Raw genomic sequence first — 56,420 nt, 5'->3', positions numbered from 1 at the left:
GACCCCGACGAACAGGGCCGACTGGCCGATATCGGGCTGCATGACGAGCAGCGCCACGACGAGCACGAGCAGACCGCACGAGACGCTGAACGCGGGCACGTCGCCGTCGTCGAAGCGCGATGCGAGCACCCACGCCGTCGTCACCGCGAAGAGCGGTTTCAGAAATTCGGAAGGTTGAAGCTGGAAGCCGCCGAGGTTCAGCCAGCGGACCGCGCCGTTCGCCTCCACGCCGAAGAACGGCACGGCGGCAAGCCCGACCAGGAATACGATCGTCCCGATCAGCGAGAGCCGCCGGGCCCAGGGCGTGGTCAGCATCGAAACGCAGAGCATCACCGGAACGCCGAGCAGAATCCAGAACAGTTGCCGCTTGAAATAAAACATGTCCTCAAGCCGCAGGTTGCCGCCCGAATAGCGGTGCGCCGCGGCCGGAGACGCCGCAGCCACGGCGATCAGTCCGATGCCGATCAGAACGAGCACAAGCGCCAGCAAGGGCCGGTCGATGGTCCAGAACCAGCGTCCGAGAAGCGTTTTATCCGCGCGTCCGAGAGGCGTGCTCATGCGCCAAGCTCCTGTACGGCAGCCTTGAAGACATCGCCGCGCTGCTCGAAATCGCGGAACTGATCGTAAGACGCGCAGGCGGGCGACAGCAGCACCACCTCGCCCGGCTTCGCGGCCCCGGCGGCGAGCTGCGTCGCGCGCTCCACCGTCGCGGCGCGGATCACGGGAACGTGCGCGCCGAGCAGATGCGCATACACCGTTTCCGCCTCGCCAATCACATAGGCGGCGCGCACATGCCCCAGATAGGGCATGCAGGCATCCAGTTCGTCGGTCTTGCGTTTGCCGCCGACGATCCAGTGGATCGCGGGATAGGCGGCGAGCGCCGGGGCGGTCGAGGTCGGGTTCGTCGCCTTGCTGTCGTTGACGTAGAGCACACCGCCGATTTCCGCGACGCGTTCCATGCGGTGCGGCAGTCCCGGATAGGTTTCAAGCCCGGCCCTGATGACGCCCGCGTCGAGGCCGAGCACGCGCGCCGCCGCGATCGCCGCCACCGCGTTCTGCGCGTTGTGCGGCCCGGCGAGCGAAGGCCAGTCCGCCTGATAGCCGATCGCTTCGCCGTCGGCGTAGGCCGCGCCGTTCACGAACGAAACGCCGTCCGCAAGCACGTCGGAAAACGATACGGGAACGCCGCCGCGCCCTTTCGCGATGGCGGCGGTTTCCGTGTCGTCGGAGACGAAGATCGCGGCGCCGCCGTCCGTCTGCATGTCGAACAGGCGCTCTTTCGATGCCGCATAGCCCGCCATGCCGTCGTAGCGGTCGAGATGGTCGGGCGTGATGTTGGTCAGGATCGCCACGTCGCAGGCAAGGCTCTGCGTCAGGTCGATCTGGAACGAGGAAAGCTCCAGCACATAGACGCCGCCGTCAGGCAACGCATCCTGCGACAGGATCGGCAGGCCGATGTTGCCGCCCATCGTCGTCGGCACGCCCGCCTGCGCGAGGATGTGATGAACAAGCGCGGTGGTCGTCGATTTGCCGTTGGTGCCGGTGATGCCCACCACCTTGTGCGGCGGCAGTTCATCCCGCGCCTGCGCGAACAGCTCGATGTCGCCGAGCACGGCCACCCCCGCCGCTGCGGCGCGCGCGGCGAGCGGGTGCGTGTTGAGCGGCACGCCCGGCGACACCACGATGCCGTCGAAGGCGGAAAGGTCTGCCGTGTTCAGATCGGCGACATGCACCTGCACGTCCTCGATCGCCGCGCGTTTCTTCGCGTCGTCGTCCCACACCGTCACCGTCGCGCCCGATCCCCGCAGGGCCGCAACGACGCTGAGCCCCGTGCGGGCGAGGCCGAAGACGGCGTAGTGCCGGGGGGAAAAGGCGCGCGCTGTAATCATCTGAGCTTCAAGGTCGCAAGACCAGCGAGCGCCAGCACGATGGAGACGATCCAGAAGCGGATGACCACGGTGGATTCGGGCCAGCCGAGCTGTTCGAAATGGTGATGAATGGGGGCCATCTTGAAAACGCGTTTGCCGGTGAGCTTGAAGCTCGCCACCTGCACGATCACCGAAACCGTTTCCAGCACGAAAAGACCGCCGACAAGGATCAGCACGATTTCGTGATTCGTCACCACCGCGACCGATCCGAGCGCGCCGCCGAGCGCGAGGCTGCCGGTGTCGCCCATGAACACGGCGGCGGGGGGCGCGTTGTACCACAGGAACGCCAGGCACGCGCCGATCAGCGCGCCGAGGAACACGGTCAGATCGCCCGCGCCGTTCACGAAGTTGATGCCCAGATAATCCGAAAACCGGATGTTGCCGACAAGATAGGCGATCAGCGCGAAGGTGAGCGCGGCGATGATCACCGGCATCGTCGCCAGCCCGTCGAGGCCGTCGGTGAGGTTCACGGCATTGCCGAAGCCGGTGACGATGAACGCCGCGAACAGGATGTAGAACGGCCCGAGGTCGAGGCCGAAATTCGTGAACGGAAAGTACAGCCGCGTGTCGGTCACGTCGGTGATCGCCCAGCAGGCGATACCCGCGATGATGAATTCCAGCAGTAGCCGGGTGCGGCCCGATACGCCCTTGTGGCTGCCTTTCGAAACCTTCGAATAATCGTCCGAAAAGCCGATCGCACCGAAGCCCAGCGTCACGAACAGGCACGCCCACACGAACGGGTTTTCAAGGTTCATCCACAGCAGCGTGGAGATGGTGAGCGAAATCAGGATCATCAGCCCGCCCATCGTCGGCGTGCCGCGCTTCGTCAGCAGATGGCTCGCAGGCCCGTCCTCGCGGATCGGCTGGCCCTTGCCCTGCTTCAGGCGCAGCCATGAGATCATGCGCGGCCCGATAACGAGCCCGATGGCGAGCGCGGTGATGACCGCCGCGCCCGAACGGAACGTGATGTAGCGGAACAGATTGAGGATGCCGGGGAAGTCGAGCGCTTCGGCGAGAATATAAAGCATGTCAGTTGATCCCCCGCAGCGCGCCTGCGACCCGCCCGAGCCCGACACTGTTCGATGCCTTGATCAGGATGGCGTCGCCGGCGGCGATGATGTCCGAAAGCGCCGCGCGGGCACCGGCCGCGTCGCTTACGCGAACAACCGCGATTGCGCGAGGGAGCGCGCGCTCCAGCGGAATCGTTTCATCGCCGACGAGCACCGCCACGTCGACTTTCGCCGCGCTCACATGCGGGGCAAGGTCGGCGTGCAGCCGTTCGCTCGCATCGCCGAGTTCGCGCATCGGGCCAAGCACCGCGATCCGGCGCGAAGCCTTGGCCGTTCCGAGCACCGAAAGCGAGGCCGCCATTGAGGCCGGATTGGCGTTGTAGCTTTCGTCGATCAGCAGCGCCTCGCCGTCCTTCGCGGCGATCCGGTACTGCGCGCCGCGCCCTTCCAGGCCCTGTATCTGCGAAAGCCCGAGCGCGGCGGCGGCGAGATCGGCGCCCGCCGCGTGCGCGGCCGCAAGCACGGCGAGGCTGTTCGCGATCCAGTGCGCGCCGGGCAGCGGTATCCGAAACGCAACGCGGCTGCCCGCCACGTCGGCGATCACCGTCGATCCGTCCGCGTCGCTCGCCGACTGGACCGCGCGAACGTCCGCGCCTTCGCCGCTGCCGAAGCTGAGGATGCGCGCGGCGTACTGCCCGGCCTTTGCGTGCAGGCGCGCGTAATGCGGGCTGTCGAACGGCAGCACGGCGGTTCCGCCCGGTTCCAGCCCTTCGAAGATTTCGCCTTTCGCGTCGGCAATCGCCTCTTCGCCGTCGAAGAACGCGAGATGCGCGGCTGTCACCCACGTAACAACGGCGACATGGGGCCGCACGAGCCGCGTCAGCGCGGCGAGTTCGCCCGCGTTGCTCATGCCCATTTCGAACACCGCGAGCCGCGTGTCGCGCGGCATCCGCGCGAGGCTCAGCGGCACGCCGGTGTGATTGTTGTAGCTTTTCACCGACCAGTGCGTGTGCTCGGGCTCGATCTCCTGAAACGCATGGCGCAGCGCTTCCTTCACGCTCGTCTTGCCGACGCTGCCGGTGATGCCGACAATCATCGCCCCCACCCGTTCGCGCCCCGCACGCCCCAGCGCCTGCAGGCCCTCGAACCCGTCCGCCACGCGCACATGCGGATACGCGCAATCCTCGCTGACAAGGAAACCCGCCGCGCCCTTTTCATGCGCGCCTTCGATGAAACGATGCCCGTCCGTCGTTTCGCCCTTCATCGCGACGAAAAGCTCGCCGCCGATGATTTCGCGCGAATCGAACGTCACAGCGTCGGCGGAAAAGTCGCCGTGCGACGTTCCGCCGGTGGCGTCCGCGATTTCGGCCGCCGTCCAGAGACTCATGCCGCGCACTCCCGCGCGACCGCCACATCATCGAACGGCAGAATGCGGTCTCCCACGATCTGGCCCTGTTCGTGCCCCTTGCCCGCGATCAGCACGATGTCCCCCGCGCCCGCCGCCGCGATCGCCGCCGCGATCGCGCTGCGACGGTCGCCGATCTCGGTCGCGCCGGGCGCCGCCGCCATGATCTCGCTGCGGATCGTCGCGGGGTCTTCGGAGCGCGGATTGTCGTCCGTCACATAGACCACGTCGGCAAGGTCCGTCGCGACCTTGCCCATCTCGGGGCGTTTGCCCTTGTCGCGGTCGCCGCCCGCGCCGAGCACGATATGCAGCCGATGCGTCGCGTGCGGGCGCAGCGCCTCGATCGCCGCGCGGATCGCATCGGGCGTATGCGCGTAATCGACATAGATCGGCGCGCCCGCGCGCGTCAGCGCCGCGCGCTCCAGCCGTCCCCGCACCGGCACGAGCCGCGAAAGATGCCCGAGCGTCGTCGCGGCGTCACCGCCGGTCGCGATCACGAGCCCCGCCGCGACCAGCGCGTTCGCGGCCTGATACGCGCCGATCAGCGGCAGCTCGACCTTTTTCTGCGCGCCTTCCACCTCGATCATCAGCGTCTGCCCGAGCTGGTTGGGCGTGCGCGAGACGAGGCGCAGCGTTTCCCCCTTCGTGCCCACGCTCAGCACCCTCAGCCCGCGCGACCGCGCCGCCTGCGTCACCCGCTCCGACGCCGGATCGTCCGCCCAGACGACGACTGCGCCGTCCGGGTCGGTGACTTCGGAGAACAGCCGCAGCTTCGCCTCGAGATAGGCCTCCATCGTTTCATGATAGTCGAGATGGTCCCGGCTCAGGTTCGTGAACGCCCCGGCCCGCACCGGCAGCCCTTCGGTGCGGTACTGCGCCAGGCCATGACTCGACGCCTCGAAGCTCGCATGCGTCACCCCCTCGCGCGCCAGCCCCGCCATGTTCGAAAGGAACGTCACCACGTCGGGCGTCGTCAGCCCCGTTGAAATCTGCTCGTCGGCGGTCGTCACCCCCAGCGTGCCGATGGAGGCCGCAACATGCCCCGCCATCCGCCACAGCTGGCGCGTCAGTTCCGCCGTCGAGGTCTTGCCGTTGGTCCCCGTCACCGCGACCGTCGTGGCAGGGAACGGCGCAAAGAATTTCGCCGCGAGCCCCGCGAACCGTCTGCGCGGTTCGTCGGCCGCGATGTGGAGCGCGCCTTCGACCTTCGCTTCGGGCCGCGCGACCACCGCCACCGCGCCGGACTTCACGGCCTCGGCGATATAGTCCTCGCCGTTGAAGCGCGTCCCCCGGAAGGCGCCGAAGATGGTGCCCGGCGCAACCTTCCGGTGATCGATCGCAAAGCCGGTAATCGTCGCATCGCTGCCGCCGTCGACGAGATCCTTCAGGCGCATTCCTTATCCGGTCGGCTGCTTGCCCTGGACATAGGCCAGGAGGGGATTGAGATCGACATCGCGCACATCGCTCGGCGTGACGCCGAGAACGGGCGCGATACGGCTGATGACCTTGGAGACGACAGGCGCGGCGTTCCAGCCCGCACCCCGAAACCCGTGTGTTTCCTTGGTGCCCTTGGGCTCATCGAGCATGGCGACGACGACATATTTCGGATCGTCCATCGGGAACGCGGCCGCGAAGGTCGTCACCATCGCGTCCCGGTTATAGCGGCCGCCATCGGGCTTTTCCGCCGTGCCGGTCTTCCCGCCCACGCGATAGCCCTGCGCTTCGGCCTGCTTGCCAGTACCATGCGTCACCACGAGACGCAGCATTGCCCGCATTGTCCGCGACGCTTCTTCGCTGAAGACACGGCGGCCCTTCCCGACCCCTCCGCCTTGAACCTTCAGAAGCGTGGCGGGCCTCCAGACGCCGCCGTTGACGAGTGCCGCATAGGCACTGGCAAGATGGAGGGGCGTGACCGCGATACCGTGACCGTAGCTGACGGTCATCGTCGCGAGTTCGCCCCATTGAGCCGGATAGAGCGTGCGCCCACGCTCCTTGAGTTCGATGACTGCGGGATCCAGAAAGCCGAGTTCCTTCAGGAACTTCTGCTGCCGCGCGGAGCCGATCTCCTGCGCGATCTGCGCCGTACCGATGTTCGACGAGTACATGAAGATTTCGGGGATGGACAGCCGCCGCGCCTTGGGATGGTCGTCGCGAATGCGAAAGCGGCCCATCTGAAGCGGGTGCGTCGCATCGTACTGCTGCGCCATCGAGGTGATGACGCCGGTGTCGATCGCCATGCCCATCGTCAGCGCCTTGAACGTCGATCCAAGCTCGTACACGCCGAGCGTGGCGCGGTTGAAGATCGCATCGGGGCTGACGATACCCGCCTTGTTCGGATTGAGTTCGGGGAGCGAGGCGAGCGCAAGCACCTCGCCCGTGCGCACATCCATCACGATGCCGGAGGCGCCGATCGCGCTGTGCTTCGTCATCGCCGTCTGAAGCTCGCTTTCAACGGCATGCTGCACGCGCGCGTCGATCGCGAGTTCGAGCGGCGTGTCCCGCAGCGCCATATCCGTGAGCCGGTCCTGGTAGGCGCGCTCCATGCCCGCCTGCCCCACGCCATCGACGTTGGTGTAACCGATCACGTGCGCGGCGAGGAACTGGTTGGGGTAAACGCGCTCCTGCTCGCGCTCCAGAACCAGCCCCGGCTCGCCGATCGCGTTGATCGCCTTCGCCTCGGCGGGAAGGATCCGCCGCTGGATGTAGCGATATTTCCCGTGGTGGGTGATCTCTTTATAGACCGCCAGCGCGCTTTCGCGGCCCAGGATCTTCGCGATCCTGCGCGCCAGAACTTCAGGATCGCCGACAACCGCCTGCGGGCGGACGGCGAGCGCGAACGCGTCGAAGGTCGTGGCGAGGTCGGCCCCGGTGCGATCGACGATGTCGGCGCGCGGCGGTGCGAACGCGATCGCGCGCGTCGCGGCGACCGCGCTCGATCCGGTGAGGGAAAGATCGGCAAGCCGAAGCCCGATGATGCCCACCAACGCGGTGAACAGCATGATCCCGATCATCAGCCGTTGCCGCGACCGCACCAGCTGCGCTTGCCGCTTGCCGGCAAGCTGTATCCGAAGCTGGCGCTGTGCGGCTGGGCTCACCGCAGCGCCACGCGCGTCAGCGTGCGCTCTTCGTCTGCGGCGGCATCGATTTCAGCGACGAATCCCGCCGAAAACAGCCCCGGCTGCGCGCGCTCGCGGAGCACGGGGAGCGTGGGCTTGGGCGCCGCGTCCAGTGAAGCGACACGCACGTCGCGCGCGGCAGGCGCTGCGGGCAGTTCGACGCTGGCCAGACGCACGTCCGCCTCCGGCATCGTACCGGGCTGATGCGGCCGCACGAGGCTGGCGAGTTGCACCTCGCTTTCCAGAATCTGCCCGGACTTCGGCGCTCCGAGCGCCAGCGCCGACGCATTCCAGCGCTCGAGCTGCGGCAGGTTGGCGCGGACGCGGAGTTCGGCTTCCAGCGCGCGGATATCGCGGCGATCGGTCGCGATCTGGCGTTCCAGCTTCGCGATGCCGCTACGCTCGGCGCCCACGCTGTAGCTGACGAGGTACAGACCGAGACCGGCGCCCAGCGTCACGAGTGCGAGACCGGCAGAGCCAAGCGAGCGGATCATACGTCATCCTTCCATGCGGGTGCATCGGTCCGCGTACCGATACGAAGTGTGGCCGAGCGGGCGCGCGGGTTCGCGGCGATTTCCGCCGCGTCGGGGCGAACGGCTTTCGCCGCCAGAAAGGTCGGCGCGGACCCCCCGATCCGCGCCTCGGGCAGGTGGCGCGAGCCCTGCGGGTCTCCCCCGCTGCGCGTGCGCAGGAAGCGCTTCACCGCCCTGTCCTCAAGACTATGGAAACTCACGACGGCGAGCCGTCCGCCGGGCCGCAACAGGCGCTCGGCGGCGCGGAGCCCCGCGTCGAGTTCGCCCAGCTCGTCGTTCACCGCGATACGCAGCGCCTGAAACGTGCGCGTCGCGGGATCCTTGGGCGCGCCCGGCCGGTGGCCGAGCGCCTTGCGGACAATCCCGGCAAGCTCCCCCGTGCGCGTGATCGGCCGCGCGGCCACGATATGCCCCGCCACGCGGCGAGAGCGCGGCTCGTCGCCGTAGCGATAGAGAATGTCGGCGATCGCCGCCTCGTCCATCGTGTTCACAAGATCGGCAGCGCTCGGCCCCTCGTTCGACATGCGCATGTCGAGCGGACCGTCGGCCTGAAACGAAAAGCCGCGCGCCGCCTGATCGATCTGCATCGAGGACACGCCGATATCGAGCATGATCGCATCGACGGTCGATACGCCCCGCGCCGCAAGTGCGCGGTCCATCAGCGAGAAGCGCTCGTGGATCAGCATCAGCCGGTCCGGGTTCGCGCCCGCCAGCGTCGCACCGCCCGCGATTGCAGTCGGGTCGCGATCGAACGCATAGACGAGCGCCGCACCCCCCGCGAGCACCGCGCGCGTATAACCACCGGCGCCGAACGTGCCGTCGACGACGCTTGCACCCGGGATCGGGGCGATGCCTGCCAGCACCGCGTCGAGGAGAACGGGGACATGAGGGGCGGCCGTCATATCGCCTCCCCCCGCTCTTTCAGCAGATTGCGGACATGGAAAACCGTGGCGGGGTCGGCACGGTCCGAGGCCAGCAGCGCCTTCGGATCCCAGATCTCGAAATAATCGGCGAACGCAAGGAAGCAGGCGAGCCGGTCGATGCCGGCGGCCTCACGGGTGGCGGCGGGGAGCACGATCCGCCCGTTGGCATCGTAGGGGAGCGGTTCGACGAAGCCGAATTCGCGCTGCAGGGCGGCGGCGCGCTCCGCCTCCTGCTCGGGCGTGAAACGGCGCTCGATCTGCTGGTAGATGAAATCGTTGTAATAGGCGTCGTAGGCGCGGATGTGGTTCGGCTCGAACCGCAGGGACAGGGTGACTTCCTTTACGGCGGAGCGCGTTTCGATCGTGGAACGATAGCCGGCAGGGATCGACAGCCGCCCTTTGGCGTCGACTGCGTTGATCGCAAATCCCTTGAACAAATCCCGTTTCACGCGCGGCTTCCAATCAGCGGGCAATGCAATCCCCGGCCGCGAAACCCGGAAGGTCAGCGCGTTAGGCCAGTACCGAGGGCTGAATCCCCGCTCCCCTGTGGAAAACGGAGTATCATGGGTATTTCATGGGTTTCAATGGGAATTTATGGGATTGGGTGTTTTTGGCGTGGTTTTTCGCTGAATCCCGTGGGTTTACGCAGGTGAAACAATAGCGTGCAGACCCGCGCACGGGTGCGCACGGGCCTGTGGATAAGTCGGTGTGTGAAATTTCCGGGCGAGTCGGCCGCGAAAGGCGGCTTAAATCTCCGTGAGATCCCGGCTTTCGTCTATGACGAGCGGATCGGTCAGCGGCTCCGGGGTATCGAGCGGCGGGGTATCGAGCACGGCGGGCGGTTGTTCCGGTGCGGGCTCGGCATTCTTGTCGGCGCCCGGCGCAACACCCAGTGTCGCGAGCGTATCTTCTTTCGCTTTCGGCTCCGGCTCAGACGGGGGGCGCAGCAGGATCGCTGCCGCCATGACCAGCAAAAACACCAGAGCAAGGCCGGTGAGGCCCAGGCGCACTCGATTCATCGTATCCTTATCTTCAGTTTGCCGGGCGACCCCTCCACGCGCGACTGCGCCTTTATAGGTAGTGCAGGCTGCCGCTTATGTCGAGTGATCCGCTTTTACGTAAGCGCCGCCTATCATCCTTCGCAAGTGACAGCAGGGTTCGGGGGGCTATGGATAGACCGGAAACGAAAGATGAAGGAACGACCCCCATGAACTTCGAATACTCAGCGAAAACCCGCGAGATGATCGACCGCATCCGGGCGTTCATGGACGAACACATCTATCCCAACGAACAGCGCTATGCCGACGAGGTCGCCTCGGGCGAACGCTGGAAGGTGCTGCCGGTGATCGAGGAGCTGAAACCCAAGGCGCGCGCTGCGGGTCTCTGGAACATGTTCATGCCGCCGAGCCACGGCGCCACCCCGGTGAGCGAATTCGCGTTCGAGGGCACGGGGCTCACCAACCTCGAATATGCGCCGCTCGCCGAGGAGATGGGCCGCGCGCTCTGGTCGTCGGAGGTGTTCAACTGCTCCGCGCCCGACACGGGCAACATGGAAGTGCTGATGCGCTACGGCACGCGCGATCAGCAGGAAAAATGGCTGCGACCACTGATGAACGGCGACATCCGCTCCGCCTTCCTGATGACCGAACCCGCCGTCGCCTCGTCCGACGCGACGAACATCGAAACGCGCATCCGGCGCGACGGCGATCATTATATCGTCAGCGGCCGCAAATGGTGGTCGTCGGGCGTCGGCGACCCGCGCTGCAAGGTCGCGATCGTGATGGGGAAGACGGACCCCTCCGCGCCCAAGCACCTGCAGCAATCGCAGATCCTCGTGCCGCTGGACGCGCCGGGCATCAAGGTCGAGCGGATGCTGAACGTCTTCGGCTACGACGACGCGCCGCACGGCCACGCCGAGGTTTTCCTTGATGACGTGCGCGTGCCCGCAGACAGCATCCTGCTCGGCGAAGGCCGGGGCTTCGAGATCGCGCAGGGCCGTCTCGGGCCGGGCCGCATCCACCACTGCATGCGCACGATCGGCGCCGCCGAGCGCGCGCTGGAGCGGATGGCGCGGCGGCTGCTGACGCGCGAAGCGTTCGGCAAGCGCATCTCCGAGCACAGCATCTGGGAACAGCGCGTCGCCGAGGCGCGTACCGACATCGAAATGACACGCCTGCTCTGCCTCAAGGCCGCGGACATGATGGACCGCGTCGGCAACAAGGCGGCACGGCTCGAGATCGCCATGATCAAGGTCGCCGCGCCGCGCATGGCGCTCAAGATCATCGACGACGCCATTCAGGCGCACGGCGGCGGCGGCGTCAGCCAGGATTTCGGGCTCGCGAGTTCCTACGCGGGCATCCGCACGCTGCGCCTCGCCGACGGTCCCGACGAAGTCCACAACCGCACCATCGCGCTGATGGAATACAAGAAATACGCAGGCAACAGCGCCGACAGCCGGACGCAGAGCAATGAAGTGCCCGGCATGCGCTGATGGCCGCAGGTCCGCGCACACCCGTTCTGGTCGGCGTCGGCCAGTACGTGGGCCGGGAAAGCGACCCGGCCCGCGCTCTATCTCCGGCGGACATGCTTGCCGAGGCGGCACGCGCCGCGATCGCGAACTGCGGCGCGGATGCGGCGGGCGTAATCGACACGCTCGTCGCCATCCGCCTGTTCGCGGATTCCCGCGGTGCCCTCCCGTCACCGTTCGGGGCGTATCGGAACCTGCCCCATGCGGTCGCCCGGCGCATCGGCGCGCATCCCCGCGACCTCGTCTACGGCCCCGTGGGCGGCAACACGCCGCAGATGTTCGTGAACGAACTCGCCGCGCGCATTGCAAAGGGCGACTCCGATGTCGCGCTGATCGTCGGCGGCGAGGCGCTGCGCACGCAGGCCCGCGCGGAAAAGGCCGGGCTCACGCTTGACTGGGGCGAGGATGCGCCGTCCGATCCCGCGTCTTGCGGCGAGGAAATCCGCTATGCGAGCGGGCACGAGATCCGCCACGGCATCGCGCTTCCCACCAGCGTCTATCCGCTGTTCGAAAATGCGTTCGGCGCCGCGATGGGCTGGTCGCCGCTCCAGCACCGCGCCGAGATCGGCCACCTGATGGCGCCGTTCAGCGCGGTCGCGGCGGAAAACCCCTTCGCGCAGAGACAAGCGGCCTACGGGGCCGAGGCGCTCGTCGAACCCGGCGAGGACAATCGCATCATCGCCTATCCTTATACGAAGCGCCTGTGCGCCAACATGTTCGTCGATCAGGCGGCGGCGGTGCTGATGATGTCGACCGAGGCCGCCGACCGGCTGGGCGTACCCGCCGACCGCCGCGTCTATCTGCACGGCAGCGCGGACACGCACGAGAAAATTCTGTTGAGCGAACGCATCGATTACGCCACCTCGCCGGCGATCTACATCGGCGCGGCGCATGCGCTCGCAGAGGCCGGGATCACGCCGGACGACCTCAGTTACATCGACCTCTACAGCTGCTTCCCGGTCGCCGTGGAAATCGCCGCCGCCATGATCGGCCTGCCGACCGGCGACCCTGCCCGCCTCACGCTCACCGGCGGCCTCCCCTACTTCGGCGGGCCCGGCAACGCCTATTCGCTGCACGCGATCGCGGAGGTGGTGGAGCACTGCCGCAACGATGCAGGCGCATGGGGCTTCGTGTTCGCCAACGGCGGCTTCCTCACGAAACACAGCTTCGGCGTGTATTCGACAAGCCCCGGTTACGGCGCGCGCAGCGACCCCGCATCGTACCAGGCCGCCATCGATGCCATGCCGTCGCCGCCCTTCACGGAAACGCCCGCAGGCGAGGGGCGCCTGGAGACCTTCACGGTCGTGCATCACAAGGGCAGCCCGATGTACGCGATCATCATCGGGCGGCTCGACAGCGGCGCGCGCTTCCTCGCCCGGATGCACGCGGGGCTCGAACCGCTCATGGAAGCACCGATCATCGGGCACCGCCTGCGCGTGACCGCCGGAGAGCCCAACATCGCGGCGCTGATCTGAAGCACCCTCGACGCCCACCGCGATGACCGGCATAGTTCCGGGCCATACAGGAGAACAAAATGCGCCTCGGTATTCTGACGGGCGGCGGCGACGTGCCCGGTCTAAACCCTTGCATTCGCGCGGTTGTGCTGGCTGCGGACGATCGCGGATGGCAGGTTCTGGGGTTCCGGCGCGGTTGGCAGGGCCTGCTCGATATCGATCCCGACGACCCGGTCTCGGTCGCCGCGAATACGGTCGATCTGAACCGCGAGCGCGTTCGCGGGCTCGACCGGCTGGGCGGCACGATTCTCCACACGTCCCGCTGCGATCCGCGCACCGCGGCGGGCGGCGACCGGACCGCGCACGTAACGCATGTGCTCGAACGCCTCGGCATCGATGTCATGATCACGCTCGGCGGAGACGGCACGCTGCGCTTCTCGGCGCATCTGGACAGCATCGGCGTTCCGGTCATTTCCATCCCCAAGACGATGGACAACGACGTGAACGGCACGGACTATTGCATCGGCTTTTCAACCGCCGTCACGCGGTCGGTCGCGGCGATCAATGCGCTGCGCACCACCACCGAAAGCCACGAGAGGATAGCGGTTATCGAGCTGTTCGGCCGCCGTTCCGGGGAAACCGCGCTGCTTTCGGGTTTCCTCGCGCAGGTCGATCGCACGGTGATCGCGGAGGTTCCCGCCGATCTCGACGTGCTGCTGCCGCTTCTTGCGCGCGACAAGGCGACCAACCCGGCGAACTATGCGGTTCTGGTGGTCTCGGAGGGTGCCGGTCTCGTCGGCGGGGCGGCGGCGGACATGTCCGGCTCCGCCACGACGCGGAACGACGGCGGCGTAGGCCACCGCATCGCCCGCGCCATTGAGGCGGCCGGCGGCGGCGGCACGGTCGTCCAGGAACTCGCCTATCTGATGCGGGCGGGCGAGCCCGACGCGCTGGACCGCATGGTCGGCCTCGCCTTCGGCGCGCTCGCCGTTCAACTGATCGAACGGCGCGAGACCGGGCGGATGGTGACGCTGACCAGCGGCAACTACTGCCATGTTCCGGCCGACAGCGTGCTCGAAGGCGCAAAGCACGTCGATGTGGAAAGGCTTTACGACCGCGAACAGTACCGCGCGCGGCTGAAGAGCGTCGAAGGCATGCCGATGTTCCTCTATTAAGGATCGACATGCCCCGCGCGCTACTGTATTGTATCAGCAATACAGCTTGGAGATCGCATCCTATGAAACAGGCCCTTCTCGCCGCGTCCCTGCTCGCGCTCGCGCCGCCCGCGCTTGCCGCCGAACAGAAGTTCATGGTCACGGAATTCGAAGGCATCTCCGTTTCGGTTCCGCACAAGGTGATCGTAGCGACCGGCAAGGCGCCCGGCGTGCGTGCCGTCGGCGACCAGAAATCGATCGACCGCCTGGATGTTCAGGTTTCCGGCGGCACCCTGCGCATCCGCGAAAAGAAGTCGGGCACCTGGTTCACATGGAACGACGGCGAGATGCTGACCCTTTATGTCACCACGCATACGCTCGGCAGCGCGCGGCTCGCCGGGTCGGGGGACATTGCCGTCGATCGCATGAAAGGCCAGGACGTGAAACTGGCTGTTTCCGGCTCCGGCGATCTCAATGTCGGCGTGGTGACGGCGGACCGCATGGACATTTCGCTTGCCGGGTCCGGCGACATGGCGATGACCGGCACATGCGGCGCGGCGACGATATCCATCGCGGGGTCGGGAAATGTCGACGCGCCCGGCCTCAAGTGCCAGTCGCTGACGGGCAAGATCGCGGGCTCGGGGGATATCACCGCCGATGTCGCGAAGCATGCCAAGCTCAGCATCGCGGGCTCCGGCGACATCAAGATTCTCGGCAAGCCGCAGTGCGAGGTCAAAACGCTCGGCAGCGGCAAGGTCAGTTGCGGCGCCTGATCGCCGCCTAGCGCAACCGCAGCGACTGCGCGGCGTGCCGAAAGGTCGCGTCGCGCGCGACGGCTTCAAAACGCGCGATGTGCGGGTGCAGGCGCGCCTGCCACGGCTCGCCGAGCCTGTCAACGACACCGACCATCGCTTCGAGACGGCGCAGCTGCGTTAGCCCGTTGGACCGGGAAAGAAGCGCAAGCACGCCGTCGATGACGCCCAGCAAGCGCAGCGCCTCGGCCGCCGTACGCCCGTATTCGCCGCCCACGGCATCGAGAAGATCCTCCACCGTCGCTGCGGCGCGCACGGTAACGCGGTCGAGCGAACCGTGCAGGAACGCGATCGGGCTTTCCGGGGCGCCGCTGCGTGCAAGGCTCTCGCGCGCCGCGATGCGGACATGCACGGGCAGTCCGGCAAACGGCCCCTTCATCCAGTGATCGAGCCGCGCGCGGAAACGCTCGAAGCTGACACCCTTCACCAGGAAATCGTCCACGCCCGAAGCCACGCCCGCCTTGATAAGCTCGGCCGTATCGTCCGCGCTCATCAGGATGATGGGGAAGCTCTTGAGGCCGCGCTCCGTGATGCGCTCGGCGAGCGCATAGCCGGAAAGGCCCGGCATGTTGAGATCGGTGACGAGCAGCGACGGCCCCCGCTGGACGATGCGCTTGAATGCGGATTCCGCGTCGCTGAACAGCGTTGCCTCATAGCCCGCCGCTTCCACCGCACGCCCGTAGAGTTTGGCGACAAGTCGCTCGTCATCGACGAGAATGACCTCCGCCGTCACCGGCCTAACCCGCCAGGCCCGTCGCCGCGGCGAGGCCGAGGAAGAACAGAAAGCCCAGCACGTCCGTCGTCATGGTGACGAACACGGGCGAGGAGACCGCCGGATCGATGTCCATCCGGTCGAGCGTCAGCGGCACCATGACCCCGGCGACGCCTGCGACGAGGATGTTCCCGATCATCGCCACCCCCATCACCAGCCCGAGCTGCACGTTCGAGAAATAGAACCCTGCGGCAAGGCCGACCAGCAACGCGATCGCTGCGCCGTTGATGAGCGCGACGCGGATTTCCTTGGAGATCGTGCGCCGCGTGTTCACTTCGGTCAGCTGATCCGTGGCGAGCGCGCGCACCGTCACCGCCATGGTCTGCGTCGCGGCATTGCCGCCGAGCGCCGAGACGATCGGCATCAGAATGGCGAGCGCCACCATCTTCTCGATCGTACCCGCAAAGAAACCGATGACGATCGAAGCCAGGATCGCGGTGCCGAGATTGACGATCAGCCAGCGCAGGCGCGTGGAGACGATTTCCCGCACGCTGTCGTTGATGTCCCCGTCACCTGCGCCCGACATGCGCATGATGTCCTCGTCGGCCTCTTCCTGAATGATGTGGACGACGTCGTCGACGGTCACGACACCCACGAGGCGGCCGGAAACATCAACGACCGCCGCCGAGATCAGCGCGTATTTCTGGAAACGCAGCGCCACTTCTTCCTGATCCATATCGACCGGGATCAGTGTCTGCTCGCGCTCCATCACCTCGCTGACGAGCACGTTGCGCGGCGAGCGCAGCACCAGCGAGAGGCGCATGGTCCCCACCGGTTTGTGCGAAGGATCGACGACGAAGATTTCCCAGAAATCGCTGGCCACGTCGTCACCGGCCTGCCGCAGGAAATCGATGACCTGACCGACCGTCCAGTATTCAGGCACCGCGATAAGGTCGCGCTGCATCAGGCGGCCGGCGGATTCTTCCGGGTAGCCCAGCGCCTCTTCGATCGCGGCGCGTTCGTTGGCGGGGAGCGAGCGCAGGACCTCGGCCTGGTCCTCCTCGTCCATGTCCTCGAGGATGGCGACCGCGTCGTCGGTTTCCATCTGCGTAACGACGTCCGCGACCTGCCCCGCATCGAGCACGTCGATCAACTGTTCGCGCACCACCTCGTTCATTTCCGAGATGACGTCGGCGTCAAGCAGGTCGCCGAGCGCGGCGGCGAGAAGCTGGCGTTCCTGCGGCTTCACCTGCTCGACGAGATCGGCGATATCGGCGGGGTGCAGCGGCCCGGCGAGTTCCTGCACGCGCGCCGCGTCCCCCGCGGCGAGCGCCTCCGTCACCTCATCGACGAACGCGCCCGTCAAACGGTTGTCTTCCAGTGCCTCGCGCGGCGCCGGAGCGTGATCCTTATCCTGAACATCGTCGGTCATGCCGCTGCTTATAGCGTGCGGGGGTTACATTTCCATCGCAAGGGATCGCCGGTGAAGCGCTGCGAACGCTTTTCCTTCAAAGGCTTCGCGCCGCCGCCGATACGTCTCGGATCGGGTTCAGCGCTTTTCCGTCTTGCAAGCGTACATCGCCGTATCGGCGAAGCGCAGGGCGCCTTCCACCGTTTCTCCCGGCGACAGGATGTGCAGGCCGGCGGAAATCGTGACGGTGAAGCGATCGCTCCCCAGCCACACCGGCTTCGCGGCCACGGCAGCCACGATCTGCTCCATCTTCGCGCGCGCCTGTTCGCCATCGACATGCCGCAGGACAACGGCGAATTCGTCGCCGCCGAGCCGCGCGATCGTATCGGATTCGCGCAGTTTCGCGCGCAGGGTTTCCCCGATGTGCACGAGCGCCGCGTCTCCGGCGAGGTGGCCGTGAAGGTCGTTGATCTCCTTCAGCCTGTCGACATCAATGAAGATCAGCGCCGCGCGCACCCCGTGCCGTCCGACCTCCGCCAGCGTCCGGGCGAGATCGCGCATCAGGCCGCGCCGGTTGGCGACCGGTGTGAGTTCGTCCGCTTCCACCAGGCGTTCGAGTTCCTCGATGCGGCGGCGCGCGACCGCCAGCGTTCTGCGCAGTTCCTCGGTTTCCGCAAGCAACGCGACGAAAGCGTCCCGCAGGTGCTCGGGAAGCGCGGCGGCCGCCACCTCCGCAATCGCGGTGGCGGGCTCGGCGTCGGGAATGCCCGCCAGTGCATCGCCTATGGCAGGCACCGACGCAAGCGCGGCGCGTGTCTGGACGCGCCCGTAGGCACGTGCAGCGCGTCCGCCTTCATCGATACGCGTCATCCTGTTCTCCCGGCCGTTTCCGGTTCCGATCGTCACTCTGCCCATAAAATAATGTGCGTAAGGTGAACATAGACAGCGAGGCGGAGCGAAAGTAGGTTGCGGCGCTTCGGAGAAGGACGCGCAGGGAAGCATGCCGGAAACACCGCCGCTGGTCGGCATCATCATGGGAAGCCAGTCCGACTGGGAAACGATGCGCCATGCCTCGGAAACCCTGGAAGCGCTTGAAATTCCACATGAAACCCGCATCGTTTCGGCGCACCGCACGCCAGACCGGCTGTACAGCTATGCGCACGGCGCGGCTGCGCGCGGGCTCAAGGTGATTGTTGCGGGCGCGGGCGGCGCGGCGCACCTGCCGGGCATGGCCGCCGCGATGACCGCGCTTCCCGTGCTTGGCGTGCCCGTCGAATCGAAGGCGCTGAAGGGCATGGACAGCCTGCTTTCCATCGTCCAGATGCCCGGCGGCATCCCCGTCGGCACGCTCGCCATCGGCAAGCCGGGCGCCATCAACGCCGCGCTGCTCGCCGCGGCGATCCTCGGCACGCACGACACAGACGTTCACGAGCGGCTGGTCCGTTGGCGCGCGAAGCAGACCGAGGCGGTCGCCGAAAACCCTGAATGATTGCGCCCGGTTCCACCATAGGCATCCTCGGCGGCGGCCAGCTTGGGCGTATGCTCGCTCTCGCGGCGGCGAACATGGGCTACCGCGTTCACATCTTCGCGCCCGAAACCGAACTTCCGGCCGCCGACGTCTCCGCCGCCGTCACGCGCGCGGCCTACACCGACCATGCGGCGCTCGAAGCCTTCGCCGCCGCCGTCGATGTCGTGACGGTCGAATTCGAGAACGTCGATGCTGAAAGCCTTGCGTTTCTCGAAGCGCGCGTCCCGACCCGGCCCGGCGCACGCGCGCTGCGCATTGCGCAGGATCGCCTTGTCGAGAAGGATTTTTTCACCGGCCTGGGCGGCCGCGCCGCACCGTACCGCGCCGTCTCGTCGCGCGCCGAGCTTGAAACGGCCGTGCGCGAGATCGGCACCCCCGGCATCCTCAAGACCCGCCGGTTCGGTTATGACGGCAAGGGCCAGGTTCGCATCGACGCCGATACGATGCTGGACGCCGCGTGGACGGACATCGGCGAGAACCCCTCGATCTACGAAGGCTTCGTCCGCTTCGATGCGGAGTTTTCCATCCTGCTCGCCCGTGCCACGGATGGAAGCAGCGCCGTTTATCAGGCGCCCCGCAACACCCATGCGAACGGCATCCTCGTCCTCTCCGAAATTCCCGCACCGGCCGCGCTCTCCGCGCACATCGAAGCGGCGGCTGCAATGGCGCGCAAGGTCGCCGATGCCCTCGATTATGTCGGGCTCCTGACGCTCGAATTCTTCGCCTGCGCGGACGGCCCCGTGTTCAACGAGATGGCCCCGCGCGTTCACAACAGCGGCCACTGGACGATCGAGGGTGCGCACACCAGCCAGTTCGAGAACCATATTCGCGCGATCTGCGGCCTGCCGCTGGGCGAAACGGGGCTCAGCGCGCACGCCGTCCGCATGAAGAATCTGATCGGCGAGGACGCAAACGACTGGGCCGCGATACTCGCGGACCCGCGCGCCCATCTGCATCTCTACGGCAAGAGCGAGGTCAAGCCCGGCCGCAAGATGGGCCACGTCACCTGGCTTGAATAGAAACGCGGAAAAGCCCCTCTCCTTCAGGGGAGGGGTTGGGGTGGGGCGGTTCCGCCCTGCGCTGCGTCTGATAGAGAGGCCCCGCCCCTCTGCGCCCATCATCCCGAGCGAAGTCAGGGGATGCACAACCCGTCAGCCACCCCGCCGCTCGAACAGCCACACGCGGATCGCACTGGAAAGATTGGTCGTCCGCGCCTCGTCGATTTCCGCGACGAGCGCGTTGACGGAACGCCCCTCGCCGTCAGCCTCGGCCACCAGCGCGTCCCAGAACACAGGCTCGAGGCTCACCGAAGTGCGATGCCCGGCGATCGTCACCGAGCGTTTGATGAGCCCCGACATGCCGGGATCAATACATGTGCTGGCCGCCGTTGATCGACAGCGTCGATCCGGTCACGAAGCCCGCATCCTCGGCGCAGAGGAAGCCGACGCCGCGCGCGATCTCGCTCGCCTTGCCGAGCCGTCCGACGGGGATTTTGGCGACGATCTTCTCAAGCACCGGCTCGGGCACTGCGGCGACCATGTCGGTATCGATATAGCCCGGCGCAAGCGCGTTCACCGTAATGCCGAAACGCGCGCTTTCCTGAGCGAGCGCCTTGGTGAAACCGTGAATGCCCGATTTCGCCGCCGCGTAGTTCACCTGGCCGTACTGGCCGCCCTGCCCGTTGATCGAGCCGATGTTGACGATCCGTCCGTAGCCGCGCGATTTCATGCCGTCGAACACCGCCTTGGCCATGTTGAAACAGCCGCCGAGGTTCACGTCGATAACCTCGTCCCAGCCTTTGCGGTCCATCTTCATCAGCGTGCCGTCGCGCGTGATGCCGGCATTGTTGACGAGAATGTCGACCGGCCCGAGATCGGCCTCCACCTTGCGCACGCCGTCCTGGCAGGCATCGAAATCCCCGACGTCCCATTTGTAAGCGGGAATGCCTGTGCGCTCGGTGAACTCGCGGGCCTTTTCATCGTTGCCGCCGTAATTGGCGGCGACTTTCATCCCCATTTTCTGAAGTTCGAGGCTGATCGCCTCGCCGATGCCCCGCGATCCGCCGGTAACGATTGCCACGCGCGCCATGATGATTGTCCTCCCAAGTACAATAGACCGTTACTGCCCGCTTTTTTCATTTGTGTTGCAATCAATGACCCGATTCGCGCCAACCGGCAAGTTCGCGCGCCGCAAGCCCGGAAAGCATCTGCATCCCCGCAGTTCCCGCATTGAGACAGCGCAAATAGGCGAAATGGGTTCCACCCGCGTGGAAGAATGTCTCGCGGCCCTGGATCGCGATTTCCTCCAGCGTCTCGATGCAATCCGCGCTGAAGCCGGGGGCGATCACGGCCACCTTGCGGATGCCTTCGCCGGGAAGCGACTGGAGCGTCTTGTCGAGATAGGGCTTCAACCATTCCGCCTTCCCGAAACGGGATTGAAACGCCGTGCGGAAACCGGCCTCGCCGACCCCCAGGGCCTCGCGCAGCAGCCGCGCGGTTTTCTGCGCGTGACAATGATACGGATCGCCCAGATGAAGCGTCCGCTCCGGCATCCCGTGGAAGGATGCCACGACGACGTCGGGCGTGAAATCGAGCGCCGCCATCTCCGCGCGCGCGTCCTGCGCAAGCGCGGAGATATAGAGGGGGTCGTCGTGATAGGGCGGCAGCACGCGCAGCGCGGGTTGCCAGCGCATGTCCTTCAGAACGGCGCCCACCTTGTCCACGACGGTTGCCGTCGTCGCCGCGGAATATTGCGGGTAGAGCGGCATCACCAGAATACGCGTGCAGCCCGCCGCCTTCAGCGCCGCGAGCCGTTCGGGGATCGAGGGATTCCCGTAACGCATCGCGAAATCCACCGTCACGTCGGGCAGCGCCGCCTGGAGCAGTCCGGCCTGATCCCCGGTGATGACGCGAAGCGGCGAATCTCCCCGCTCCCGATCCCAGATCGAGGCATAGAGCGCCGCGCTCTTCGCCGGACGCGTATTGAGAATGATGCCGCGCAGGATAGGCTGCCACAGCAGCGCCGGGATTTCGACAACGCGCCGATCCGACAGAAACTCCTTCAGATAGCGCTTCACCACCGAGGCTTCCGGCGCGTCGGGCGACCCCAGGTTCACGATCAGCACGCCGATTCTCGCGTCGGCGATCCGCGGGTGGTCTGCGGGCTGCATCAGTAGCGGTAAAGCGGCAGATCGCGCAGGCGTTCGCCCGTCGCCGCGAAGATCGCGTTCACGAGCGCGGGGGCGAGCGGCGGCACGCCCGGCTCGCCGACACCGCCGGGCGGGGCATCCGATGTCATGATGTGGACGTCAATCTCGGGGGTCTCGTCGATCCGCAGCAACGGATACGAATCGAAGTTCAACTGCTCCGCTTCCCCCTCGGCAAAACGCACCTGTCCGTGCATGGCGGCCGTGAGGCCGAAGATGATCGCGCTTTCCATCTGCGCCCTGATGATGTCCGGGTTCACGACACGCCCGCAATCGACCACGCAGGTCACGCGCTTCACCGTCACCTGTTCGATGCTCGGCGCCTCGACCTCGACGACCTCCGCGACGATCGAACCGAAGCTCCTGTGGATCGCGATCCCGCGCCCGATGTGATCTTCGCTCACCGCCGAAAAGCTGCCGCGCGACGCGGCGGTCTTCAGCACTTCGGCCTCGCGGGAGCCCTCCTCCATCATGCGCAGACGAAACTCGAACGGATCGATCCCGGCGGCCTGCGCCAGTTCGTCAACGAAACTCTCGCAGAAAAACGCCGTGTAGCTGTGGCCCACCGAGCGCCAGTAGCCGAGCGGCACGGGCGTCGGCACATCGACATGCGCGGCGCGGAACACGGGCACGGAATAAGGGATGGAGAGCGCACCCTCCAGCATCGCCGCGCTGTCCCCGCCGCTCGCGAGCGCGGGGATGTTGCGCGACATGAAGCTCTCACCCAGGTTCGGCGCGGCGATCTTGATATCGAACGCGCCGATCTTCTTGTCGGCGTTCACGGTGCCGCGCATACGCGCCTTGGCGGGCGGGCGGTACATATCGCGCGCCATGTCTTCCTCGCGGTGCCAGATCAGCTGCACCGGCCGGCCCGCGTCGCGCGCGATCAGCGCGGCCTGCACCGCCGCATCGACCTCCGCCTTGCGCCCGAAACCGCCCCCGAGCAGCGTCGGGAACACCGTCACGTCCTGTTCCGCGACGCCGAGCGCATCGGCCACACGCCACACCACAAGCGTCGCGGACTGCGTGGGCACCCAGACTTCCACCTTGCCGTTTTCGACGCGCGCCGTCGCCGTCATCGGCTCCATGCAGGCGTGGGCGAGGAACGGAACCGAATAATCCGCTTCGATCCGCTTTCCGGTCTCGAGCCCTTCGTCGATGTCTCCGCTCGTGGCGAAAATCGTGCCGTCGTCGCCGTGGAGCGCCTCGTCGAGCGCCTCTTCGATGGCAAGACTGTCGGCCATCGATTCGCCGGGCTCGAAATCCGCGTTGACGAGATCGAGCGCCTGCCGCGCCGCCCACCAAGTGTCGCCCGTTACCGCATACCAGCGCGGCCCGATGACCAGTCCGATCACACCGCCCTTGCGCGCCGTCTTCGGCAGCTGGGCCGTGAGCCCCGCGGCGCCGTGCGGCGCGCCGCGAACAGCCGCGTAGATCATGCCGGGCAACCGAACATCCGCACCGAACTGCGCGCTGCCGTCCACCTTGCCGGGCGTATCGAGCCTCGGCATCGATTTGCCGAGAAAAGGCCCCGTACCGTCGGCGCGCCATTGCGGCTCGTCGGGCGCATCATCGGGATCGATGTCGGCGAGCAGGTCCTTGAACGCGATTGTCTTGCCGCCGGGCGCGACGACGAATCCGTTCACCGTGTCGCAGGCCGCCACATCGACATCAAGCCACTTCGCCCCCGCCGCGCAGAGCAGCGCGCGGGCGGCTGCGCCTGCGGTTCGCAGCGGCTCCCAATGGGCCGCGACGGAGGTTGAACCGCCCGTCAGCTGGAGCGAATACCGCTCGACCACCGTTGTCGCCGCCCAGCGCACGATGCCCTGCAGGAAGCCCGGCGCTTCCGCCGCCATGCCTTCCGCCATCGCGCGATTCGCATAGGCCGGATGCACCGGCGCGGGCTCCACCGACACCGTCTTCCAGTCCGCGCCGAGTTCGTGCGCCAGAAGCTGCGGCAGCGATGTGTAAACGCCCTGCCCCATCTCCGCCTGCGGAACGGCGACGACGATCCGCCCGTCCGCCCCGATCTTCAGCCAGGCATTGATGAGCGTCTCGTCCTCGCGAACCGCGAGGTTCAGCGGCACGCGGCGCGGCCACACGGCATAGCCGATCGCAAGCCCCGCGCCCGCGCCGATACCGATCAGCAGCTTGCGCCGCGAAATCTGCGGCAACTTCGGAAGCGCCCGTTTCCGGGGAGGCGGCGGGGTCTGTAACGGCTGGGGAGCCGGCGGCGTCTTGTCGTCCATCCCAGCGGTTTATCGCGGACGCAAGACCCTGTCGATGCGGCGTCTCAGATCATCGCGGCGGGGTTCGAGAACACCTTCACCACCTCCGGCTCGAAGCTTTCGAGGCTATCGACATCGAAGCCCGGATCGAACGCCGGCGCATCCCACTCGTCCACCAGCCGGCAGGCGAAGCCGTACCAGGGCTCGTCCTTGAACTGCAGCCGAAGGTCGGTCGGCTTGCCCATGTGATCGTAGTAATACCGGCCCTGAAAATGCTGGTGCCAGTAAACGGCGTGATAGAGCGAGTCCGAAACGTAGGGCTTCAGCGCTTCGGCCGCGATCTGGCCGTGGTTCGGCACCGACATGATTTTGCCCATGTCGTGGCACAGCGCGGCCACCACCTCTTCGTCGCTCGCGCCCGCGCGCCGTGCGAGCGTGCCGGTCATCAGCGAATGGGTCAGCTGGTCGGCGGCGAAGCCGAGCACCATGTCGCCGAGCCGCCGGAGCGTGTCCATGATCTGCATGGGCGCCGCCGCCTTCTGGTGCACCGCATGTTCGCGCGCGATGATCATCCAGTCGGCCCGCGTGCCGTCCAGCATGTGCCGGAACTTCGCCTGGCTCTGTATCTCCGGGTTCGTCGCCATAACCGTTCTCCTCTCCCCGCCTGCTTATGCCGCGTCCGCCTGATGAACGTCGCGGTAGGTCTTGCGCAGGCTGACCTTGTCAATCTTCTCCGATCCGAGCCGGGGCAAGGGCTCTGCCGATATCCAGAGCCGTGCAGGCACCTTGAACGCGGCAAGATGCTGGCGCGTGAAATCGATAACGGCTTCGGGCTCCGCCTTTTCGCCCGGTTTCAGATAGATCACGGCGCCCACGATTTCGCCGAGCCGGTCATCGGGAAGCCCGAACACGCTTGCCGCCATCACCGCCGGGTGCGCGTAAATCGCGGCCTCCACCTCCTGGCAGCTGATGTTCTCGCCGCCGCGGATGATGATGTCCTTCTTCCGATCGACGATGAACAGGAAGCCGTCCTCGTCGAGATAGCCGAGGTCGCCGGTGTGGAACCACCCCGCCTTGTCGAAGGCCTCCGCCGTTTCCTTGGGCCGCCGCCAGTAGCCGCGCACGTTCGCCGCCGAGCGGATGCACACCTCGCCGACCGCACCCGCCGCCAGCGCAGCGCCGTCGTCGTCAAGGATCGCGATCTCGACAACGGGTTTCGAAGCCCGGCCCGTCGAGGTCGGCCGCGCGAGATAGGATTCGCGCAGGATACCGGCGCCCACGCCGTTCGTTTCCGTAAGGCCGTAGCCGATCGCGGGCTTGCCCGTGGGGATCGCCTTCGCCAGCCGCTCGACATGCTCGGCAGGACGCGGCGCGCCCCCGGCGGCCCAGTCGGTCACGGTGGAAAGATCATACTTGGCACGCTCCGGGTGCGACATGATCTCGTGCGTCATCGTCGGCACGCCGACGAAATAGGTGCACTTTTCCTTGTCGATCAGCCGGATCGCCTCGCCCGCGTCCCAGCGGTGCATCATGATGAACTTGCGCCCGATCGCGACCGACACCAGCATCAGCGGCACGAGCCCCGTCACATGGAACAGCGGCACGGTCAGCAGCATGATCTGCTGCGGCGGCACATATGCGCCCGAGGCTTCGGAGAGCTTGAGCAGCGCGAGGCCCTGCACCAGATACGAAAACGTGCCGTGCACGGTGCCGCGATGGGTCGATACCGCCCCCTTCGGGAAACCCGTGGAACCCGACGTGTAGAGGATGCTGACATCGTCTTCGGGCGCGAGCGGCGGCAAATACCAGGTATCGCTCGGGCCGCTTTCGAGAAGATCGTCGAGAAGATCCGCGCCATGTTCCGCCGCGACGCCGTGGCTGGCGCGAACGACCACGACCGGCACCGACAGGCCCTCGATCTGGGCGAGCCTCCGCAGGCGCTCCTCGTCCGCGATCACCAGCCGCGCGCCGCTGTCGGCAAGCCCGTAGGCAAGCTCTTCGGGCTGCCACCACGCATTCATCGGCACGACCACCGCGCCCAGGTGAACGAGGCCGATATAGGCCATGATCCATTCGGGATAGTTGCGCATGGCGATGGCGACCCGGTCGCCCTTGGCGATGCCGTATGTGTGCTGCACCGCCGCCGCGATGCGCAGCGCCTTGGCGTAAACCTCCGCGAAGGTCATCCGCTCCTCGCCGTAGACGAGGAATTCGCGCGCGGCATTGTGCGCGAAGAAGAACTGGAAAAACTCGCGCATCGTCGGCGGCGCGTTCTTGAAGACCTTCAGCGGCACGCCCCGCACGGTCTTGTCGATGATCTCCAGCTGGCCGCCGGGAGCCGTGATCGCCGCGACGGCCTTGTCCTGTGCCTTGTCGAGTTCAGTCAGCATTTCAGTACCCTAGCATACGCGCGAGACGATCGCCATGAAACGACAGGTCGCCGAAGCTCGTTTCGGCGGCGCGGGCGCGCTTCATGTAGAAGCCGATATCATAGTCGTCGGTCATGCCGATGCCCCCGTGCATCTGCACGCCTTCGTTGGTCGCGAGCCGCGCCACCGCGCCCGCCTTTGCCTTGGCGAGGCTGGCGTAGAGCGGCGCGTCCTTGTCCCCCGCGTCGATCGCCTGCGCGGCTTTCAGCGTTGCCGATTTCGCAAGCTCGATCTCGCAGTAAAGCTGCGCCGCGCGGTGCTGGAGCGCCTGAAAGCTGCCGATCCTGCGGCCGAACTGCTCGCGTTCCTTGAGGTAGCCCACCGTTATCGTGAAACTCTGCGCCGAAACGCCGACCATCTCGGCGGCAAGGCACGTGCGCCCCGCGTCGAGCACCCGGTCGAGGATCGCCGCGCCTTCGCCCACCGCGCCGATCACGTCGGCGCCGTCCACCTGCACGCCGTCCAGGCGGATGTCGGCGGCGTTGCGGCTGTCGACCATCTGCGTGCGCTTCACCGTCACGCCCGCCGCGTTCGGATCGACGAGGAACAGCGTGATCCCGTCCCGCTCATCATCCTCGCCCGAGGTCCGCGCCGCGACGATCAGCCTGTCGGCGACATGCCCGTCGAACACGAAGGTCTTCGCGCCGGTGAGCCGGAAGCCGTTCCCCGCCGCCTCGGCGCGCGTGCGGACAAGATGCGGCGCGTGGCGCGAAGCCTCGTCGCTCGCCAGCGCCAGCAGCAGGTCGCCCGCCGCCAGCTTCGGCAGCAGCGCGGCCTGCTGTTCAGCGTTCGCTTCGCCGAGCGCCGTCGCGCCGAGCACGGCGGTCGAAAGGAACGGCGACAGCGACAGGTTTCGACCGATCGCGTCCTGAATGAGGTTCGCCGCGACGAGCCCGAGCCCGCTACCGCCGTGCGCCTCGGAAACCAGCACGCCCGCGAACCCCATCTCCGCCATCTTCGTCCACAGATCGCGCGAGAAGCCGGTCGCGTCGGCAGCGTCACGCAGCCGCCGAAGCGCCGATACCGGCGCTTCGGACGCGAAAAACCCGTCCGCCGCCTCGCGGATCATCGCCTGTTCGTCGGTCAGCACCAGCGCCATCGTCACTCCTTACGCATCGGGCAGCGCGAGCACGCGCTTGGCGATGATGCCGAGCTGCACTTCCGCGGTGCCGCCTTCGATCGAGTTGGCGCGCGAGCGCAGCCACGCCTTCGCCATGTCGCCGTCATGCGCGCCCTCGCCGTCCCACAGCAGTCCGTCGCTGCCGAACACGCTCATTAGCAGCTCCTGCCGCGACTTGTTCAGCTCCGAACCGACATGCTTCAGCATCGACGAGAGATGCCCGATGTCCTGCCCGGCCTTTGCCTCGTCCTTCACGCGCTCCATGGTGAGCGCGAAGCACAATGTATCGATGTCGTGCCGCGCAAGGTCCACGCGCAGGCCCTCATCGGCGAGCGTGCCGTCCGCCCGCGTGCCGACGCGCTTCTTCGCGACCTGCGCCGCCGTGTCGCGCCCGCCGGTGCCGAAGTCGGCGCCGATCGAGCTGCGCTCGTGGGTCAGCAGATACTTCGCGATCGACCACCCCTTGCCGCGCGCGCCGACGAGGTTGTCCTTGGGCACCTTCACGTTGTCGAAGAAGGTCTGGCAGAACGGCGAATAGCCGCTGATGAGCTTGATCGGGGAGGTCGAGACGCCCTCGGAGGCCATGTCGAACAACAGGAAGCTGATCCCCTCGTGCTTCGAGGCGTCGGGCTCGGTGCGGACCAGACAGAAAATCCAGTCGGCCTGATCGGCATAGCTCGTCCAGATCTTGGAGCCGTTCACCAGCCAGTGGTCGCCCTTGTCCTCGGCCTTCGTCTTCAGGGCGGCAAGGTCCGACCCCGCGCCCGGTTCCGAATAGCCCTGGCACCAGCGAATCTCGCCGCGCGCGATCTTCGGCAGATGCTCGGCCTTCTGCGCTTCACTACCGTATTTCAGCAGCGCCGGCCCCAGCATCCAGATACCGAACGAACTGAGCGGCGGCCGCGCATGGATACGCCGCATCTCCTCGGCCAGAATCTTCGCGTCCTCGGGGGAAAGTCCGCCGCCGCCGTATTCCTTCGGCCATTCCGGCACGGTCCAGCCGCGCGCCGCCATGCGTTCCAGCCACAACCGCTGCGCCGCGTTCTTGAAGCGAACATTGCGCCCGCCCCAGCAGACGTCGGCTTCCTCCAGAACCCGCTCGCGCATCTCGGCCGGGCAGTTCGCCTCCAGCCAGGCGCGCGTCTCGCCGCGAAACTCTTCCAGCGGCTCGGCCATAGGCCAAAACCCTCCCCGCATGATTGCGTTATGCTCCCCCGGCACTATGGTGCGCGGCGTCTACAGGGGCAATCCCATCGATTTTGGGGGCAGACAGTCACGTGTTCGCAATAGAAGCCGCGCTCAATTATCCCAGCATCGATCCGATCTGGTTCTCCATCCCCGTGCCGTTCACGGAGGCCGAGCTGCCGATCCGGTGGTACAGTCTTGCCTATATCGGCGGCATCGTCGTCGCGTGGTGGTATCTGCTCAGGATGCTGGCGAAGCCCGGCGCGCCGATGGCGCGGCGCCATGCCGACGATCTCGTCACCTGGGTCACCCTCGGCATCATCCTGGGCGGTCGCATCGGCTACGTGCTCTTCTATGATTTCGAGCGTTTCTTCGGCCCCGAAGGCCACATCTCCGACATGTTCAAGCTATGGGAAGGCGGCATGTCGTTCCACGGCGGGGCGGCGGGCGTTTCGATCGCACTCCTTATCTACACCTGGAAGCACAAGCTGAGCTGGCTGCGCGTGCATGATTATATCGCCTGCACAATCCCCTTCGGCCTGTTCTTCGGGCGCATCGCCAACTTCATCAACGGCGAGCTATGGGGCCGCGCGACGGATGTGCCGTGGGCGATGAAGTTCCCCACCGGCGGCGACATCCTGCGCCACCCGAGCCAGCTCTACGAGGCGGGCCTTGAGGGTCTCGTGCTGTTCGCGATCCTCTGGTATCTCTTCTGGAAGACCGATGCGCGCTACAAGCCCGGCCTTCTCGTGGGCGCCTTCATGCTCGGCTACGGCCTCTTCCGCTTCATCGTCGAATATTTCCGCGAGCCCGACGCGCAGCTCGGCACGCTGTCGTGGGGTCTCACCATGGGCCAGACGCTTTCCACCGCGATGATCGTGGCCGGTGCCTACTTCGTCGCAACCGCCGGAAAGCGCGCGCTCGCGAAATGACCCCGCTGGGGAGGAAGCTCGCCGCCGAGATCGCGCGCGGCCCGATCGGCGTCGACCGCTACATGGCCGAATGCGTCGCGGCCTACTACGCCGGGCGCGATCCCTTCGGGCGCGGCGGCGATTTCACCACCGCGCCTGAAATCAGCCAGATGTTCGGCGAGATCATCGGCCTGTGGATGGCGGACCTGTGGGACCGCGCCGGGCGGCCCGCCCGCGTGAACCTCGTCGAACTCGGCCCGGGACGCGGCACGCTGATGGCGGACCTGCTGCGCGCCGCCCGCACGCTTCCCGCCTTCGCCGACGCGATCGCCGTCCATTTCGTGGAAACCAGCCCCACCCTCCGCGCCGCGCAGGCGCAGCGCATCCCGACCGCCACATGGCACGATGATCTGTCAGGGGTGCCGCAAGGCGCGCCCCTCCTCGTCATTGCCAACGAATTCTTCGACGCCCTCCCCATCCGCCAAGATGTATACTTCGAAGGCGCCTGGCACGAACGCCGCATCGGACTCTCCGCCGATAACTTCGTCTACATACCCCAAGCCGAAACGATCCGAGAAACCTCCCCGGCCCGCGCCCGATACGCGACCACCCTCGCCGCCAGGATCGCAGCAGACGGCGGCGCAGCCCTCCTCATCGACTACGGCTACGAAGGCCCCGCCGAAGGCGACACGCTACAGGCGCTCGCCGCCCACACGCCCACCGATCCGCTGGCGGCCCCCGGCGAACACGACCTCACCGCCCACGTCGACTTCACCGCGCTCGCCGAAGCAGGCCGCGCAGCGGGCACCCATGTTTCGCCGCTCACACTGCAAGGCCCGTTCCTGCGCGCCCTCGGCATCGAAGCCCGCGCCGAGCGCCTCTCGCGCGGGCTCGACCCGGAAGCCCGCCATGCTATAGCGGGCGCAATGCGGCGGCTGACCCTGCCGCAAACGATGGGGAGCCTGTTCAAGGTGCTTGCATTCACGCACAAGGATTGGCCCGAACCGTCAGGGTTCGGCGCATGAGCATCACGATCCGCACACCGACCGAAGCCGACCTCCCCGCGCTCTGCGACCTTGGTCGCGAGACGTTCATCGAGACGTTCGGGCACCTTTATGCCAAGCACGATCTCGACCATTTCCTGGTGACAGTGTTCGGTCCCGACGGAATGCCGGTGGAGTTCGCCGATCCTGCCTTCGCATTCCGCATCGCCGAGGCGGAGGGGCAGATGCTCGCCTATTGCAAGGTCGGGCCCGCCTATCTGCCTACGGACGACGACGGGCGGAGCAAGTGCGAGCTTCGCCAGCTCTATATCCTGAAAGCCTGGCACGGGCGCGGCATCGCGCAGACGATGATGGACTGGGCGCTGGACTGGGCGAACGCGGGCAACTGGCAGGACATGTATCTGAGCGTCTGGGCGGAAAACCATCGCGCGCAGACGGTCTATGCGAAGTACGGCTTCGAGAAGGTCGGCGAGTTCGACTTCATGGTCGGCGCGCACGCCGATCACGAGTTCCTCTATCGCAAGGTGCTGCGTCCATGACTATTCCTGTGGTTCCGGCCGCCGCGCTCGCCGTGCCGCACGGCTTTCTCGGCCGCCAGGGCGGGGTTTCCGAAGGCATCGTCGCGGGCCTCAACGTCGGCCTCGGCTCGCAGGACGACCGCGCCGCCATCGCCGAAAACCGTCGCCGCGCGGTGGAGGCCGTGCTGCCCGGCGCCGCGCTTGTCACGCTGCATCAGGTGCACAGCCCCGATGCGATCGCCGTGACCGCACCTTACGCGGACGACTCCCGCCCGCATGCGGACGCGATGGCGACGGCAACGCCGGGCGTGCTGCTGGGAATATTGACGGCGGACTGCGCGCCCGTGCTGCTTGCCGACCGCGACGCAGGTGTCGTCGGCGCCGCGCACGCAGGCTGGAAGGGCGCGCTCGGCGGCGTTACCGACAGTGTCATCACCGCCATGGAAGGCCTCGGCGCGCGCCGCGACCGCATCGCCGCCGCCGTCGGCCCCTGCATCGCCCGCGCCTCCTACGAGGTCGACGACGCCTTCTTCCGGCGTTTCTGCGAAGCGAACCCGGAAAACGAACGATTCTTCCTCGCGGGCCGCGCAGGGCACCACCAGTTCGACCTTGAAGCCTATGTCGGCGCGCGCCTCGCGGCGGCGGGTCTCGGGCGGGTCGAACTTCTCGGGCAGGACACCTACGCGAACGAAGCGGCATATTTCAGCTTCCGCCGCGCCACGCATCACGGCGAGGCGGATTACGGCCGCCAGATTTCGCTGATCGGGATTCCGGCATGACCGCCAGCCGCGTTGGTTTCTGGGGCGGTATCGCTTTCTTCCTGCTGCTGCTCGCACTGCCCGCACCGGCAGGCCTGAGCGAACCGGCGTGGCGCGTCGCCGCGATCACGCTGCTGATGGCGACATGGTGGATGACGGAGGCAATGCCGATCACCGCCACCGCCTTCCTGCCGTTCATTCTCGGCCCGCTGCTCGGCGTGATGACCGCAGAGGACGTTGCCGGGGAATATTACTCGGGCGTGCTGTTCCTGCTGCTCGGCGGCGCGTTCATCGCGCTCGCCATCGAGCGAACCGGGCTCCATCGGCGCGTCGCGCTGTTCATTGTGTCGCACGGCGGGACCAGCGTACGGGCGCTGCTCTTCGCCGTCATGACGGCGACGGCGCTTCTTTCGATGCTGGTCTCGAACACCGCGACGGCGCTGATTATGCTGCCCATCGCGATGTCAGTGGTGAAGGCGAGCAGGGGCGACGGCCCGCGCACAGGGCCCGATCCCTTCGCCATCACGCTGACGCTCGGCGTCGCCTATGCGGCCTCGATCGGCGGGCTCGGCACGCTCGTCGGTTCGCCGACCAACGTCATCGCCGCCGGGCTGATCGAGAAGACTACCGGCTATGTGCTCGACTTCCCGACGTGGGCAGCGTTCGGTATTCCGATCGTGCTCATCTCGATCCCGGTGTGCTGGTGGCTGCTGATCACGCTCAACCGGCTCGGCCATGCCAGCCTCAATGCCGATCAGGTCCGCGAGGCCATCGGCGAGGCCGGGCCCTGGACATCGCCGGAAAGACGCCTGGTTCCCATCATCGCCGTCACCGTACTCGCGTGGGCATTCCTGCCCTTTATCGAAGGCGGCGTACTGCCCAGGGGCGCAATCAACGACGGCACCATCGGCATCGTCGCAGGCAGCCTGCTGCTGGTGATCCCCGGCGGCGACGGACGCCCGCTTCTCCGCTGGCCGGAGGCGCGCGCGGCGCCGTGGGACGTGATCATGATGTTCGGCGGCGGCCTTGCGCTTGCCGCGCTCATCACGACGACGGGCCTTGCGCAGTGGATCGGCGACCAGCTGACGCCCTTCACCAGCATGCCGGTGTGGATCGTGGCGACGATCGTCGTCGCCGTCATCATCCTCGTCACCGAGTTCGCGTCCAATGTGGCGACCGCGAGCGGGTTCATTCCTGTCATCGCCGGTATGGTGGTGGTCAGCGGGATCGACCCGGCGCTGCTCGCGGTTCCCGCAGCGATGGCGGCGAGCTGGGGTTTCATGCTGCCTTCGGGCACGGGGCCCAACGCTTTCGCCTACGCCACCGGCGAGCTGCGCGTCGCCGACATGGTGCGCGCGGGCTTCCTGCTCGACCTCATCGGCCTTCCGATCATCGTCGGTTGCGTGTTCGCCGTTGCAACGCTGATGTCATAGTCGTTGCCCGCCGTGCATCCGGGGGTTAGTGAACCGACCGACTCGTCACCGCCACAAAAAACAGGGATTCGCGCGCCATGAAGCTGCTTGCGGGCAACAGCAACCTTCAGCTCGCGGGCGATATCGCCCGTTACCTCGACATGCCGCTGACGCAGGCGAGCGTCCGCCGCTTCGCCGACGAGGAAGTGTTCGTGGAAATCCACGAGAACGTGCGCGGCGAGGACGTGTTCGTGGTCCAATCCACCGCCTTCCCGGCGAACGACAATCTGATGGAGCTGCTGATTTGCATCGACGCGCTGAAGCGCGCGAGCGCCAAGCGCATCACCGCTGTCGTCCCTTATTTCGGCTATGCCCGGCAGGATCGGAAGCCCGGGCCGCGTACGCCCATTTCCGCAAAGCTCGTCGCCAACCTCATCACCGTGGCAGGCGCCAACCGCGTGCTCTCGGTGGATCTGCATGCCGGGCAGATTCAGGGCTTCTTCGATATCCCGACCGACAACCTCTACGCCGCGCCGGTGATGAGCGACGACATTGTCGCCCGTTACGGTTCTGAAAACATGATGGTCGTGTCGCCCGACGTCGGCGGCGTGGTGCGTGCCCGCGCACTTGCCAAGCGGCTCGACAACGCCCCGCTCGCCATCGTCGACAAGCGCCGCGAGCGCGCGGGCGAGTCCGAAGTTATGAATATTATCGGCGACGTCGAGGGCCGCTTCTGCATCCTGGTCGACGACATCGTCGATTCGGCCGGAACGCTCTGCAACGCCGCCGCGGCGCTGCGCGCGGCGGGTGCCAAGGCGGTGGTCGCGTACTGCACGCACGGCGTGCTTTCGGGCGGGGCCGTGGCGCGGGTCGAAGGGTCGGAGCTGATGGAACTTGTCATCACCGATTCGATCTCGCGCCCCGAAATCGCGAACGCGCAGAAGCTGCGGCAGCTCACCATCGCGCCGCTGCTCGGCGAAGCGATCCGCCGTATCGCTGACGAATCCTCGGTTTCCAGCCTGTTCGACTAGGATGGACGGCAAGACCCGCTGCTTCGGCAACAGCCCCGGCAAGGCATTCTACGCCGAATATCACGACGCGGAATGGGGCGTTCCCGTCCACGACGACCGCACCTTGTTCGAGATGCTGATCCTCGAAGGCGCGCAGGCGGGCCTGAGCTGGGAAACCGTGCTGAAGAAGCGCGAAGGCTACCGCGCCGCCTTCCACGATTTCGACCCCGGCCGCGTCGCCGCGATGAGCGACGCCGAGCTTGAAACGGTGCTGGCCACGGGCACCATCGTCCGCAACCGCCTGAAGGTCTGGTCCGCGCGCCGCAACGCCGCCGTGTTCCTCGACATGCAGCGCGCGCACGGCAGCTTCGACGCATGGCTCTGGGCGTTCGTGGACGGGACGCCGATCGTGAACCGCCCCGAAGGTTTCGGTGATGTGCCCGCCTCCACCCCGCTCAGTGACGCGATTTCGAAGGCGCTGAAGAAAGCCGGCATGAACTTCGTCGGCTCCACGATCATCTACGCCTACATGCAGGCGGTCGGCCTTGTGAACGATCATGTCCGCGCCTGCTGGAAGGCACCGGCCTGAGCCCTTATCTACACGGCATGAGCCCTGACACGCAGCAGCATCCGCTGCGCCGTTTCCTTCCCTATCTGTGGCCCGCCGACAAACCGGGCCTGAAGCTGCGCGTGGTCATCGCGCTCATCCTCGTGCTGATCGCCAAGGCGACGATGCTGACCATGCCGTTCGCCTACAAGGGCATCATCGATTCGATGGCGACGCCCGCGAACGAAGGCGTTCTGCTGGGCGTCGGCCTTGTGTTCGCCTATGCGGTCGCGCGGTTCGGCGGCGTGCTGTTCGACAACATCCGCAACGTGATCTTCGAGCGCGTGGGGCAGACGGCAGGCGCGGACCTTGCCGTCGAGGTTTTCGCGCGCATCCACGACCTGTCGCTGCGCTTCCACCTGGAACGCCGCACCGGCGCGCTGACGCGCATCATCGAGCGCGGCACCAAGAGCGTCGACACGATGCTCTACTTCCTGGCCTTCAACATCGCGCCGACGATCATCGAGCTGATCGCCGTGTGCGTGATCTTCCAGATCAAGATGGGCTTCGAGATCGTCGCCGCGACGCTCCTCATCGTGGCGCTCTACATCTGGTTCACGCGGCGCGTGACCGAGTGGCGCAGCGAACTGCGCCGCCGCATGGTCGATACCGACAACCGCACGACGCAGCGCGCCGTCGATTCGCTGCTCAATTACGAAACCGTGAAATACTACAGCGCGGAAACGCTGGAGCGGGACCGCTACCACCAGTCCCTCACCGCCTACGCAAGCGCCGCCATCAAGAGCGAGAACTCGCTCGCCGCGCTCAACATCGGCCAGTCGCTCATCACCAACATCATGATGGGCGGCGCCATGGCCTATACCGTGTGGGGCTGGAGCCAGGGCAAGTTCACCGTGGGCGACGTGGTGCTGGTCAACACGCTGCTGATGCAGCTTTTCCGCCCGCTCGACATGCTCGGCTGGGTGTACCGCGAGATCAAGCAGGGCCTGATCGACATGGAAGCGATGTTCGGCCTGCTCGATACCATGCCCGAGGTCGCCGACAGGCCCGGCGCCGCGCCGCTGGCCGTGACGGCGGGCGAGGTGCGCTTCGAAAATATCGATTTCGGCTATGATCCCGAGCGGCAGATCCTGCACGGTGTCAGCTTCGCGATACCCGCCGGGGATACGGTTGCAGTTGTCGGCGAATCCGGCGCGGGAAAATCGACGCTCTCCCGCATCCTTTATCGCTTCTACGATATTCAGGCGGGACGCGTGACGATCGACGGGCAGGACATCCGCGACGTGACGCAGGCGAGCGTGCGCGCGGCCATCGGCATCGTTCCGCAGGACACCGTGCTGTTCAACGATTCGATCGGCTACAACATCGGCTACGGCCGCGCCGGGGCGACGCAGGCCGAGATCGAAGAGGCCGCCCGGCAGGCGCAGATTCACGACTTCATCGTCTCCCTGCCGCAGGGCTATGAAACGGTAGTGGGCGAGCGCGGGCTCAAACTTTCGGGCGGCGAAAAGCAGCGCGTGGCGATCGCGCGCACGATCCTGAAAGACCCGCCCATCCTGATCCTCGACGAAGCGACGAGCGCGCTCGACAGCCGCACGGAGGCGGCGATTCAGGATGCGCTCTCGAACGTATCGGCGCGGCGCACGACGCTTGTGATCGCACACCGGCTCTCGACGATCGTGGACGCCGACGAGATCCTGGTCATGGACAAAGGCCGCATCGTCGAACGCGGCCGCCACGACGACCTGCTCGCGCAAGGCGGGCTTTACGCCGAGATGTGGATGCGCCAGCAATCGGAAGACATCGCCGACGAGGCGGAAGCCGCCGAATAGACTTACGCGACCAGTCGCGGAACCCCGCACCCTGCGGCCCGTTTCTTTCCCACACACATGGGAGACTGCGAGATGGCGAACGAAGCCGAACTGGAAGCCAAATTCTGGAAGGCGCTGAAATCCGACAGGACGATGATGCTCGGGCTCGACGGGGTCGAGGATGGTCATACGCGCCCGATGACGGCGATGGTGGAGGGCGATCGCGGGCCGATCTGGTTTTTCACCGCCCGTGACAACGGCATCGTGCAGGCACTCGACGACGGACAGCGCGCGATCGCGACGTTCGCGGCGAAGGACCACGACCTTTTCGCCGCAGTCCACGGCACGCTGTGGATGGACAACGATCAGGCGGTCATCGAGCGTCTGTGGAACCCCTTCATCGCCGCATGGTATGAAGGCGGCAAGACCGATCCGAAACTCGCGCTACTCAGGCTCGATGCGGAGCACGGGGAAGTCTGGCTGAACGAGAACAGCCTGTTTGCAGGTATGAAGCTGCTGGTCGGCATCGATCCGAAGAAAGCCTACAAGGACAAGGTCGCCGAAGTGAACCTTCACTAGCGCTCAGCCAGCCTGTAGGCTGCGGCCAAACGGGTTGGAGACGGCTATGACGATGCGCGCAATGGCACTGTGGGCGATGCTGGCGCTTGCCGCATGCGATGGCCAAAAGGCCAAAGAGGCAAGCGCCGGCGCGGAGACGGCGCGCCCGCAGACCGCCCCCGCCGCCGACGTTGTCGTTCCCGCCAGCGATCTGCTGGTGAAGCGCGACACCGCCGAACTCGATTTCCTGTGGCGCGCGCCGCCGGAGCTTGCCGAGGCGCCGACGCTGCTCGCCACGCTGCGCGCGCAGGCGCTGGAGAGCGCAAAGGAAATGCAGGCCGGGGCATTGGAGGACATGAAGCTGCGGCCTGCCGACGCGCCGAAGCTGGCGCATTTCTTCGTGCAGGACTGGACGGTCGCGGCGGATACCGATGCGCTGCTGAACATCCGCGCCGACATTTCGATGTACACGGGCGGCGCGCACCCCAACCACGGATTCGCGGTCAAATACTGGGACAAGGCCGAACGCCGCGAGATCAGTTTCGGCGACCTCTTCACCGACTGGAGCGCCGCCGAAACACTGCTGACCCCCGCCTATTGCAGCGCGCTCGATGCCGAGCGACTCTCGCGGCGCGGGGAAATCCAGGACGGCATCTTCAACGATTGCCCGCCGCTCGGCGATCAGCCGGTGGCGCTGGTATCGTGGCCGGGACAGGACATTTCGGGATTTCGCGTATTGCTCGGCCCCTATGTGGCGGGGTCGTACGCGGAGGGCGATTTCGAGATCGACGTGCCGATGACGGACGCGCTCCGGGCGCTCATCAAGCCGCAGTATCTGAAGGCGCAGTGACCGCCTATTCGTAATCCCGTTCCGGCAGCTGCGCGTCGTCGGCAAGATCGCTGAAGCGCGTGTGCACGGCTTCGAAGTGCAGATCGACGATGCCGGTGGAGCCGTGGCGCTGCTTGGCCACGATCACCTCGGCGCGCCCGCGAATGGCGATGCCCCGCTCCATCCACTTCTCGAACTTCTCGGTGCCGTCGTCGGGCTTTTTCTGGGCGTGGTAATATTCGTCGCGGTAGACGAACAGCACGATGTCCGCGTCCTGCTCGATGGTGCCCGATTCGCGAAGATCGGCGAGTTGGGGGCGCTTGTCTTCCCGCTGCTCGACCGCGCGTGACAGCTGCGAGAGCGCGATCACCGGCACGTTGAGCTCTTTCGCCAGCGTCTTGAGGCCGCGCGTGATCTCCGAGATTTCGTTGACACGGTTGTCGTTCGACTTGCGGCTGGTGCCCTGCAGAAGCTGCAGATAATCGACCACGACGACGCCCACGCCCTTCTGGCGCTTCAGGCGGCGTGCGCGCGAACGCAGCGCCGCAATGGTGAGGCCGGGCGTGTCGTCGATGTAGAGCGGCAGATCCTGAAGCGCCGCCGACGCGCGCACAAGATCGCGGAACTGCGCCTGATTGATCTTGCCCATGCGCAGATCTTCGGAGCTGATCCGCGCCTGCTCGGCAAGGATACGCGTCGCGAGCTGATCGGCCGACATTTCGAGGCTGAAAAAGGCGACCCCCGCGCCGCTCGTCTTGTCGATCTGGTCGGCGCGGTCCTTCATCAGCCGCTCGGCGGCGCAGAAGGCGATGTTGGTGGCAAGCGCGGTTTTGCCCATCGCCGGGCGCCCCGCAAGGATGATGAGATCGGAGCGATGAAGCCCGCCGATCTTCGCGTTGAGCGCGTTGAGCCCGGTGGTGATGCCCGAAAGATGCCCGCCCGACTGCTTGGCGCGCTCCGCCATCTGCACCGCCAGCGTCGCGGACTGGGCAAAGCTCTTTACCGAATTGGAGACCTCCCCCTCTTCGGCGACCTTGTAGAGCGCGAGTTCGGCCTGCTGGATCTGCTCGTGCGGGTTCACGTCCTCCGACGTATCGGACGCGCTCACCACCATCTCGCGCCCGACGCGCACCAGCTCGCGCAGCAGCGCCAGATCATAGATCTGCGCCGCGAAATCCTTTGCGGCGATGAGCGCGGCGGACTGTTCGGTGAGCTGCGCAAGATAGGCGGGGCCGCCAAGCTCGGCGAGCGCGGGATGCTCCGCGAACATCGGGCGCAGCGTCACCGGCGTCGCCAGCATCGCGCGATCGACGAGCTTCAGGATCGCGGCATAGATTTCGCCGTGGACGGGCTCGAAGAAATGCTCGGAGCGCAGCTTCAACTGCACGTCCTCGGCAAGCCGGTTGTCGATCATCATGGCGCCGAGAAGCGCCGCCTCCGCATCGATATTGTGCGGGAGCGTCGGCGAATCGTCGGCAGGAGCCGGTACGGCGCGAAGCGGTGTAAGCATTGCCCCTTTATACATCGTCTTGCCGGGCGTGCTCTGTGGAAATGCTGGGGATAAGCGTTTTCATCCGATTTCCTTGCGCAGTTCCGCGATCAGATCGGGAATCGCCGAGAGTCGCGCTTCCTCGGCATCGAGGATGGCATGGAAAGCGCGCTTCTTGATGCCGCTGACGAAGCCCGCATCAAGGCGCTTGCCCTCCGGCAGTGCCGAAACGACGATGTCGATCACGCGGTCGACACCGTGCAGGCGGCCCCACAGATAGTCGTTCTCGCGGTAAGCGCGGCTGAAGAACGCGCCGAAGCTGTTGAACTTGATGCCCTTAAGCGTGGCGAGCGCGCCGCCTTCACGGATCGAACGCGCATCATCGGGCGAGATTCGGTCCACCTTTATTTCATCAAACTCGTCGAGCCCCTCGCCCTGGAGCAGCGGGAACGTGGCGATGTCGTAGAACGGAAAGCCGAGATAGGCCTTCAGAAGCTGCGCGCGCAGCTCCGCCGACGGACAGTCCGTAATGATCGCCGCGAGCCGCGCGTCGCCCAGGGCATCGAAATCGGTGAGCCCGAGCGCCTCGCCGTAGGCTTCGATCACCGGTACGGTATCCTCGTGCGCAAGCGCCGCCGGATCGCGCACCCACGGGCCGTAGAATGCCAGGCGGCGGCGATCGAGATAGGGCGCGAGCAGATCGTAGAGCGCGATTTTGAGCGCCTCGACCTTCTGCACATCCTGGGGACTGCCCGCGTCCCCCCATTCGTTTACGCGGCGGACGATGAAGCGCAGACGCCGGACCCGGAAACCAAGGTCGTAGCGGCGGAGGAACTGCACGAAGAGGTCGGCATCGGCGTCTTTGGGGCGCGTGGTCTTCGTCACCCGGTCCATGCCGCTTTGCCGGACGTAGCGCCAGATTTCGTTGCGGACACGCTCGGCAGCGTCGCGTTCGTGTCCGCCCAGATCGGCAAACAACCGCGCCATTTCCTCGACGATCTGGCTGAGCTTCAGGTGCGCATAGGCCGGATAGGTGAAGCCCGCCCGCAGCACGGCATCGGCATTGGCCTGCGCCCGCCACTGCTGAAGCCGCGCAGGCATGACCTTTGTGCGAAGCTGGCGGCGGCCGATCGATTCCTCGATCGCTTCATCCACGGTGGCCCGTATGCCCTCGATAACGTGGCTGAGGCGCCGCACACGCGAAGACAGGCCGGCGAGATGATCGAGATCGTCGCGGATCGGCTGCTCGCGCGGAATGTCGGAAAGCGAGCGCAGGATCGTGGAGAAAAAGCCCGGCGGCTTCGAGGCGTCGATGCGCGTGCCGATGCTGCGAATGCCGGGCTTGGGATCGATATAGACGAAGCGCCGGTCGATCTCGCGATGCGCGGGACGCTGCCGAAGCGCGGCGATGGCGGGCGCGAAAGGCGCGTTGTTGAGGATGCTGCCGTCGAGGAGCACCGCGTTCGCGGGATCGAGCCCCGCCGAGGCGCGGTGCGGAAAAACACGCGACAGGAATGCCGCCCGCTCCGGCCAGGGTTTGCCGTCCTTGGCGAGCACGCGGTCGATCTCGCTCGGCTGGAAGGGCGGAAAAGCGCCCGGGAAAGACGCCGTCGCGCGCGCCGCGAACGTGAGCGAGGGAATGTCGGCGAGCCGCCGCTCCGCGCCGCGTTCGCTTGAATCGCGGAACGTGATGAGCTTGCGGTGTTCAACCTCCATCACCTCTTCGGGGCTGTGGAGACGCAGGCGTTCGGGATAGCCGTGATAATCGGTGACGGTGACGAACAGATCGAGCGGCTGGCCGGGCGGCAGCAGCGGCTCCGCCGCCTTCGTTTCTCCCATCGCCTCGAACGCGCCCATCAGCAGCTCGGAAAAATGCTCGCCCGAGAACGGCGGCTCGAACCAGCGCGAGCGGATGAAGCGCGAAACTTTGGTGCGCAGCTCCTCGCGCGCGCCCTTCTCGACGATTTCGTCGAGCGGATCGGTCTGCCCCCGCGCCATCCAGAGCAGCGGCCGCGCATAGAACTTGCTCCAGCGCGACTTCGGCACAGCGGCGGGATCCAGAAGCTCGTCGGCATCCGCCTTTTCAAGCCACAGATCGGCAAGCGGCGCGAGGCTCTGCCCGGTCGAGATCGCCTGCGCGAGGAAGATGCCGTTGATGCCCCCCGCCGACGCGCCCGCCACGATATCGACAAGCACGCGCAGCCGGACATGCTCGCCGATCGCTTCAAGCAGCTCGTGATACAAGGGCTCCGTATCGCCGCCCGGCGGCTCCGGATCAGCATCGTGCCAGCTGCGGCTTGCCCGCAGCATCTTCCAGATTTCCTGCGTAATGCCGTGCATATAGACGGCAAGGCTGATGCCGCCGTAGCACACGAGCGCCAGCCGAAGCTCTTTTTCACGCATAAGCGCGACCATATCGGCCCGGAATCGCCCTGTCGACCGTGAGGGTTGCACTCCGCGACACGAAGGCGCAGCATCCGCGCCGGGAGAGACGCGAGGGGGAGGATCGCCCATGACCTTGAACAGCAACGTAATCTCGATGCTGCAGACCATCATCGCGATGGGGCTGCTCAATCTGGTGATGTTCGTGTGGATGTACGCGACGCGGATACCGGCGATGAACCAGGCGAAGATCGATCCGCAGGCGGCGCAGCATCCGGGGTCGCTGAACACGCTGCCGAGCGAGGCGCGGCGGGTGGCCGACAATTACAACCACCTCTTCGAAGCGCCGACGCTGTTCTACGCGATGGTCATCGCAATCGTGCTGCTCGGCCACGCCGACCAGTGGCATGTGATCGCGGCATGGGCCTACGTGATCCTGCGCGCGCTGCATTCGCTGGTGCAGGCGACGTTCAACCGCGTGATGATCCGCTTCGCGCTGTTCGGCCTGTCGTGGGTTGCGCTCGGCGTCATGATCGTCCGCGAGGTCGCGGCGCTTTACTGAGCGGGGCTTTCATGAGCGCGCTGAACCGTCAGCAGCTTCGGCACGCATTCACGGTCGCATGGGCCCCGGCCTTCGCCGGGGTGACGGGAAAGGCGGGGCTGTCAGCATTTCCTCCCCATCGTCATCCCGGCGCAGGCCGGGATCCATGCTATGCGCGCCGCCAGACAGTGGTGCCGTCGGGCTTGTCTTCCAGGAGGATGCCTTCCGCCTTGAGTTGATCGCGGATGCGGTCGGCTTCGGCCCAGTTTTTTGCGGCTTTGGCGGCGGTGCGGTCAGCCACATACCGGAATATCCGTTGATCTGAGACCAAAACCTCAATGTTTTGGCCTTGAAGACGTAAAGTGGCGGGTTTCAAAAAAATCGTATTATGCAGTGAGGATAATCCGAGAAGCTTCCCAATTTCCTCCAACTCCGACCTCGCCTTTGATGCTTCCGTCTCCGAACCCGCAGTCGTAAGCCTCTTGCGCACCTTCTGCATCTCGGCGAGCACGGCAGGCGTGTTGAGATCGTCCGCCAGCGCATCGAGGACCGCAGCGGGAACTTCCGCCTCAACATACGGCGCATCAGACGAACGGATGGCATTCCTGAATCCGTCGAGCATCGCCTTCGCCTGTTCAAGCAGCCGCTCATTCCAATCCAGCGGCTGGCGGTAGTGCGCCATCAGCAGTGCGAGGCGCAGCGTTTCACCCTTGTGGCCCTGCTCCAGCAGTTCGCCCACCGTCACCACGTTGCCGAGCGACTTCGACATCTTCTCCTTGTCCATGGAGAGGAAGCCGTTGTGCATCCAAACGCTCGCGAGCGGCGCGCCGTGGGCGCAGCGGCTTTGCACACATTCGTTTTCGTGGTGCGGGAACTGGAGGTCGAGGCCGCCGCCGTGGATGTCGATCGTGGTGCCGAGGTGCGCCTCGATCATCGCCGAGCACTCGATGTGCCAGCCGGGACGGCCGCGCCCCCACGGGGACTCCCAGCCCGGCTGGTCCGCCGCGCTCGGCTTCCAGAGGACGAAGTCGCCGGGGTTCTTCTTGTAGGGCGCAACCTCGACGCGCGCGCCCGCGATCATTTCGTCCATCGGGCGGCGCGAGAGCGTGCCGTAGTCGGCGTCGGCGCTGATATCGAACAGCGCGTGGCCTTCGACGGCGTAGGCCGCGCCCTTTTCGATCAGCGCCGCGATCATGGCGATCATCTGCTCGACATGCTCGGTCGCGCGCGGCTCGTAGGTCGGGCGCAGCACGCCGAGCGCGCCCATGTCGGCGCGGTAGAAATCCTCGTAGCGCTTCGTGATCGTCTCGATCGGGACGCCTTCGGCCTGCGCGGCGGCCATGATCTTGTCGTCGATGTCGGTAAAGTTCCGCGCATAGTGGACGGCGTTTTCACCGTACGTGTGGCGCAGGAGGCGGAACAGCACGTCGAACACCACGGCGGGGCGGGCGTTGCCGATGTGCGCGCGGTTGTAGACCGTGGGGCCGCACACGTACATCGTCACCCGGTTCGGATCGGCGGGCGTGAAGACGTCCTTCCGGCGCGTCAGCGTGTTGTAGAGGCGGAGCTCGGTCATGGCCGCGCCCCTAGCGCGAATCCGCCGCGAAGGAAACCGCCCCTAAATCTCTGTAGAGCCCGCGTCGTCCAGCAGATCGTCGAGCGCGTCGCGCTCTTCGTGCGTGTAGCCCTCGCCGCCGCTCGTGTCGCTGTGGTGCTGCTCCTGCGACGTTTGCGGCCTGTCGTCGCCGAGGCCGAGGCCTTCCTGCCGGTCTTCGGCATAGTCGATGATCGCGCGGCTGGTGATATCGAGCAGCGGTTCGGTCTTCGCGGCGAGCAGCCACGCCGGCAGCTTTTCGTCGCCGCCCCAGATGAGCGCGTGGCCGCGCGTGACGACGAGGAACACGAGGCTGACCACGATGAGCCCCTTCACCGCGCCGAAGCCGAGACCGAGCACGCGGTCGATCGGCCCGATCACCGAGCGCTTGGTACGGTCGCCGAGCAGGCGCCCGACGAGGCGGAAGACGAAGAAGGTGCCGAAGAAGATGACGACGAAGGCGATCGCCGCCGCCGCGACCTCGCTGCCCACCATGCCCGCCGCGATCAGCTTGCCCGCAGGGTAGAACAGCTTCAGCGCGACCACCGCCGCGACCCACGCAAGCAGCGTGAGGATTTCGGTTACGAAGCCCCGGATCGCGCCGAGCACGGCAAGCGCCCCGACGATAAGCAGCACGACAATGTCGAACCCGGTGATGTCCATATTTTGCGGGCCCTAATCCGCGCCGCAGAGGTGGTCAACAAGCCCCGACAAATGTTTAAAACCTGTGGCTTTCATACCATTGGGCACACCGTCTCCCTTCGCGGTCGCGCCGCCGGGAAGGAAGGCGCGCTCGAAGCCGAGTTTCTGCGCTTCCTTGAGCCGCAGCCCGAGGTGCGGCGCGGCGCGAATCTCGCCCGAAAGCGCAAGTTCGCCGAGCGCCACCGTGTCGAGGCTGATCGGCCGCTCCGCCATCGCCGACGCGAGCGCCGCGGCGACGGCAAGGTCGGCTGCAGGGTCCGACACGCGCAGCCCGCCCGCGATGTTGAGATAAACCTCGCAGGTCGAGAAGTTCAGCCCGCAGCGCGCCTCCAGCACCGCAAGGATCATCGACAGCCGCCCCGAATCCCAGCCGACGACCGCGCGGCGCGGCGTCGCGCCCGACGGCAGGCGCACGACGAGCGCCTGCACCTCCACCATCACCGGGCGCGTGCCCTCGATCGCGGGGAACACGACCGAGCCCGGCACCGGCGCCTCGCGCTGCGTGAGGAACAGCGAAGAGGGGTTCGAAACTTCCTCCAGCCCCAGCGTGCCCATCGCGAACACGCCGATCTCGTCGGTGCCGCCGAAGCGGTTCTTCACGGCGCGCAGGATGCGGTACTGATGCGAACGCTCGCCTTCGAAATAGAGCACGGTATCGACCATGTGTTCGAGCACGCGCGGCCCGGCGATCTGCCCGTCCTTGGTGACATGGCCGACGAGCACCACGGCAGCCCCCTCGGACTTCGCATAGCGAATCAGTTCCTGCGCGGCGGCGCGCACCTGGCTCACTGTGCCGGGGGCACCCTCCAGCATGTCGGAATGCATCGTCTGGATCGAATCGATGACGACCAGATCGGGCGCGGCGCGCTCCGAGAGCGTCGCCAGGATGTCGCGCACGGAGGTGACGCTGGCGAGCGCCACGTCGGCCTTGCCGAGCCCGAGCCGCTGCGCGCGCAGGCGCACCTGGTCGGCGGCTTCCTCTCCCGAAAGATAGACGACGCGCCTGCCCGCCATCGCCATCTTGCCCGCGACCTGCAGCAGCAGAGTCGATTTGCCGATGCCGGGGTCGCCGCCGATCAGGATCGCGCTGCCCGGCACCACGCCGCCGCCGAGCGTGCGATCAAGCTCCGCGATGCCGGTGGGCAGCCGGGGCGGCAGCGGCGTGTCCTCGTCGAGCGATTGCAGGCGGAACGCCGTGCCGCCCCGGTTCAGCGACTGCTTCGCTGAAAACGGCGTCACCACCGCGCCGGCATCCTCGACGATGCTGTTCCATTCCTTGCACTCGCCGCACTGCCCCGCCCAGCGCGGCGCCACCGCGCCGCACGCCTGACAGACAAACTGGGTTTTCAGCCGCGCCATCGGGTCTCCATAGCCAAGAACAGACTGTGAACATAGCGAGGGAATTTCACGAGCACAACGCCCCAACAGGCATTTGCGTAGCGCGCGCTCCCCCGCTATGCGTCCGCGCTTATGATCCCGCCCGCGCCGCTTCGCCTTCGCATCGATCTCGACGCCCTTGCCGCCAACTGGCGGCAATTGCGCGCGCTTGCGGGCGTCGATGCAGGCGCCGCGGTGAAGGCGGACGGCTACGGGCTCGGCGCGAAAGCAGTGGTCGAGCGGCTTTACGCGGAAGGCTGCCGCACGTTCTACGTCTCGAACTGGCAGGAGGCCGCCGCGCTCGCCGGGCACCCGCCCGATCTTCGCGTGCTGGTGCTGCACGGAATCGATGCCGCCGACCTCCCCGCCGCGCTCTCCATCGATGCCGAGCCCGTGCTCATCAGCCCCGAGCAGGTGGCGCTGTGGCGCGCGCACGGTGCCGGGCGCCGCTGCGACATCATGGTGGATACCGGCATGAACCGCCTCGGCTTCGGCTGGCGCGGCTTCTGCACCGAAATGTTCGCGGGCATGGATGTGAATACCGTTCACACCCACCTTGCCTGCGCGGATGAGCCGGAGCATGCGCTCAATGCCTTGCAGCGGGACAGGTTCGCGCAGGTGGTTGCGGCGCTGGGCGTGCGCGGAGCGATTGCGAATACGGCGGGCATATGTCTCGGGCGCGACTATGCCTTCGGCCACGTTCGCCCCGGCATCGGGATTTACGGCGGCGTCGCGGGAATGCGGCAGGTGGTGTTTCCCGAGGCGCGCGTCATCCAGTGCCGCGACCTGCCCGCCGGTGACGCCTCCGGTTACGGCGCGACATGGACGGCGACGCGCGACAGCCGCCTTGCCGTGCTCAACCTCGGCTACGCGGACGGATATCTGCGGGGCTTCTCCGACCGGGGCGAAGCGATCGTCGGCGGCAAGCGGGCGCGCGTCGTCGGGCGTGTGTCGATGGACATGATCATCATCGACATCACCGACACGCCGCCCGTCGCCCCCGGCGAGCATGTGGAGATCGTTTACGACCTGGCGGAAGCCGCGCATCTATCGGGACTTTCCGAGTATGAGTTGCTGACTGGCCTCGGCGCCCGCTATGAGCGCATCTACACATGAACGCTCTCATTGCCCTCTTCGCCCATCCGGGCCGCGCGGTGCTCGCCGCGCTCGCCAGCATCGGCCGGGTTGCGCTGTTCGCGCTGCGCGCGCTCGGTGCCTCCCTACGGCCGCCCTATTATTTCGGACGCCTGATCGAGCAGATGCTCGTCATCGGCTGGTTCTCGCTGCCGGTGGTGGGGCTTACCGCCGTGTTCACCGGCGCCGCGCTCGCACAGCAAATCTTTGTCGGCGGCAGCCGCTTCAATGCCGAAAGCACCGTTCCTGCCGTCACCGTCATCGCGATCGTGCGCGAGCTGGGGCCCGTGCTCGGCGGGCTGATGGTGGCGGGGCGCGTCTCTTCCGCAATGGCGGCGGAACTCGGCACGATGCGCGTTACCGAACAGATCGACGCGCTCACCACGCTGCGAACCGACCCGTTCCAGTATCTGATCGCACCGCGCCTGATCGCTGCTGTGATCGTGCTGCCGGTGCTCGTGCTCGTTTCGAACGCGCTGGGTGTGATGGGCGGCTTTCTGATCGGCACGCAGCGCCTCGGCTTCAACGTCAGCGCTTATCTTTCAACGACCCGGCAATATCTGGAATGGGACGACGTTTCTTCCAGCCTCGTGAAGGCGGCGGTGTTCGGCTTCATCATCGCCCTGATGGGCTGCTACCACGGCTTTCGCAGCATGGGCGGCGCGGCGGGTGTCGGACGATCGACGACGAACGCGGTGGTCAGCGCCTTCGTGCTGATCCTGCTTGCGAACCTCATCATCACCGTGCTGGTGTTCGGCACATGACGGCAGGCGCGCGCGGCGGCAGTATCGAGCTTGTCGGGGTCCGCAAGACGTTCGGGCCGAAGGTCGTGCTCGACCACATCGACCTGAAGGTCGCGCCGGGCGAATCGCTGGTCGTGATCGGCGGCTCGGGCACCGGCAAGTCGGTGATGCTGAAAAGCGTGCTCGGCATCCTACCTATCGACGGCGGCGTGATCCGCCTGGACGGCGTCGATCTCGCCGCCGCACCGCGCGCGGACCGCACGAACCTTAGAAACCGCATCGGCATGCTGTTCCAGGGCGGCGCCCTGTTCGATTCGCTGCCCGTGTGGCGCAACATCACCTTCGCACTGACGCGCGGCCGTTCCAGAAACGCGAAGGCGATGCACGCAAAAGCGGTGGAATTGCTCGCGAAGGTCGGTCTGGATGCCGCCGTGGCGGACCTGAAACCCTCCGAGCTTTCGGGCGGCATGCAAAAGCGCGTGGCACTTGCCCGCGCGATCGCGGCGGAACCCCAGATCATTTTCTTCGACGAGCCGACCACGGGCCTGGACCCGATCCGCGCCGATACGATCAACCGGCTGATCCGCGGGCTCGTGACCGATCTGGGCGTCACCGCCGTCACCATCACGCACGACATGGCGAGCGCGCGCCGCATCGCCGACCGCGTTGCGATGCTGAAAGACGGACGCATCCACTGGGAAGGCAAGGTCGCCGACCTTGAAAACAGCGGCAACGACTATGTCGACCGCTTCGTCCACGGCCGCGCCGAAGACGGCGAGGCTGGCTAGACGCACGCCGCCGCCCTATATCGGCCGCGATGTCCGAACCGCTCTACAACACCGCGATCCTTCGCCTCGCCGCGACGATACCGCACCAGACGCGCCTTGAAAGCCCCCAGGGCACAAGCCGCAAGGTCTCGCCGATCTGCGGCAGTCGCGTGACAGCCGATGTCGTTCTGGATGCCGCCGGGCGCGTCGCCGCATTCGGACAGGAGGTGCGCGCCTGCGCGCTCGGCCAGGCCTCGGCCTCGATCCTGGGCAGCAGCGTGCTCGGCAGATCGACGCCTGAACTGCGCGCCGCGCACACCGCGCTCGCATCGTTCCTGAAGGGCGAAGGCAGCGTGCCGGACAGTTGGCCAGACCTTGAAATCTTCCGCCCGGCGCAGGCTTACAAGGCGCGCCACCCCTCGATCCTGCTTGCCTTCGATGCGGCAGCGAGCGCGGCAGAAGAGGCCGCCGTCACAGCCAGCGCCTGACCTTTTCCTTGTAGGCGCGGTAGTCCTCGCCGAACTTCGTTTCGAGATAGCGTTCCTCCCGCGCGATCACCTTCCGGTCGATCAGGATCACCGTGAAGGGAAGCAGCAGCAGCGTCGCAAGACTATCGAAGATAAGCGCGAGCCCCGCGAAGATCAGCGCCATGCCGAGATACATGGGGTTGCGCGTCCAGCGGTAAACACCGCTTGCCACGAACGCCGTCGTCTGCCGCCACGGCTCCGGGTTCGTCCCCGCGCTCCGGAACCGGATGATCGCCGCGAAGATCAGCCCAAGCCCGCCGACGGCCAGCACCAGGCCCGCGATGCTCGCAACCTTGATATCGAGACCGATGGACGGATCACCGAGAAGCCGCCCGATTCCAAGCCCGAGCAGCAGCATCCCGGCGTAGACGAACGGCGGCGGGAAGCTTACCTGTGGACTGTCTTCCTCGATTTTCATACCCGGTGACGATGCCTCCATTCTGTTCCCTTTCTTTCTACCGGCCCGCCCCGCCCATCGCAAATCAGGTGGCGCGCTGATGGCGATCGGCGGCGATTCGACCCTGCTCCGCGACGGTGTCGTCTATCTGGCGGCGGCAGTGGCGATCGTGCCCCTGTTCCACCGCCTGAAGCTCGGCACGGTGCTCGGCTATCTCGTGGCGGGCATGATTATCGGGCCGCACCTGCTCGGGCTCGTCACCGATCCCGAAGCGACGCTCGCCTTCGCCGAGTTCGGCGTCGTGATGCTGCTGTTCGTGATCGGGCTGGAGCTGCGTCCCAAGCGGCTGTGGGATCTGCGTTACGATATCTTCGGGCTGGGCAGCGCGCAGGTGCTGCTTTGCGGCTTCGCGATCACGGGCGCGCTGCTTCTCACCACCGAGTTCACATGGCAGGCCGCGCTCGTCATCGGCCTTGCGCTGGCGCTCTCCTCCACCGCGCTCGACGTACAGATCCTGCGCGATCAGGGCAAGATCAACACGCCGCTCGGCACGCGCATCATCTCGATCCACCTGATGCAGGATCTGGCGATCGTGCCGCTGCTGATCGTCACCACCGCGCTTTCCCGCACGCCCACCCCCGATGCGCCGGAAGGCTGGGAAATCGTGTGGAAATCGTTCGTCGCGATCGGCGCGCTCGTGCTCGCCGGGCGGTTCCTGGTGACCCCGCTGTTCCGCCTGATCGCGCAGACCGGCACGCGCGAGGTGTTCGTGATCGGCGCGCTGCTGATGGTCGTCGGCTCGGCGTTCCTGATGGCGAGTTTCGGCCTGTCGATGGCGCTCGGCGCTTTCATCGCGGGCGTGATGCTGGCGGACAGCCCTTATCGCCACGAGGTCGAGGCGGACATCGATCCGTTCCGGGGCCTCCTGCTCGGCCTGTTCTTCATGGCCGTGGGAATGACGCTCGACCTTTCGATCATCCTGAGCGAGCCGGCCCGCATCCTGCTCTACGTGATCATCCTGCTCGGTGTGAAATTCACCGTGATCGCGGTGCTCGCCCGCCTGTTCGGGTCGAACTGGCGCGATTCAGCGCTCACCGGCGTTCATCTGGCGCAGGGCGGCGAATTCGCCTTCGTCGTGCTGACAGCGGCGGAAAGCGGCCTGCTGCTCGCCTCCGAAGCCTCCAGCCTGTTCGCTGCGGCCGTCACCGTCTCGATGGCGCTGACCCCGCTCATGATCGCGGGCGTCGACAGGCTCGCCGAGCGCGAAAGCGACGACCACGACGTCGATGGCCCCGAGAAAGCCGAAAACGCCCCGGCGATTCTCGTCGGCTACGGCCGCTTCGGGCAAACCGTGAACCAGCTGCTCGCCGCGCGCGGCATTCCGGTGACGCTCATCGACCGCAAGCCGGGGCAAATCGAACTCTCCGGCCGCTTCGGCCAAAAGGTCTATTACGGCGACGGCACGCGGCTCGACGTTCTGCGGATCGCGGGCGCAGAGGAAGCCCGGCTTCTGATCTATTGCAACGACGGCCAGCAGATGACGAACGAAACGCTCGCCGCCGTGCGCCGGACATTCCCGAATCTCAAGGTGCTGATCCGCGCGTTCGACCGGCGCCACGTCATCCAGCTCGTGAATGCGGACTGCGAGACGGTGGTGCGCGAGGTCCACGAAAGTGCGGTTCTGATGGGCCGCGCGGCGCTGAAGGCCGCCGAGGTCGATGAAAAGACCATCGACGCGATCGAAGCGGAATACCGCGAGCGCGACAGCGAACGCCTCGCCCTACAGGTCGCCAGCGGCGATCTGCGCGCCGGGCTCGATCTCACCTACGGCACCTACCCGCTGCCCGCCAACGAAGGCCTCGGCGAAATTCCGCAAATCGACGACGACGATATTGTGCCGGATCGGAGCACCGTTTAACCGCCGGACTCAGCTGCCGCCCGTTGCGCCTGGATCACCGCGACCAGATCGTCGCACAACCGCTGTTCCAGCACCATATGAGCGATCCGCCACCCTTGAGGGGTTTTCGCGTGAGTGCATTTGTAAAAGCCGGTGCCGATCGCCTTTCCCGAAATCAGATCAAAATCGATGAAATAGCTCACCGATTGCGCAGCACTGCCCTGGATGGTCACCAGGTGATTGGTCATGAAATGCGTTGGCGCGCCGTTGAACTGGAACGGCTCCTGCCCCCTCCGGATCCACTCGACGATCACATCGGTGGGCGTGTAGCGCCCTTCCAGATCGAACAGGGAAACGTCGTTCAGGCTGCGGTACTCGGCCACCGCATCCGGCAGAAACAGCGCGTGCAGCGCATCCCAGTTCTTTGCATCGACCATGTGATGGAAACGGGAAAGAAGATCGATGATATTCAGGCGATCGATCGCGTCCATCATCTCTGCGGCGGCGTCCATCTGCCCGTTCAGACCGTGCCTGTCGACATCGGCGGCACGCTCGTCACATCCTGAATGCCCTCTTGCCAATCCGGGAACATCTGCTCTTCCGTCAGGAGCGTGTGTTCGCGCACAAGATCGATCGCGGAAACGAGTTTGCCGCTGAACCGGCGGGCATCGGGCGATGTCGCTAGATACGTCGCCGCGCGGGCGGGAACCGCAACCGAATGCGCGATTTCAGGGCGATAGCCGATGGTGCCGACCTCTTCCCACAAACCTTTATCGACAGAGATGGTCATGCCGGGATCGAAGGTTACGATAGTGATACCAAAGGGATCGACCTCTCGCTTCAACGCCGCGGGGATACGGTCCGTAATGCCGCGCATGACTGCGACAGCCATACCGGGCATCCCCTCGCCCGGCAGGGGCAGGGTGTCAACATAGGTTTCATCCTGCAACCACGAGGCGTTCTGCGTAACATTCATGATGACGCCCGATTTCTGGGTCATCATCTGCTTTACCGCCAGCTGGTTCAGATACAGGCAGGACAGGCCCGTGATGCGTGCGTGACGATCAAACGCATCCCACGGCACATCGACAAACTTGTTCGAATATGTGCCGGTCGGGCCGGGCTCGATATAATTGCCGCTCGTCACCAGAACATCGATCCGCCCGAAGGTGTCGATCGCCTGTTGCCAGGCGCTCCTGATCTGATCGGGCTCCAGAAGATCAAGCGCGATCGGCAGCGCGCGGCCGCCGAGCGCCTCGACCTGCGCCGCGACTTCGCGCAGCGTGCCCGGCTTGTCGTTGAACGTCGGTGTTTCGAGCGACCGGGCGGTCAGGACAAGATCAAATCCATGCTGCGCCAGATCCATGGCGATCGCCCGGCCGATGCCGCGGGCCGCGCCCGTGACGAAAGCAACTTTTCTGCCCATTCATTCTCTCCTCGACAATTGCAATGATCCGCAATGCGGCTGGGAGGGCCCGGTGTTTTCACCACGGGCCCTCCATCGACGCTTAGAAGTTCGCGGTCAATTGCAGCATGTAGCTACGTGGCCGAGCGTAGGTGACAAAGCCTGAACCAAGCGCACCAAGGTCGGCCCCCGCCTCAATCCGATCCTGGTCGAGCAGATTGTCACCGCGCAGCTGCACTTGCAACGTGCTGTCGGGACCGAGCGGAATTTCGTCGAGCATGATCGACGCCGACAGAATATTGGCGGCGTTGCCGGCAATGATGTGGTTCCGCGGGTTCAGTTCGTCCGAAGCATACCAGAAGCGCTTGCTCTTGTAGGCATAGTCCACGCGAACGCTGAATTCGCCAAGACCGATATCGCCGAAATTATACTCCGCACCAAGGCCGAAATTATACTTCGACAATAGCTGGAAATGGGCGGTATCGGAAATGTCGATCGGCTGGAACGTGACGGGATCCTCGATCATGAAACTTTTGTAATCGGGCTTGATAACGCCGACATAGCCGGTCAGCGTCAAACCGTCCGTCGGCGCAATCGTCAGCTGAGCCTCACCGCCGGTGTAGGTCGCCTTCGCCGCGTTCAGGATGACGTTGAGCTGTTCTGTTCCCGTAAAGAGGAACTGGGTGGTCTGCAGATCATCATATTTGGTGTGGAACAGTGCCGCATTGAAACGAACGCGATTGTCGAAAAGGTCGGACTTGATACCGATCTCGAACGCTTCGGCCTTTTCCGGATCGTAGGGATCCTGGATCGTGCCGGGGTTGAACCCGCCCGCCTTGTAGCCGGTCGCGTAGCGGCCGAAGACCATGACATCGTCGCTGATCTTGTAGTTGATCGAAAGGCTGCCGCTGAGGTTGTTGTAGTCTTTCGACAACGCCTGCGTTCCCGTGACCGCATTGTTCAGATACAGAATCTGGTCGAAACTCTTGTCGTCCTTGGTGAAACGCAGGCCGCCGGTCAGTTCCATCCGGTCGTCAAACATCGCAGGTCGATAGGAAATCTGGCCGTAGGCCGCATAAGACGTCGTTTTGAGGTTGAATTCCTTGCCGACGTTGTTGTTCAGCGCCGCCATGCCGCCGCCCAGAACGAAGGTCGCATCGACAAACTGGGTGCCGAACGACTTTTCCTGAAAATAGAACAGCCCCAACAGATAATCGACCTGGCCCAAATCTCCCGTGATCTGAAATTCGTTGGAGATCTGATGCTGACGACTGGTGGTGACCGCATTCAGCGGCGTGACCGGCGCAATGCCCGCAGGCAGGAAGGTCGTATTGTCGAGAACTTCACCCAGCAGGAAACCCTGACCACCCGGATTGTTGTTCGAGAACAGTTTCAGTTTGCGATAGGCGAGCACGTTCTTGATGTTGAATGCGTCGCTCGGGGTGTAGTTCAAGGTCAACGACGTGCCGTAAGACTTGTCGGTAGCAGCCGGAAACGCGTTGTTCTGATACACCTCGTCGAGTATTCCGCGTTCGGTCGTAAAAATGAACGGGTCGCCGCCGTACTGAGGCGAGCGGCTGAAATAATCGATGACATCCTGAGTGACACCGATGAGCTGATAAGCGATCGGGCGATATTTGGTCTTGCGATAATCGCCGCGGATATCGACCTGAAGGTCGTCACCGATGTTCCCCTGCAACTGTCCTGACAATGCATTCACGTTGCGCGAACCGGGGCTCGTCGATTTCTTTGTGTTCAGATCTTCCTGCCAGCCGTCCATCTGCCGATGGTAATAGCCCAGCTTGGCTTTCCATCCGGACTGGCCGATATCGCCTGTATCGATGACCGACCGCACGATGAGCTCGTTGTCGGTGCCATAGGCGATCCGCTGCTGAAATTTGAATTCTTCCGAAGGATCGCGCGTGTACATCGCAATAGCGCCGCCGGTCGTGTTGCGCCCGAAAAGCGTGCCCTGCGGCCCATAGAGAATTTCAATCCGTTCAAGATCGAACATCTCGCCGTTGGAAGCCTGCGGACGGGCGAAATATACGCCGTCAACATAGAGCGCGACGGGCGTATCCGCATATAATTCGTAATCATAAGAGCCGATGCCGCGCAGCACGAACGACGCCGCCGAACCCACACCTGCGCCGTTCTCCACGGTGAGGTTCGGAGCGAGACGATTGATATCCTCCACCCGCATGATGTTCTGCCGTTCGATCGATGCGGCAGAAAACGTGGTGATCGAGAGCGGCACTTCCTGTGCGCTTTCAGACCGTTTGCGCGCTGTGACGAGAATTTCTTCTATGCCGCCCTCCCGGGCCGCTTCGGATGAAGCCTGCATGTCCTGGGCAAACGCCGACACGCTTGCGGCGGCGCCAAGAATAGATGTCGAAAGCAACCAAACAAGCGGCCTGGCCTGGCGTCCTTTGATCAGTGTCATAACATCCTCCCATGAATTATCTCTGCCCACTTCGTGGATCAGGCAGAGGCTTTAGTGCGTTATCGCGCGGCGTTTGTCCGCACCTCAACCGGGCCAATGTCCAGATAACGGACAGATCTGCAGCCGTTTCTCAACACGCGTTTGCTGTACGGAAATCGCCCGGTTCAGACATTCCACTTCAAGCGCCATGTCGTTGGCGCGGGTTAAAGATCGCGGATCGAGCCCTCGTTCCAGAACGCCCTGAGCGACGTAATCTTGCCGGCATCGTCGATTGCGATCGTCTCGTACACTTTGATGCCGACCGGATTGTCACGCCAGCCCGTTATGATCATCGCGTAGTGGAACATGGCATCGCGGCCGCATTCCACGATCTTGTGCACATCCGCTTTGATCTTGATTTCGGCCGGGGCGCTACGCAGAAATTCGCGAATCGCCTCGATTCCTTCGAACCGGCGCGTGCCGACAGGGTCTTCGAATACGGCATGGTCGGCGAACATCGCTTCGCATGCTGCGTAATCGCCTTCTTCATAGGCGCGAAGATATCGCTCGATAACTTGCCGTACTGGTGATGCTTCACTCACGCGCGTGCTCCCGACCTCATTCTTTATGGGTCAAGGATAAGGGCCTGCTCATGAAGCATCAATCGGACGCTCCGATTTATGTCCGCATAGAGAACATAGGCGCGATCCCGCGCATGCGGGTGGCCTGCACTCGCGCCTCCAGCTCGCCTTTAAACGGGCAGACTGCCCGGGAACACCTAGAATATGAACCGGAGCGTGCCGCCTAATTGTTTGATCCCAGGCTTTGATGGTGCATTATTCAGCCAGCAATGGAAGGATGCGCTATGGGACAGATACTCCATGGGAGCGCCACAACGACTGAGGCGGTCCGTCGAGCGATACAACATAGTCAAGAGAGTTTGAGGGCGCTGGCAAAGCGTCACGGCATTAATCCCAAGACCGT

53 protein-coding genes and 1 pseudogene (1 of these 54 running past the window's edge) are annotated in these 56,420 nt (G+C 65.6%); 23 read left to right on the top strand and 31 right to left on the bottom strand.

Annotation, left to right across the window (positions count from 1 at the left end):
- From GGQ98_RS07160 to GGQ98_RS07115, 10 genes are all read right to left on the bottom strand, one after another.
- Positions 1-558, bottom strand: partial view of an FtsW/RodA/SpoVE family cell cycle protein gene (locus GGQ98_RS07160; protein ID WP_184067207.1) — the 5' portion only. 606 nt of this gene lie to the left of the window's left edge; only the first 558 of its 1,164 coding nucleotides appear in the window; the start codon lies at positions 556-558; its stop codon lies beyond the left edge, outside the window.
- A complete protein-coding gene (gene murD, locus GGQ98_RS07155; RefSeq protein ID WP_184067204.1) occupies positions 555-1,889 on the bottom strand; it encodes a UDP-N-acetylmuramoyl-L-alanine--D-glutamate ligase in 1,335 nt (444 codons plus the stop codon). The genes GGQ98_RS07160 and murD overlap by 4 nt, the downstream gene beginning before the upstream one ends.
- Positions 1,886-2,956, bottom strand: a complete 1,071-nt coding sequence (gene mraY / locus GGQ98_RS07150) for a phospho-N-acetylmuramoyl-pentapeptide-transferase (RefSeq protein WP_184067201.1) — start codon at positions 2,954-2,956, stop codon at positions 1,886-1,888. Before mraY ends, murD begins: the two co-directional genes overlap by 4 nt.
- Before the next feature lies 1 nt (position 2,957).
- On the bottom strand, positions 2,958-4,325 hold the full coding sequence (locus tag GGQ98_RS07145) for a UDP-N-acetylmuramoyl-tripeptide--D-alanyl-D-alanine ligase (protein WP_184067198.1): 1,368 nt from the start codon (positions 4,323-4,325) through the stop codon (positions 2,958-2,960).
- Complete coding sequence (locus tag GGQ98_RS07140) at positions 4,322-5,737, bottom strand: UDP-N-acetylmuramoyl-L-alanyl-D-glutamate--2,6-diaminopimelate ligase (RefSeq protein WP_184067195.1); 1,416 nt, start codon at positions 5,735-5,737, stop codon at positions 4,322-4,324. The genes GGQ98_RS07145 and GGQ98_RS07140 overlap by 4 nt, the downstream gene beginning before the upstream one ends.
- A 3-nt stretch (positions 5,738-5,740) precedes the next feature.
- A complete protein-coding gene (locus GGQ98_RS07135) occupies positions 5,741-7,438 on the bottom strand; it encodes a peptidoglycan D,D-transpeptidase FtsI family protein (protein ID WP_481133350.1) in 1,698 nt (565 codons plus the stop codon).
- Positions 7,435-7,953, bottom strand: coding sequence for a hypothetical protein (locus GGQ98_RS07130; RefSeq protein ID WP_184067192.1), 519 nt, complete (start codon positions 7,951-7,953; stop codon positions 7,435-7,437). The genes GGQ98_RS07135 and GGQ98_RS07130 overlap by 4 nt, the downstream gene beginning before the upstream one ends.
- Positions 7,950-8,894 (bottom strand): 16S rRNA (cytosine(1402)-N(4))-methyltransferase RsmH, encoded by a 945-nt coding sequence (rsmH, locus tag GGQ98_RS07125; RefSeq protein ID WP_184067189.1) that lies wholly within the window; start codon positions 8,892-8,894, stop codon positions 7,950-7,952. Before rsmH ends, GGQ98_RS07130 begins: the two co-directional genes overlap by 4 nt.
- Positions 8,891-9,364 (bottom strand): hypothetical protein, encoded by a 474-nt coding sequence (locus GGQ98_RS07120; RefSeq protein ID WP_184067187.1) that lies wholly within the window; start codon positions 9,362-9,364, stop codon positions 8,891-8,893. Before GGQ98_RS07120 ends, rsmH begins: the two co-directional genes overlap by 4 nt.
- 297 nt (positions 9,365-9,661) lie before the next feature.
- Positions 9,662-9,934: a hypothetical protein gene (locus GGQ98_RS07115; protein ID WP_184067184.1), complete on the bottom strand. Its 273-nt coding sequence runs from the start codon at positions 9,932-9,934 to the stop codon at positions 9,662-9,664.
- A 188-nt stretch (positions 9,935-10,122) separates the two neighbouring features.
- Between GGQ98_RS07115 and GGQ98_RS07110 the strand changes: the two genes are divergently transcribed.
- The 4 genes from GGQ98_RS07110 to GGQ98_RS07095 all read left to right on the top strand — a co-directional run bounded on the left by GGQ98_RS07110 (position 10,123) and on the right by GGQ98_RS07095 (position 14,823).
- Entirely contained in the window at positions 10,123-11,406 is a 1,284-nt protein-coding gene (locus tag GGQ98_RS07110) for an acyl-CoA dehydrogenase family protein (RefSeq protein WP_184067181.1), read from the top strand.
- Positions 11,406-12,917 (top strand): acetyl-CoA acetyltransferase, encoded by a 1,512-nt coding sequence (locus GGQ98_RS07105; RefSeq protein WP_184067178.1) that lies wholly within the window; start codon positions 11,406-11,408, stop codon positions 12,915-12,917. Before GGQ98_RS07110 ends, GGQ98_RS07105 begins: the two co-directional genes overlap by 1 nt.
- Before the next feature lie 59 nt (positions 12,918-12,976).
- The gene (locus tag GGQ98_RS07100; RefSeq protein ID WP_184067175.1) at positions 12,977-14,071 is read left to right on the top strand and encodes a 6-phosphofructokinase; all 1,095 of its coding nucleotides are present in this window, start codon (positions 12,977-12,979) and stop codon (positions 14,069-14,071) included.
- Positions 14,072-14,133: 62 nt separating this feature from the next.
- Positions 14,134-14,823 (top strand): head GIN domain-containing protein, encoded by a 690-nt coding sequence (locus GGQ98_RS07095; protein WP_184067171.1) that lies wholly within the window; start codon positions 14,134-14,136, stop codon positions 14,821-14,823.
- A 7-nt stretch (positions 14,824-14,830) separates the two neighbouring features.
- Here the strand turns inward: GGQ98_RS07095 and GGQ98_RS07090 are convergent, their stop codons facing one another.
- The 3 genes from GGQ98_RS07090 to GGQ98_RS07080 form a co-directional block, all read right to left on the bottom strand.
- The gene (locus tag GGQ98_RS07090) at positions 14,831-15,595 is read right to left on the bottom strand and encodes a response regulator (RefSeq protein ID WP_184067168.1); all 765 of its coding nucleotides are present in this window, start codon (positions 15,593-15,595) and stop codon (positions 14,831-14,833) included.
- 4 nt (positions 15,596-15,599) lie between these two features.
- Positions 15,600-17,006: a magnesium transporter gene (gene mgtE / locus GGQ98_RS07085; protein ID WP_184067165.1), complete on the bottom strand. Its 1,407-nt coding sequence runs from the start codon at positions 17,004-17,006 to the stop codon at positions 15,600-15,602.
- Between the two features lie 117 nt (positions 17,007-17,123).
- On the bottom strand, positions 17,124-17,855 hold the full coding sequence (locus GGQ98_RS07080) for a GGDEF domain-containing protein (RefSeq protein WP_184067162.1): 732 nt from the start codon (positions 17,853-17,855) through the stop codon (positions 17,124-17,126).
- 130 nt (positions 17,856-17,985) lie between these two features.
- Between GGQ98_RS07080 and purE the strand changes: the two genes are divergently transcribed.
- Together purE and GGQ98_RS07070 are read left to right on the top strand one after the other, a co-directional pair.
- Positions 17,986-18,474, top strand: a complete 489-nt coding sequence (gene purE, locus GGQ98_RS07075; protein WP_184067160.1) for a 5-(carboxyamino)imidazole ribonucleotide mutase — start codon at positions 17,986-17,988, stop codon at positions 18,472-18,474.
- Positions 18,471-19,532 carry a 5-(carboxyamino)imidazole ribonucleotide synthase gene (locus GGQ98_RS07070; RefSeq protein WP_184067157.1) on the top strand — a complete coding sequence of 354 codons (1,062 nt, stop codon included), beginning with the start codon at positions 18,471-18,473 and terminating at the stop codon, positions 19,530-19,532. Before purE ends, GGQ98_RS07070 begins: the two co-directional genes overlap by 4 nt.
- A gap of 132 nt (positions 19,533-19,664) precedes the next feature.
- Here GGQ98_RS07070 and GGQ98_RS07065 read toward each other — a convergent pair whose 3' ends face one another.
- The 8 genes from GGQ98_RS07065 to GGQ98_RS07030 form a co-directional block, all read right to left on the bottom strand.
- Positions 19,665-19,871, bottom strand: coding sequence for a ribbon-helix-helix domain-containing protein (locus GGQ98_RS07065; protein WP_184067154.1), 207 nt, complete (start codon positions 19,869-19,871; stop codon positions 19,665-19,667).
- A gap of 7 nt (positions 19,872-19,878) precedes the next feature.
- Positions 19,879-20,601, bottom strand: a complete 723-nt coding sequence (phbB, locus tag GGQ98_RS07060) for an acetoacetyl-CoA reductase (protein ID WP_184067151.1) — start codon at positions 20,599-20,601, stop codon at positions 19,879-19,881.
- A gap of 61 nt (positions 20,602-20,662) precedes the next feature.
- A complete protein-coding gene (hemH, locus tag GGQ98_RS07055; protein ID WP_184067148.1) occupies positions 20,663-21,682 on the bottom strand; it encodes a ferrochelatase in 1,020 nt (339 codons plus the stop codon).
- A complete protein-coding gene (locus tag GGQ98_RS07050) occupies positions 21,682-23,892 on the bottom strand; it encodes a xanthine dehydrogenase family protein molybdopterin-binding subunit (RefSeq protein ID WP_184067145.1) in 2,211 nt (736 codons plus the stop codon). The genes hemH and GGQ98_RS07050 overlap by 1 nt, the downstream gene beginning before the upstream one ends.
- Positions 23,893-24,011: 119 nt before the next feature.
- Entirely contained in the window at positions 24,012-24,590 is a 579-nt protein-coding gene (locus GGQ98_RS07045) for an HD domain-containing protein (protein WP_207791300.1), read from the bottom strand.
- Positions 24,591-24,614: 24 nt separating this feature from the next.
- Positions 24,615-26,336, bottom strand: coding sequence for a class I adenylate-forming enzyme family protein (locus GGQ98_RS07040; protein ID WP_184067142.1), 1,722 nt, complete (start codon positions 26,334-26,336; stop codon positions 24,615-24,617).
- A 1-nt stretch (position 26,337) separates the two neighbouring features.
- On the bottom strand, positions 26,338-27,474 hold the full coding sequence (locus tag GGQ98_RS07035) for an acyl-CoA dehydrogenase family protein (RefSeq protein ID WP_184067139.1): 1,137 nt from the start codon (positions 27,472-27,474) through the stop codon (positions 26,338-26,340).
- 9 nt (positions 27,475-27,483) lie between these two features.
- Positions 27,484-28,671, bottom strand: coding sequence for an acyl-CoA dehydrogenase family protein (locus GGQ98_RS07030; RefSeq protein WP_184067134.1), 1,188 nt, complete (start codon positions 28,669-28,671; stop codon positions 27,484-27,486).
- A gap of 101 nt (positions 28,672-28,772) precedes the next feature.
- On the opposite strand from GGQ98_RS07030, the gene lgt reads away from it, so the two are divergent.
- The 10 genes from lgt (at position 28,773) to GGQ98_RS06980 (ending at position 38,080) form a co-directional block, all read left to right on the top strand.
- Positions 28,773-29,612, top strand: a complete 840-nt coding sequence (gene lgt, locus GGQ98_RS07025; protein WP_184067131.1) for a prolipoprotein diacylglyceryl transferase — start codon at positions 28,773-28,775, stop codon at positions 29,610-29,612.
- The gene (locus GGQ98_RS07020) at positions 29,609-30,616 is read left to right on the top strand and encodes a class I SAM-dependent methyltransferase (RefSeq protein WP_184067128.1); all 1,008 of its coding nucleotides are present in this window, start codon (positions 29,609-29,611) and stop codon (positions 30,614-30,616) included. The genes lgt and GGQ98_RS07020 overlap by 4 nt, the downstream gene beginning before the upstream one ends.
- Complete coding sequence (locus GGQ98_RS07015) at positions 30,613-31,134, top strand: GNAT family N-acetyltransferase (RefSeq protein WP_184067125.1); 522 nt, start codon at positions 30,613-30,615, stop codon at positions 31,132-31,134. Before GGQ98_RS07020 ends, GGQ98_RS07015 begins: the two co-directional genes overlap by 4 nt.
- Positions 31,131-31,892, top strand: coding sequence for a peptidoglycan editing factor PgeF (pgeF, locus tag GGQ98_RS07010; RefSeq protein ID WP_184067123.1), 762 nt, complete (start codon positions 31,131-31,133; stop codon positions 31,890-31,892). The genes GGQ98_RS07015 and pgeF overlap by 4 nt, the downstream gene beginning before the upstream one ends.
- Complete coding sequence (locus GGQ98_RS07005) at positions 31,889-33,304, top strand: SLC13 family permease (RefSeq protein ID WP_184067120.1); 1,416 nt, start codon at positions 31,889-31,891, stop codon at positions 33,302-33,304. The genes pgeF and GGQ98_RS07005 overlap by 4 nt, the downstream gene beginning before the upstream one ends.
- 77 nt (positions 33,305-33,381) lie before the next feature.
- Positions 33,382-34,314, top strand: coding sequence for a ribose-phosphate pyrophosphokinase (locus GGQ98_RS07000; protein ID WP_184067117.1), 933 nt, complete (start codon positions 33,382-33,384; stop codon positions 34,312-34,314).
- A 1-nt stretch (position 34,315) separates the two neighbouring features.
- Entirely contained in the window at positions 34,316-34,882 is a 567-nt protein-coding gene (locus tag GGQ98_RS06995; RefSeq protein WP_184067114.1) for a DNA-3-methyladenine glycosylase I, read from the top strand.
- Positions 34,883-34,899: 17 nt separating this feature from the next.
- Entirely contained in the window at positions 34,900-36,693 is a 1,794-nt protein-coding gene (locus GGQ98_RS06990) for an ABCB family ABC transporter ATP-binding protein/permease (RefSeq protein ID WP_184067111.1), read from the top strand.
- A 72-nt stretch (positions 36,694-36,765) separates the two neighbouring features.
- On the top strand, positions 36,766-37,251 hold the full coding sequence (locus tag GGQ98_RS06985) for a pyridoxamine 5'-phosphate oxidase family protein (protein ID WP_207791298.1): 486 nt from the start codon (positions 36,766-36,768) through the stop codon (positions 37,249-37,251).
- A gap of 46 nt (positions 37,252-37,297) precedes the next feature.
- The gene (locus GGQ98_RS06980; RefSeq protein WP_184067105.1) at positions 37,298-38,080 is read left to right on the top strand and encodes a polysaccharide deacetylase family protein; all 783 of its coding nucleotides are present in this window, start codon (positions 37,298-37,300) and stop codon (positions 38,078-38,080) included.
- Positions 38,081-38,084: 4 nt separating this feature from the next.
- Here the strand turns inward: GGQ98_RS06980 and GGQ98_RS06975 are convergent, their stop codons facing one another.
- Together GGQ98_RS06975 and GGQ98_RS06970 are read right to left on the bottom strand one after the other, a co-directional pair.
- Positions 38,085-39,569: a replicative DNA helicase gene (locus tag GGQ98_RS06975; RefSeq protein WP_184067102.1), complete on the bottom strand. Its 1,485-nt coding sequence runs from the start codon at positions 39,567-39,569 to the stop codon at positions 38,085-38,087.
- Positions 39,570-39,629: 60 nt separating this feature from the next.
- Positions 39,630-41,951, bottom strand: a complete 2,322-nt coding sequence (locus GGQ98_RS06970; protein WP_184067099.1) for a patatin-like protein — start codon at positions 41,949-41,951, stop codon at positions 39,630-39,632.
- A gap of 109 nt (positions 41,952-42,060) precedes the next feature.
- Between GGQ98_RS06970 and GGQ98_RS06965 the strand changes: the two genes are divergently transcribed.
- A complete protein-coding gene (locus GGQ98_RS06965; RefSeq protein WP_184067096.1) occupies positions 42,061-42,492 on the top strand; it encodes an MAPEG family protein in 432 nt (143 codons plus the stop codon).
- A 148-nt stretch (positions 42,493-42,640) separates the two neighbouring features.
- On the opposite strand, the gene cysS is transcribed toward GGQ98_RS06965, so the two are convergent.
- From cysS to radA, 3 genes are read right to left on the bottom strand one after another with little or no spacing between them, the layout of a single operon-like run.
- Complete coding sequence (cysS, locus tag GGQ98_RS06960; protein WP_184067093.1) at positions 42,641-44,047, bottom strand: cysteine--tRNA ligase; 1,407 nt, start codon at positions 44,045-44,047, stop codon at positions 42,641-42,643.
- Between the two features lie 42 nt (positions 44,048-44,089).
- A complete protein-coding gene (locus GGQ98_RS06955; RefSeq protein WP_184067090.1) occupies positions 44,090-44,728 on the bottom strand; it encodes a CvpA family protein in 639 nt (212 codons plus the stop codon).
- Between the two features lie 12 nt (positions 44,729-44,740).
- Complete coding sequence (radA, locus tag GGQ98_RS06950; RefSeq protein ID WP_184067087.1) at positions 44,741-46,126, bottom strand: DNA repair protein RadA; 1,386 nt, start codon at positions 46,124-46,126, stop codon at positions 44,741-44,743.
- Between the two features lie 111 nt (positions 46,127-46,237).
- Here radA and alr point away from each other — a divergent pair, with 111 nt between their 5' ends.
- Genes alr through GGQ98_RS06930 form a run of 4 tightly spaced genes read left to right on the top strand, consistent with a single transcriptional unit; the run spans position 46,238 to position 49,276 of the window.
- Positions 46,238-47,260: an alanine racemase gene (alr, locus tag GGQ98_RS06945; RefSeq protein WP_184067084.1), complete on the top strand. Its 1,023-nt coding sequence runs from the start codon at positions 46,238-46,240 to the stop codon at positions 47,258-47,260.
- Positions 47,257-48,042, top strand: a complete 786-nt coding sequence (locus tag GGQ98_RS06940; protein ID WP_184067081.1) for an MlaE family ABC transporter permease — start codon at positions 47,257-47,259, stop codon at positions 48,040-48,042. The genes alr and GGQ98_RS06940 overlap by 4 nt, the downstream gene beginning before the upstream one ends.
- Positions 48,039-48,809, top strand: a complete 771-nt coding sequence (locus GGQ98_RS06935) for an ABC transporter ATP-binding protein (protein ID WP_184067079.1) — start codon at positions 48,039-48,041, stop codon at positions 48,807-48,809. Before GGQ98_RS06940 ends, GGQ98_RS06935 begins: the two co-directional genes overlap by 4 nt.
- Before the next feature lie 29 nt (positions 48,810-48,838).
- Positions 48,839-49,276 (top strand): iron-sulfur cluster assembly scaffold protein, encoded by a 438-nt coding sequence (locus tag GGQ98_RS06930; protein WP_184067076.1) that lies wholly within the window; start codon positions 48,839-48,841, stop codon positions 49,274-49,276.
- On the opposite strand, the gene GGQ98_RS06925 is transcribed toward GGQ98_RS06930, so the two are convergent.
- Entirely contained in the window at positions 49,260-49,733 is a 474-nt protein-coding gene (locus GGQ98_RS06925) for a methyltransferase family protein (protein WP_184067073.1), read from the bottom strand. The two genes, GGQ98_RS06930 and GGQ98_RS06925, sit on opposite strands and share 17 nt — an antisense overlap.
- A 79-nt stretch (positions 49,734-49,812) precedes the next feature.
- Between GGQ98_RS06925 and GGQ98_RS06920 the strand changes: the two genes are divergently transcribed.
- Positions 49,813-51,630 carry a monovalent cation:proton antiporter-2 (CPA2) family protein gene (locus GGQ98_RS06920; RefSeq protein WP_184067070.1) on the top strand — a complete coding sequence of 606 codons (1,818 nt, stop codon included), beginning with the start codon at positions 49,813-49,815 and terminating at the stop codon, positions 51,628-51,630.
- Here the strand turns inward: GGQ98_RS06920 and GGQ98_RS06915 are convergent.
- From GGQ98_RS06915 to GGQ98_RS06900, 4 genes are all read right to left on the bottom strand, one after another.
- The gene (locus tag GGQ98_RS06915) at positions 51,627-52,121 is read right to left on the bottom strand and encodes a nuclear transport factor 2 family protein (RefSeq protein WP_184067067.1); all 495 of its coding nucleotides are present in this window, start codon (positions 52,119-52,121) and stop codon (positions 51,627-51,629) included. The two genes, GGQ98_RS06920 and GGQ98_RS06915, sit on opposite strands and share 4 nt — an antisense overlap.
- Before the next feature lie 8 nt (positions 52,122-52,129).
- On the bottom strand, positions 52,130-53,035 hold the full coding sequence (locus GGQ98_RS06910; protein WP_184067064.1) for an SDR family NAD(P)-dependent oxidoreductase: 906 nt from the start codon (positions 53,033-53,035) through the stop codon (positions 52,130-52,132).
- Positions 53,036-53,117: 82 nt separating this feature from the next.
- Positions 53,118-55,457 carry a TonB-dependent receptor gene (locus tag GGQ98_RS06905; RefSeq protein ID WP_184067060.1) on the bottom strand — a complete coding sequence of 780 codons (2,340 nt, stop codon included), beginning with the start codon at positions 55,455-55,457 and terminating at the stop codon, positions 53,118-53,120.
- Between the two features lie 203 nt (positions 55,458-55,660).
- Complete coding sequence (locus GGQ98_RS06900; protein ID WP_184067057.1) at positions 55,661-56,038, bottom strand: nuclear transport factor 2 family protein; 378 nt, start codon at positions 56,036-56,038, stop codon at positions 55,661-55,663.
- Between the two features lie 263 nt (positions 56,039-56,301).
- Between GGQ98_RS06900 and GGQ98_RS06895 the strand changes: the two are divergent.
- Positions 56,302-56,420, top strand: a pseudogene (locus tag GGQ98_RS06895) (IS481 family transposase); the annotation flags it as partial.

Origin of the sequence: Sphingosinicella soli, assembly GCF_014199685.1 — a bacterium.
GTDB classification, from domain to species: Bacteria; Pseudomonadota; Alphaproteobacteria; order Sphingomonadales; family Sphingomonadaceae; genus Sphingosinicella; species Sphingosinicella soli.
This window is presented reverse-complemented; position numbering and strand designations above follow the sequence as displayed.

Coding starts and splice junctions, on each gene's coding strand:
- GGQ98_RS07065 (WP_184067154.1), bottom strand. CDS start 19,871: ATGTCGGGGCTCATCAAACGCTCGGTGACGATCGCCGGGCATCGCACT.
- alr (WP_184067084.1), top strand. CDS start 46,238: ATGATCCCGCCCGCGCCGCTTCGCCTTCGCATCGATCTCGACGCCCTT.
- GGQ98_RS07040 (WP_184067142.1), bottom strand. CDS start 26,336: ATGCTGACTGAACTCGACAAGGCACAGGACAAGGCCGTCGCGGCGATC.
- GGQ98_RS07020 (WP_184067128.1), top strand. CDS start 29,609: ATGACCCCGCTGGGGAGGAAGCTCGCCGCCGAGATCGCGCGCGGCCCG.
- GGQ98_RS06925 (WP_184067073.1), bottom strand. CDS start 49,733: ATGAAAATCGAGGAAGACAGTCCACAGGTAAGCTTCCCGCCGCCGTTC.
- murD (WP_184067204.1), bottom strand. CDS start 1,889: ATGATTACAGCGCGCGCCTTTTCCCCCCGGCACTACGCCGTCTTCGGC.
- GGQ98_RS07105 (WP_184067178.1), top strand. CDS start 11,406: ATGGCCGCAGGTCCGCGCACACCCGTTCTGGTCGGCGTCGGCCAGTAC.
- radA (WP_184067087.1), bottom strand. CDS start 46,126: ATGGCGCGGCTGAAAACCCAGTTTGTCTGTCAGGCGTGCGGCGCGGTG.
- GGQ98_RS07100 (WP_184067175.1), top strand. CDS start 12,977: ATGCGCCTCGGTATTCTGACGGGCGGCGGCGACGTGCCCGGTCTAAAC.
- GGQ98_RS07095 (WP_184067171.1), top strand. CDS start 14,134: ATGAAACAGGCCCTTCTCGCCGCGTCCCTGCTCGCGCTCGCGCCGCCC.
- GGQ98_RS06975 (WP_184067102.1), bottom strand. CDS start 39,569: ATGCTTACACCGCTTCGCGCCGTACCGGCTCCTGCCGACGATTCGCCG.
- GGQ98_RS06935 (WP_184067079.1), top strand. CDS start 48,039: ATGACGGCAGGCGCGCGCGGCGGCAGTATCGAGCTTGTCGGGGTCCGC.
- GGQ98_RS07145 (WP_184067198.1), bottom strand. CDS start 4,325: ATGAGTCTCTGGACGGCGGCCGAAATCGCGGACGCCACCGGCGGAACG.
- mraY (WP_184067201.1), bottom strand. CDS start 2,956: ATGCTTTATATTCTCGCCGAAGCGCTCGACTTCCCCGGCATCCTCAAT.
- cysS (WP_184067093.1), bottom strand. CDS start 44,047: ATGACCGAGCTCCGCCTCTACAACACGCTGACGCGCCGGAAGGACGTC.
- hemH (WP_184067148.1), bottom strand. CDS start 21,682: ATGCAGCCCGCAGACCACCCGCGGATCGCCGACGCGAGAATCGGCGTG.
- GGQ98_RS06995 (WP_184067114.1), top strand. CDS start 34,316: ATGGACGGCAAGACCCGCTGCTTCGGCAACAGCCCCGGCAAGGCATTC.
- phbB (WP_184067151.1), bottom strand. CDS start 20,601: ATGGCGCGCGTGGCAATCGTTACCGGCGGATCGCGGGGCATCGGCGAG.
- GGQ98_RS06930 (WP_184067076.1), top strand. CDS start 48,839: ATGTCCGAACCGCTCTACAACACCGCGATCCTTCGCCTCGCCGCGACG.
- GGQ98_RS07080 (WP_184067162.1), bottom strand. CDS start 17,855: ATGACGCGTATCGATGAAGGCGGACGCGCTGCACGTGCCTACGGGCGC.
- GGQ98_RS06910 (WP_184067064.1), bottom strand. CDS start 53,035: ATGGGCAGAAAAGTTGCTTTCGTCACGGGCGCGGCCCGCGGCATCGGC.
- GGQ98_RS06990 (WP_184067111.1), top strand. CDS start 34,900: ATGAGCCCTGACACGCAGCAGCATCCGCTGCGCCGTTTCCTTCCCTAT.
- GGQ98_RS06980 (WP_184067105.1), top strand. CDS start 37,298: ATGACGATGCGCGCAATGGCACTGTGGGCGATGCTGGCGCTTGCCGCA.
- GGQ98_RS07005 (WP_184067120.1), top strand. CDS start 31,889: ATGACCGCCAGCCGCGTTGGTTTCTGGGGCGGTATCGCTTTCTTCCTG.
- GGQ98_RS06970 (WP_184067099.1), bottom strand. CDS start 41,951: ATGCGTGAAAAAGAGCTTCGGCTGGCGCTCGTGTGCTACGGCGGCATC.
- mgtE (WP_184067165.1), bottom strand. CDS start 17,006: ATGACCGACGATGTTCAGGATAAGGATCACGCTCCGGCGCCGCGCGAG.
- GGQ98_RS06915 (WP_184067067.1), bottom strand. CDS start 52,121: ATGGACGCCGCCGCAGAGATGATGGACGCGATCGATCGCCTGAATATC.
- GGQ98_RS06920 (WP_184067070.1), top strand. CDS start 49,813: ATGGCGATCGGCGGCGATTCGACCCTGCTCCGCGACGGTGTCGTCTAT.
- GGQ98_RS07035 (WP_184067139.1), bottom strand. CDS start 27,474: ATGGCGCTGGTGCTGACCGACGAACAGGCGATGATCCGCGAGGCGGCG.
- GGQ98_RS07000 (WP_184067117.1), top strand. CDS start 33,382: ATGAAGCTGCTTGCGGGCAACAGCAACCTTCAGCTCGCGGGCGATATC.
- GGQ98_RS06985 (WP_207791298.1), top strand. CDS start 36,766: ATGGCGAACGAAGCCGAACTGGAAGCCAAATTCTGGAAGGCGCTGAAA.
- GGQ98_RS07115 (WP_184067184.1), bottom strand. CDS start 9,934: ATGAATCGAGTGCGCCTGGGCCTCACCGGCCTTGCTCTGGTGTTTTTG.
- rsmH (WP_184067189.1), bottom strand. CDS start 8,894: ATGACGGCCGCCCCTCATGTCCCCGTTCTCCTCGACGCGGTGCTGGCA.
- GGQ98_RS06940 (WP_184067081.1), top strand. CDS start 47,257: ATGAACGCTCTCATTGCCCTCTTCGCCCATCCGGGCCGCGCGGTGCTC.
- GGQ98_RS06905 (WP_184067060.1), bottom strand. CDS start 55,457: ATGACACTGATCAAAGGACGCCAGGCCAGGCCGCTTGTTTGGTTGCTT.
- GGQ98_RS07015 (WP_184067125.1), top strand. CDS start 30,613: ATGAGCATCACGATCCGCACACCGACCGAAGCCGACCTCCCCGCGCTC.
- GGQ98_RS07045 (WP_207791300.1), bottom strand. CDS start 24,590: ATGGCGACGAACCCGGAGATACAGAGCCAGGCGAAGTTCCGGCACATG.
- pgeF (WP_184067123.1), top strand. CDS start 31,131: ATGACTATTCCTGTGGTTCCGGCCGCCGCGCTCGCCGTGCCGCACGGC.
- GGQ98_RS07110 (WP_184067181.1), top strand. CDS start 10,123: ATGAACTTCGAATACTCAGCGAAAACCCGCGAGATGATCGACCGCATC.
- GGQ98_RS07130 (WP_184067192.1), bottom strand. CDS start 7,953: ATGATCCGCTCGCTTGGCTCTGCCGGTCTCGCACTCGTGACGCTGGGC.
- GGQ98_RS06965 (WP_184067096.1), top strand. CDS start 42,061: ATGACCTTGAACAGCAACGTAATCTCGATGCTGCAGACCATCATCGCG.
- GGQ98_RS07140 (WP_184067195.1), bottom strand. CDS start 5,737: ATGCGCCTGAAGGATCTCGTCGACGGCGGCAGCGATGCGACGATTACC.
- purE (WP_184067160.1), top strand. CDS start 17,986: ATGCCGGAAACACCGCCGCTGGTCGGCATCATCATGGGAAGCCAGTCC.
- GGQ98_RS07030 (WP_184067134.1), bottom strand. CDS start 28,671: ATGGCCGAGCCGCTGGAAGAGTTTCGCGGCGAGACGCGCGCCTGGCTG.
- GGQ98_RS07070 (WP_184067157.1), top strand. CDS start 18,471: ATGATTGCGCCCGGTTCCACCATAGGCATCCTCGGCGGCGGCCAGCTT.
- GGQ98_RS06955 (WP_184067090.1), bottom strand. CDS start 44,728: ATGGACATCACCGGGTTCGACATTGTCGTGCTGCTTATCGTCGGGGCG.